57 protein-coding genes, 1 pseudogene and 1 riboswitch (2 of these 59 only partly in view) are annotated in these 57,671 nt (G+C 48.7%); of the genes and pseudogenes, 46 read left to right on the plus strand and 12 right to left on the minus strand.

Features of this window, described 5'->3' with window-relative positions:
• The 14 genes from PGL02S_RS05355 to PGL02S_RS05415 all read left to right on the plus strand — a co-directional run.
• Positions 1–1,131, plus strand: the 3' portion of a protein-coding gene (locus tag PGL02S_RS05355) for a betaine/proline/choline family ABC transporter ATP-binding protein (RefSeq protein ID WP_036641876.1). It extends 3 nt beyond the left edge of the window; the window shows 1,131 of its 1,134 coding nt (coding positions 4–1,134); its start codon lies off the left edge, out of view; its stop codon occupies positions 1,129–1,131.
• Positions 1,128–1,784 carry an ABC transporter permease gene (locus PGL02S_RS05360; protein WP_006211499.1) on the plus strand — a complete coding sequence of 219 codons (657 nt, stop codon included), beginning with the start codon at positions 1,128–1,130 and terminating at the stop codon, positions 1,782–1,784. Before PGL02S_RS05355 ends, PGL02S_RS05360 begins: the two co-directional genes overlap by 4 nt.
• Positions 1,785–1,848: 64 nt before the next feature.
• Entirely contained in the window at positions 1,849–2,766 is a 918-nt protein-coding gene (locus PGL02S_RS05365) for a glycine betaine ABC transporter substrate-binding protein (RefSeq protein WP_036641878.1), read from the plus strand.
• A 195-nt stretch (positions 2,767–2,961) separates the two neighbouring features.
• Positions 2,962–3,855: a PhzF family phenazine biosynthesis isomerase gene (locus PGL02S_RS05370; protein ID WP_036641880.1), complete on the plus strand. Its 894-nt coding sequence runs from the start codon at positions 2,962–2,964 to the stop codon at positions 3,853–3,855.
• Positions 3,856–3,889: 34 nt separating this feature from the next.
• Positions 3,890–4,819 (plus strand): phosphotransferase family protein, encoded by a 930-nt coding sequence (locus tag PGL02S_RS05375; protein WP_036641882.1) that lies wholly within the window; start codon positions 3,890–3,892, stop codon positions 4,817–4,819.
• A 61-nt stretch (positions 4,820–4,880) separates the two neighbouring features.
• A complete protein-coding gene (locus PGL02S_RS05380; RefSeq protein WP_376165156.1) occupies positions 4,881–5,975 on the plus strand; it encodes a saccharopine dehydrogenase family protein in 1,095 nt (364 codons plus the stop codon).
• 269 nt (positions 5,976–6,244) lie between these two features.
• Positions 6,245–6,856, plus strand: a complete 612-nt coding sequence (locus PGL02S_RS05385; protein WP_036641883.1) for a hypothetical protein — start codon at positions 6,245–6,247, stop codon at positions 6,854–6,856.
• Positions 6,857–6,909: 53 nt separating this feature from the next.
• A complete protein-coding gene (locus tag PGL02S_RS05390) occupies positions 6,910–8,130 on the plus strand; it encodes a glycosyltransferase family 4 protein (protein WP_127502844.1) in 1,221 nt (406 codons plus the stop codon).
• A 25-nt stretch (positions 8,131–8,155) separates the two neighbouring features.
• Positions 8,156–8,329, plus strand: a complete 174-nt coding sequence (locus tag PGL02S_RS28080; RefSeq protein ID WP_006211492.1) for a hypothetical protein — start codon at positions 8,156–8,158, stop codon at positions 8,327–8,329.
• Positions 8,330–8,353: 24 nt separating this feature from the next.
• Positions 8,354–8,920: a methyltransferase domain-containing protein gene (locus tag PGL02S_RS05395; RefSeq protein WP_036641885.1), complete on the plus strand. Its 567-nt coding sequence runs from the start codon at positions 8,354–8,356 to the stop codon at positions 8,918–8,920.
• A 164-nt stretch (positions 8,921–9,084) separates the two neighbouring features.
• A complete protein-coding gene (locus tag PGL02S_RS05400; protein ID WP_036641886.1) occupies positions 9,085–9,972 on the plus strand; it encodes a TIGR01777 family oxidoreductase in 888 nt (295 codons plus the stop codon).
• A gap of 355 nt (positions 9,973–10,327) precedes the next feature.
• On the plus strand, positions 10,328–13,657 hold the full coding sequence (locus tag PGL02S_RS05405) for a DEAD/DEAH box helicase (RefSeq protein WP_063455943.1): 3,330 nt from the start codon (positions 10,328–10,330) through the stop codon (positions 13,655–13,657).
• Between the two features lie 51 nt (positions 13,658–13,708).
• Entirely contained in the window at positions 13,709–14,281 is a 573-nt protein-coding gene (locus tag PGL02S_RS05410) for a hypothetical protein (RefSeq protein ID WP_036641890.1), read from the plus strand.
• A gap of 90 nt (positions 14,282–14,371) precedes the next feature.
• The gene (locus PGL02S_RS05415) at positions 14,372–14,722 is read left to right on the plus strand and encodes a potassium channel family protein (protein WP_006211489.1); all 351 of its coding nucleotides are present in this window, start codon (positions 14,372–14,374) and stop codon (positions 14,720–14,722) included.
• Positions 14,723–14,855: 133 nt separating this feature from the next.
• Here the strand turns inward: PGL02S_RS05415 and PGL02S_RS05420 are convergent, their stop codons facing one another.
• Positions 14,856–15,071, minus strand: coding sequence for a hypothetical protein (locus PGL02S_RS05420; protein ID WP_235187427.1), 216 nt, complete (start codon positions 15,069–15,071; stop codon positions 14,856–14,858).
• A 157-nt stretch (positions 15,072–15,228) separates the two neighbouring features.
• Here PGL02S_RS05420 and PGL02S_RS05425 point away from each other — a divergent pair, with 157 nt between their 5' ends.
• Complete coding sequence (locus tag PGL02S_RS05425) at positions 15,229–15,846, plus strand: NUDIX hydrolase (protein WP_063455942.1); 618 nt, start codon at positions 15,229–15,231, stop codon at positions 15,844–15,846.
• 30 nt (positions 15,847–15,876) lie between these two features.
• Entirely contained in the window at positions 15,877–17,940 is a 2,064-nt protein-coding gene (locus PGL02S_RS05430; RefSeq protein WP_376165159.1) for a peptidoglycan D,D-transpeptidase FtsI family protein, read from the plus strand.
• 110 nt (positions 17,941–18,050) lie between these two features.
• Here PGL02S_RS05430 and PGL02S_RS05435 read toward each other — a convergent pair whose 3' ends face one another.
• From PGL02S_RS05435 to PGL02S_RS05460, 6 genes are all read right to left on the minus strand, one after another.
• Positions 18,051–19,082, minus strand: a complete 1,032-nt coding sequence (locus PGL02S_RS05435) for a glycoside hydrolase family 88/105 protein (protein WP_036642409.1) — start codon at positions 19,080–19,082, stop codon at positions 18,051–18,053.
• A 76-nt stretch (positions 19,083–19,158) separates the two neighbouring features.
• Entirely contained in the window at positions 19,159–19,992 is an 834-nt protein-coding gene (locus tag PGL02S_RS05440) for a carbohydrate ABC transporter permease (RefSeq protein ID WP_006211486.1), read from the minus strand.
• A gap of 5 nt (positions 19,993–19,997) precedes the next feature.
• A complete protein-coding gene (locus PGL02S_RS05445) occupies positions 19,998–20,897 on the minus strand; it encodes a carbohydrate ABC transporter permease (RefSeq protein WP_006211485.1) in 900 nt (299 codons plus the stop codon).
• Positions 20,898–21,020: 123 nt separating this feature from the next.
• The gene (locus PGL02S_RS05450) at positions 21,021–22,361 is read right to left on the minus strand and encodes an ABC transporter substrate-binding protein (RefSeq protein WP_036641893.1); all 1,341 of its coding nucleotides are present in this window, start codon (positions 22,359–22,361) and stop codon (positions 21,021–21,023) included.
• A gap of 146 nt (positions 22,362–22,507) precedes the next feature.
• Positions 22,508–24,046, minus strand: coding sequence for a response regulator transcription factor (locus PGL02S_RS05455; RefSeq protein WP_036641895.1), 1,539 nt, complete (start codon positions 24,044–24,046; stop codon positions 22,508–22,510).
• A 15-nt stretch (positions 24,047–24,061) separates the two neighbouring features.
• Entirely contained in the window at positions 24,062–25,795 is a 1,734-nt protein-coding gene (locus PGL02S_RS05460) for a cache domain-containing sensor histidine kinase (RefSeq protein WP_036641896.1), read from the minus strand.
• Between the two features lie 221 nt (positions 25,796–26,016).
• Between PGL02S_RS05460 and PGL02S_RS05465 the strand changes: the two genes are divergently transcribed.
• The gene (locus PGL02S_RS05465; protein WP_036641897.1) at positions 26,017–27,114 is read left to right on the plus strand and encodes a rhamnogalacturonan acetylesterase; all 1,098 of its coding nucleotides are present in this window, start codon (positions 26,017–26,019) and stop codon (positions 27,112–27,114) included.
• Between the two features lie 95 nt (positions 27,115–27,209).
• Entirely contained in the window at positions 27,210–27,584 is a 375-nt protein-coding gene (locus tag PGL02S_RS05470; protein ID WP_036641899.1) for a sensory rhodopsin transducer, read from the plus strand.
• A gap of 96 nt (positions 27,585–27,680) precedes the next feature.
• Here PGL02S_RS05470 and PGL02S_RS05475 read toward each other — a convergent pair whose 3' ends face one another.
• Positions 27,681–28,082 carry a hypothetical protein gene (locus PGL02S_RS05475; RefSeq protein ID WP_036641900.1) on the minus strand — a complete coding sequence of 134 codons (402 nt, stop codon included), beginning with the start codon at positions 28,080–28,082 and terminating at the stop codon, positions 27,681–27,683.
• An 88-nt stretch (positions 28,083–28,170) separates the two neighbouring features.
• Here PGL02S_RS05475 and PGL02S_RS28695 point away from each other — a divergent pair, with 88 nt between their 5' ends.
• From PGL02S_RS28695 to PGL02S_RS05565, 19 genes and pseudogenes are all read left to right on the plus strand, one after another.
• Positions 28,171–28,299 carry a hypothetical protein gene (locus PGL02S_RS28695; protein ID WP_255308611.1) on the plus strand — a complete coding sequence of 43 codons (129 nt, stop codon included), beginning with the start codon at positions 28,171–28,173 and terminating at the stop codon, positions 28,297–28,299.
• Positions 28,300–28,715: 416 nt separating this feature from the next.
• Entirely contained in the window at positions 28,716–29,783 is a 1,068-nt protein-coding gene (locus PGL02S_RS05480; RefSeq protein WP_036641902.1) for a Gfo/Idh/MocA family protein, read from the plus strand.
• Between the two features lie 248 nt (positions 29,784–30,031).
• On the plus strand, positions 30,032–30,823 hold the full coding sequence (locus tag PGL02S_RS05485; RefSeq protein WP_036641903.1) for a lipid II flippase Amj family protein: 792 nt from the start codon (positions 30,032–30,034) through the stop codon (positions 30,821–30,823).
• A gap of 40 nt (positions 30,824–30,863) precedes the next feature.
• Complete coding sequence (locus PGL02S_RS05490) at positions 30,864–31,154, plus strand: hypothetical protein (RefSeq protein ID WP_063455941.1); 291 nt, start codon at positions 30,864–30,866, stop codon at positions 31,152–31,154.
• A gap of 352 nt (positions 31,155–31,506) precedes the next feature.
• Positions 31,507–32,205 (plus strand): FadR/GntR family transcriptional regulator, encoded by a 699-nt coding sequence (locus tag PGL02S_RS05495; protein ID WP_006211474.1) that lies wholly within the window; start codon positions 31,507–31,509, stop codon positions 32,203–32,205.
• A gap of 91 nt (positions 32,206–32,296) precedes the next feature.
• Positions 32,297–33,646, plus strand: coding sequence for an acyclic terpene utilization AtuA family protein (locus tag PGL02S_RS05500; protein ID WP_036641907.1), 1,350 nt, complete (start codon positions 32,297–32,299; stop codon positions 33,644–33,646).
• 13 nt (positions 33,647–33,659) lie between these two features.
• Positions 33,660–33,986: a DUF4387 domain-containing protein gene (locus PGL02S_RS05505; protein WP_006211472.1), complete on the plus strand. Its 327-nt coding sequence runs from the start codon at positions 33,660–33,662 to the stop codon at positions 33,984–33,986.
• A 3-nt stretch (positions 33,987–33,989) separates the two neighbouring features.
• The gene (locus tag PGL02S_RS05510) at positions 33,990–34,883 is read left to right on the plus strand and encodes an ABC transporter permease (RefSeq protein ID WP_006211471.1); all 894 of its coding nucleotides are present in this window, start codon (positions 33,990–33,992) and stop codon (positions 34,881–34,883) included.
• 14 nt (positions 34,884–34,897) lie between these two features.
• On the plus strand, positions 34,898–35,770 hold the full coding sequence (locus tag PGL02S_RS05515) for a carbohydrate ABC transporter permease (protein WP_006211470.1): 873 nt from the start codon (positions 34,898–34,900) through the stop codon (positions 35,768–35,770).
• Between the two features lie 64 nt (positions 35,771–35,834).
• The gene (locus PGL02S_RS05520) at positions 35,835–37,328 is read left to right on the plus strand and encodes an extracellular solute-binding protein (protein ID WP_006211469.1); all 1,494 of its coding nucleotides are present in this window, start codon (positions 35,835–35,837) and stop codon (positions 37,326–37,328) included.
• A 13-nt stretch (positions 37,329–37,341) separates the two neighbouring features.
• Positions 37,342–38,502, plus strand: coding sequence for an ADP-ribosylglycohydrolase family protein (locus PGL02S_RS05525; protein ID WP_006211468.1), 1,161 nt, complete (start codon positions 37,342–37,344; stop codon positions 38,500–38,502).
• A 218-nt stretch (positions 38,503–38,720) separates the two neighbouring features.
• Positions 38,721–40,841, plus strand: coding sequence for an ADP-ribosylglycohydrolase family protein (locus PGL02S_RS05530; protein WP_036641909.1), 2,121 nt, complete (start codon positions 38,721–38,723; stop codon positions 40,839–40,841).
• 20 nt (positions 40,842–40,861) lie between these two features.
• A complete protein-coding gene (rbsK, locus tag PGL02S_RS05535) occupies positions 40,862–41,773 on the plus strand; it encodes a ribokinase (RefSeq protein WP_036641911.1) in 912 nt (303 codons plus the stop codon).
• A 300-nt stretch (positions 41,774–42,073) separates the two neighbouring features.
• Positions 42,074–42,259 carry a hypothetical protein gene (locus PGL02S_RS28700; RefSeq protein ID WP_076150397.1) on the plus strand — a complete coding sequence of 62 codons (186 nt, stop codon included), beginning with the start codon at positions 42,074–42,076 and terminating at the stop codon, positions 42,257–42,259.
• A gap of 365 nt (positions 42,260–42,624) precedes the next feature.
• Positions 42,625–43,173 carry a nucleotidyltransferase family protein gene (locus PGL02S_RS05545; RefSeq protein WP_036641913.1) on the plus strand — a complete coding sequence of 183 codons (549 nt, stop codon included), beginning with the start codon at positions 42,625–42,627 and terminating at the stop codon, positions 43,171–43,173.
• Positions 43,174–43,452: 279 nt separating this feature from the next.
• Positions 43,453–43,611, plus strand: a pseudogene (locus PGL02S_RS05550) (GNAT family N-acetyltransferase); the annotation flags it as partial.
• A gap of 35 nt (positions 43,612–43,646) precedes the next feature.
• On the plus strand, positions 43,647–44,354 hold the full coding sequence (locus tag PGL02S_RS05555; protein WP_036641916.1) for a class I SAM-dependent methyltransferase: 708 nt from the start codon (positions 43,647–43,649) through the stop codon (positions 44,352–44,354).
• Between the two features lie 2 nt (positions 44,355–44,356).
• Positions 44,357–44,809, plus strand: coding sequence for an NUDIX hydrolase (locus tag PGL02S_RS05560; protein WP_036641919.1), 453 nt, complete (start codon positions 44,357–44,359; stop codon positions 44,807–44,809).
• Positions 44,810–44,823: 14 nt separating this feature from the next.
• Positions 44,824–45,366 carry a histidine phosphatase family protein gene (locus tag PGL02S_RS05565; RefSeq protein ID WP_307719595.1) on the plus strand — a complete coding sequence of 181 codons (543 nt, stop codon included), beginning with the start codon at positions 44,824–44,826 and terminating at the stop codon, positions 45,364–45,366.
• A 287-nt stretch (positions 45,367–45,653) separates the two neighbouring features.
• Here the strand turns inward: PGL02S_RS05565 and PGL02S_RS05570 are convergent, their stop codons facing one another.
• Together PGL02S_RS05570 and PGL02S_RS05575 are read right to left on the minus strand one after the other, a co-directional pair.
• Positions 45,654–46,904: a methyl-accepting chemotaxis protein gene (locus PGL02S_RS05570; RefSeq protein WP_036641922.1), complete on the minus strand. Its 1,251-nt coding sequence runs from the start codon at positions 46,902–46,904 to the stop codon at positions 45,654–45,656.
• Between the two features lie 192 nt (positions 46,905–47,096).
• Positions 47,097–47,804: a class I SAM-dependent methyltransferase gene (locus PGL02S_RS05575; protein ID WP_244892282.1), complete on the minus strand. Its 708-nt coding sequence runs from the start codon at positions 47,802–47,804 to the stop codon at positions 47,097–47,099.
• Between the two features lie 158 nt (positions 47,805–47,962).
• Between PGL02S_RS05575 and PGL02S_RS05580 the strand changes: the two genes are divergently transcribed.
• Both PGL02S_RS05580 and PGL02S_RS05585 read left to right on the plus strand, forming a co-directional pair.
• A complete protein-coding gene (locus PGL02S_RS05580) occupies positions 47,963–48,661 on the plus strand; it encodes a nucleotidyltransferase domain-containing protein (protein WP_036641925.1) in 699 nt (232 codons plus the stop codon).
• Positions 48,662–48,776: 115 nt separating this feature from the next.
• Positions 48,777–48,872, plus strand: coding sequence for a YjcZ family sporulation protein (locus PGL02S_RS05585; RefSeq protein ID WP_006211454.1), 96 nt, complete (start codon positions 48,777–48,779; stop codon positions 48,870–48,872).
• Positions 48,873–48,943: 71 nt separating this feature from the next.
• Here PGL02S_RS05585 and PGL02S_RS05590 read toward each other — a convergent pair whose 3' ends face one another.
• Positions 48,944–49,546: a YkoF family thiamine/hydroxymethylpyrimidine-binding protein gene (locus PGL02S_RS05590; protein ID WP_036641926.1), complete on the minus strand. Its 603-nt coding sequence runs from the start codon at positions 49,544–49,546 to the stop codon at positions 48,944–48,946.
• A gap of 88 nt (positions 49,547–49,634) precedes the next feature.
• Positions 49,635–49,737: riboswitch (TPP riboswitch) on the minus strand.
• Between the two features lie 192 nt (positions 49,738–49,929).
• Between PGL02S_RS05590 and PGL02S_RS05595 the strand changes: the two genes are divergently transcribed.
• Genes PGL02S_RS05595 through PGL02S_RS05605 form a run of 3 tightly spaced genes read left to right on the plus strand, consistent with a single transcriptional unit; the run spans position 49,930 to position 53,033 of the window.
• On the plus strand, positions 49,930–50,463 hold the full coding sequence (locus PGL02S_RS05595; protein WP_255308614.1) for an RNA polymerase sigma factor: 534 nt from the start codon (positions 49,930–49,932) through the stop codon (positions 50,461–50,463).
• A complete protein-coding gene (locus PGL02S_RS05600) occupies positions 50,456–50,809 on the plus strand; it encodes a hypothetical protein (RefSeq protein ID WP_036641929.1) in 354 nt (117 codons plus the stop codon). The genes PGL02S_RS05595 and PGL02S_RS05600 overlap by 8 nt, the downstream gene beginning before the upstream one ends.
• A gap of 40 nt (positions 50,810–50,849) precedes the next feature.
• Positions 50,850–53,033 (plus strand): carboxypeptidase-like regulatory domain-containing protein, encoded by a 2,184-nt coding sequence (locus PGL02S_RS05605; RefSeq protein WP_164762859.1) that lies wholly within the window; start codon positions 50,850–50,852, stop codon positions 53,031–53,033.
• A 101-nt stretch (positions 53,034–53,134) separates the two neighbouring features.
• On the opposite strand, the gene PGL02S_RS05610 is transcribed toward PGL02S_RS05605, so the two are convergent.
• Positions 53,135–53,737, minus strand: coding sequence for a nitroreductase family protein (locus PGL02S_RS05610; protein ID WP_006211447.1), 603 nt, complete (start codon positions 53,735–53,737; stop codon positions 53,135–53,137).
• A gap of 492 nt (positions 53,738–54,229) precedes the next feature.
• On the opposite strand from PGL02S_RS05610, the gene PGL02S_RS05615 reads away from it, so the two are divergent.
• The 4 genes from PGL02S_RS05615 to PGL02S_RS05630 all read left to right on the plus strand — a co-directional run.
• Positions 54,230–55,183, plus strand: a complete 954-nt coding sequence (locus PGL02S_RS05615; RefSeq protein WP_006211446.1) for an ABC transporter permease — start codon at positions 54,230–54,232, stop codon at positions 55,181–55,183.
• A complete protein-coding gene (locus PGL02S_RS05620) occupies positions 55,173–56,120 on the plus strand; it encodes an iron chelate uptake ABC transporter family permease subunit (protein ID WP_006211445.1) in 948 nt (315 codons plus the stop codon). Before PGL02S_RS05615 ends, PGL02S_RS05620 begins: the two co-directional genes overlap by 11 nt.
• The gene (locus PGL02S_RS05625) at positions 56,117–56,875 is read left to right on the plus strand and encodes an iron ABC transporter ATP-binding protein (RefSeq protein WP_036641932.1); all 759 of its coding nucleotides are present in this window, start codon (positions 56,117–56,119) and stop codon (positions 56,873–56,875) included. Before PGL02S_RS05620 ends, PGL02S_RS05625 begins: the two co-directional genes overlap by 4 nt.
• 209 nt (positions 56,876–57,084) lie before the next feature.
• A protein-coding gene (locus PGL02S_RS05630) for a siderophore ABC transporter substrate-binding protein (RefSeq protein WP_036642411.1) crosses the window boundary here: on the plus strand, positions 57,085–57,671 show its 5' portion. It continues 388 nt past the right edge of the window; 587 of the gene's 975 nt are visible here — the first part of the coding sequence; it begins with the start codon at positions 57,085–57,087; the stop codon falls past the right edge of the window.

A 57,671-nucleotide genomic window follows, 5' to 3' on the forward strand; every position in this document is an offset into this window, starting at 1 on the left:
CTGAAATTTGAACATGTCGGCAAGAAATACGCCAATGGTTTTGAAGCAGTGAAAGATATTAATTTTGAAGTGGAATCAGGAGAAATCCTGGTGCTGATCGGACCGAGCGGATGCGGGAAGACCACCACGATGAAGATGATTAACCGCCTAATACCGAACACATCCGGAAAGATTTACATCCACGGTAAAGATATCTCGAAGGAAAATCCCGATACGCTGCGAAAGAACATCGGTTATGTTATCCAGCAGATCGGTTTGTTCCCGCATTATACGATTGAGGAGAATGTCGGACTTATTCCTCAGCTTAAAGGATGGGACGCAGGCAAGAAGAAAGAGCGCGTTCTCGAGATGCTCCGTCTGGTGGGATTAGACCCTGATGTGTTTGCCAAAAGATATCCGAAGCAGCTATCAGGTGGGCAGCAGCAAAGAGTAGGCGTGGCGAGAGCTCTTGCAGGCGATCCCGAAGTTGTCCTGATGGATGAGCCCTTTGGAGCGCTCGATCCCATTACCAGAGAGCAATTGCAGGATGAGTTATTGAAATTGCAAAAAGAAGTAAAGAAAACCATCGTATTTGTAACGCATGATATGGAAGAGGCACTGAAGCTCGGCGATAAAATCGCCATTCTCAAAGACGGAGAATTGGTGCAATTCGATTCACCTGAACAAATTCTTAGCCAGCCGGCGAATGAATTCGTGGAAGGCTTTATCGGTAAAAATCGAATTTATCAAAACCCCGAATACATTCCGGTCACCGATGTGATGCGGGATAATCCTTCTACCTCATATCCGGACAGGACTCCGGGCAAAGCACTTGCCTTTATGCGACAGCGGAAAACGGATACCCTGCTCGTTGGCGATGAATCAAACCACTTACTTGGGATTGTATCTGCCTATGATCTCGCCGCCAAAATGGAGGGAATCCGTACGATCGAGGAAATCATGACATGGCCTACGATTGTACTTCAGGATACGGCTACAGCAAGGGACGCATTGTCCTTGATTACACAAGCGCCACATGGCGTCATTCCCGTAACTACAGCAGACGGCACCATTGCCGGAATCGTTACGAGAAGCAGTCTCTTGACCGCTTTTGCCGCTAAATGGGTGGGAGAAGAGGAGGAGACATTATGAGAGATCGATCTTTATGGGAACAAATGAAACAGCAGCTGGAGAGCCGTGGGGATGACTTGATTCAGTCATTGGGTGTTCATATCCAGCTCGTCCTGATATCCATGCTTCTGGCAGTCATTATAGGTATTGCTTTCGGAATATTAATATCACGGATTAAGGCATTAAAGGGAATTACGCTGGGTACTGCAGGCATCTTGCAAACCATTCCGAGTCTGGCGATGCTTGGGTTTATGATTCCGTTGTTTGGCATCGGGATGAAAACGGCCATTGCGGCATTGTTTTTATATTCTCTGCTGCCAATCATCCGCAACACCTACGCAGGCATTACGGAGGTTGATAAATCGGTGGTTGAGGCAGCAAGAGGGATGGGCATGAAGAGTGGACAGATTTTGTTCAAAGTGCAATTGCCTCTGGCGATGAGTGTCATCATGGCGGGCATTCGAACAGCTGCGGTTATCAATGTAGGTACAGCGACACTTGCTGCCTTTATTGGAGCGGGTGGATTAGGTGAATTCATCTTCCTTGGGATTCAGCGCAACATTGAAGCGTTAACCTTAATGGGCGCGATCCCGGCAGCTCTTCTGGCACTTGTCATCGATTATTTGCTGGGATTGCTTGAAAAGGCAACGACCCCAAAAGGACTAAAGGTGTAATTGTAATAGGATAGACCCAACAGGATGTTTTCATAAAAATAATAAGGTAGCACAGGAGGTACGAATGAAGATAAAAAAGATTATGGTTGTATTGGGAATGCTGGCATCGATTGGTATGGTTCTAGCTGCTTGCGGTGGAAATTCGGATGGGGATCAAGCCGCCGAGGGCAATAAACAAATAACCGTCAGCTCCAAGAACTTCACGGAAAACGTCATTCTGGCGCATATGATGGCTGAGCTGATCGAAGCCAAAACGGATATTAAAGTGACAAGAACCGTGAATCTTGGCGGCTCCAACGTAGTATGGAACGCGCTGAAGAATAACGAGGTTCAGCTGTTCCCCGATTATACGGGCACCATTGTAGCCAATTATTATCAAGAAGAGACAGGGACATCGGAAGAATCTCTCAGCAAGACAAGAGAGCTGCTTAAGGCGGATAATCTTGCCTTCCTGGAGCCATTCGGTATGAACAATACGTATACTTTGGCTGTTACCAAGGAAACGGCAGATCAATACAATCTTAAAACCTTCAGTGATCTTGCCAAGGTTTCGGATGATATGACACTCGGCGTAGAGTTCGAATTTCTGGATCGGGATGACGGCTATCCGGGAATCCAGAAGCTGTATGACATGAATTTCAAAGATTCCAAGGGGATGGACCACGGAATCATGTACCAGGCCATTGAGAAAGGTGAGACGGATGTAACGAACGCGTATGCCACGGATGCACAGATTATCGTGCATAACCTGGTGATTTTGGAGGATGACAAACAATTTTTCCCTCCATATGATGGCGGTCCCGTCATTCGTCAGGATACGCTTGACCAATATCCGGAGCTTGAGGACGTGCTGAACCTGCTCAAGGGACAGATTACGGATGCTGAAATGCAGGAGTTGAACGCTCAGGTGGATATGGAAGGATTGAAGGAAGATGATGTAGCTCGAGACTTCCTGGTGAAAAAAGGCTTGATCGAAGGATAATGCAGCACAGCAAAACCGGTCTTTTTAGACCGGTTTTTTTGCGTGCATTTAGTTTTCTCGCATATAAAGGAGATGGGGGGCCCTCAGGGCAGGGCAGAGGTCAAATTTGTTCTGGATTTTAAGCAATGTCTAATGGTAAAATCCTCTTAAATTTCCAACACATTTCATAGATGATAGAGGAAGGAGGATTAGTAGATGAAAATGGTGCCCGTTCTTCATTATGATGCATTCTCCGTTCAGCCCAATAAGGGGAACCCTGCCGGCGTTGTCTTGCATGCAGATACGCTGACCGAGGAAGAAATGTTAGCCATCGCCCGCAAGGTCGGCTTCAATGAAACCACGTTTATTTTAAAGTCTGAGAAGGCAGATATCCGCTTGAGGTATTACACACCGGGTCACGAAATGAACTTGTGCGGTCACGCAACCATGGCATCTATGTATGCATTGCGAACCAAGGGGCTGCTGCCAGAGAAAGAAACCGTGTGGATTGAAACCAACGTGGGTGTGCTGCCGATAGAATTCCTTCATGAACAAGATCGGTTAACGATGAAGATGAAGCAGGATCATCCTCAATTCATTCCCTTTGAAGGTGATGTTGATCAACTGGCCGCCTCTATCAATCTGAAACGCGAGGATTTGGATCTATCGATGCCCATCGTATACGGAAGCACGGGAATATGGACATTACTGGTGCCGGTGAAAGGGTTAAGCGGATTTGATCGGATGGTCCCAAACAATGTGTTATTTCCGGACATTTTAACCGAAAATCCAAAGGCCTCGCTGCATCCGTTCTGTATGGAGACGATGGACGATTCTTCCTTCATGCATGCGAGACATTTCTCTTCACCCTATTCAGGCACAGTCGAGGACCCGGTGACAGGGACCGCATCCGGCGTAATGGGAGCATATTATTTAACTTATCTGAACACCGAGCTGCCCTCCGCGCAATTTATCGTTGAACAAGGCCAAGAGATGGGTAAAGACGGCAGAGTCCATGTTCAAGTGAATCGTAATCAAGACAAGATGGACGTATATATATCCGGTACGGCGGTTTTTGTACGGGAGTTCGATGTTCATATTGATGGATGACTTAGAGCGAGGGACGTAAGAAGGAGCGTATGTTATGAAAACATTTAAACCTGAGATGACTTTGGATTTAGCGATTGAGCATCTGAATCATATTGAAGGCGAGACCGTGAGGAAGGTCACACCTATAGAGATGGGTGAGCTTAGCAAGGTGTTCAGTTATCGGAAGGGCGATGCTGACTATGTTATTCATTTCAAAAGCAATAGGGAAAGTCTTGATAAACAGCTCTATATTTACAATAAGTACGGCGCACCATCCTTGCCCATTCCCCGCATTCACAAGATAGGGGAGTTTGGGGATATTCACTACTCCATCTCAGACAAGGTATCGGGCACACCGATTAGTGCCCTGGAGCCGGAGCAAATCCGAAATCTTATTCCGAGTTTAGTCCATCATTTTATACTTATAAACCAGGTAAGTGTTGGGGACTCCGGTGAAGGATTTGGCTGGATTACCCCGGAAGGAAAGGCGTCCCATCGTTCGTGGCCTGATTGCCTGGAATCTTTTTTTGATCAGGAGCAAGAGGGGTTCCATCATGGATGGAAGAGCTTATATGAGAGCAGTTTTCTGGAACAAGATTTTTTTGAAGATGTGTATGAAACGATGCTCGGGCTTGCTCAATACTCACCTCAAGAACGCTATCTGGTACATGGTAATTTTCATCTGGGCAATATGCTCGGCGAGGATCCGTTTGTGACAGGGATTGTGGATTGGGAGATGGCGATGTACGGAGACTTTATGCTGGATGTCGCTGTTCTTCACATATGGCATCCGATGCTGGAATTTCCACAAAGGCTGCTGCAAGCTATGACGGAGCGCGGTGTCGAGATTCCTTATTTTGAAGAGAGGCTGCTGTGCCATCAGCTCTTTAAAACGCTGGATGCACTCCGTTTTTATGCGAAGAAGGATGACGCCAACAGCTATCAATTCATAAAAAATCGTATCATGTCTTTGATAGATTCATAGACCCAATGATGCTAGTTGGGATAATGCGGTCTCGGTAGGAGCTGATCATTTCGTGAAAAAAATGATGGTTGTAGGTGCATCAGGTGTTCTTGGTACATGGATTTGTCTGGAAGTCCTTCGGATATTTACTCATAACGTAAGCTTGGTCGTAAGTGATTATAAAGCAGACAGAGGTAAAAACACGGCAGTTTCTTTAGGTGAACAAGTTCAATTTCGTTTATTAGATATTACTCATAAAGAGAGTATCGAACAGGCCGTTTGTGATATTGATCTTGTAATTGTGTCAGCCAAACAGCAGCAGCCGCTAATTCAACATGCCTGTATTAAACACCAAGTTCGATGTATCGATGTAACGGTGTTTTATGACTTTGTGTGTGAGACGAGGTCCTTGCACTACGATGCGGTAAATAATGAGATTGGATCGATAGTAATGTCAGGTTTTTTCCCGGGATTATCTGGATTAATCGTTAAGAAGGCAGTATCTCCGTTTAGCGAGATTACAGAAGTCAACGTGGGATTGTTGCAAAGCACGAATGCCAAAGCCGGAGTTTCAGGCATTATAGATATGCTGCGAATGATAAGCCAAGATGTTAGGCGTCACGATGGACAACAATCAGCTACCATATCGGGTTTTAAGATAAAAAGAAATATGATGTTCTCCAGTTCATTACGTAATCGAAAAGTCCGGTTAATCGAGCATGCTGAAAGAGCTTTTTTAAGAGAAATACTGCAAGTTGAACAGATTCATTATTGGACCGCGTGGAACAACAATATGTTCAATATCTTTGTAGGTTTACTTAAACGGTCTGGTATTCTTGCTAGAATTCTTAAATTTGATGCGAATGTCCTTGTTAAGTATGTGAAGCATAATCCTGCGCAACCTGAGGAGGCTTCTCTCTCTATTGAGGTAAAGGGAGTAATCGGGAACCAGCAGTGTGTCAAAACGTTTGTATTGTCTACTTTTTCTGATTATCATACAACAGCGATGTTCACTGCCGCATTAGCGAAAATAGCGATAAACAAAGAGATATCCGGTGTTGTGTTCCCATTTGAAATAACAGATATCGATGAAATTTTATCCATAATGGATTGCCCTCGAATTACGCTAACAGAAGCCGGGATTTCGTGTGGTACAGGCATTATAAAAAAAGAATGAGCCATAGGGGAAGTCCAAAGTCATTCCCACCTTGGACTTACTGCTTATCTCAGAACACAGCGGATGACATATTTCATTGTCAATCCGTTATCCAAAACCTTCACAGCCATGAAGGTTTTTTGGTCTTGTTTAAAAACGGGTATCAACAAGAATGCCAATCACCAACAACAAGAAGGTTAAATGTGTGAAATGGAATAGTTAACTGACGAGTCCAGAATGGAGGGCAAAGAATATACTGGACTAGGTTGAATTGAAGGGGCGGGAACGTCATGAACCATATCGACAGGGTAAGGAGAAGCGTACCGGAGGGCACGTTGATTCGGGGAATACATCCTGCTATTTATTTGTATGAGCGAGGCAAGAAACGTCCTGTAACTGATACGGAGACATTCCATTCCTATCGATTAAATGCAGAGGGCATTGTGGTATTGGAGGAGTCGGTGCTGGAAGAGATGGAGACCGGCACGCCGGTGAACATCTATGGGGATTTTACAACGAATAGCCCTGCAACACTTGTGGTGAAAAGCAGCGGTTCGGAAATTTACCTATGGACAGATGGTCTGCTTCATCCGATTGCATCGGGCAAAATATATGACAGACTGCGATTTCACTATTCAAGCGTAGTGACTTTGCCGGATGAACTGATTGCTTTCCTTCCAGAAGGGGATCCGATTCATGATGCAACGCTGCTTACTCATTCCCTGGTGAACGGAAGAGTATACAGTGCTCCTAACGGATTGATTTATTATGGGGAGCGGAACAAGCTGCGAAAAATCGAAGGTCCCTCCGTATTCTCTTTCTATCGATGGAGAGTGGAGGAGATTGTACATTTAACGAGGGATGAGTTTAACCACTGCCGGTTAGGGGATCCGATTCTGTAGATAGGTTTGCACTCCCATGGAGCTGTTGATGACGATAGGGGCGTACGGGAAGGGTGAGAAACTTGAAGGTACTGCTCGTTACGATATTCATGATTCCTCATGTCGGGGGACTGTGGAAGTACATGCTGCAGGTAAAGCAGGGGCTTGAAGCTCTCGGGCACCAGGTCGACATGATGGGTGACGGAATTGATTGTTTTTATATGTATGGAGAAGACAACCGGAAGGTGCTCAAGAGCCATTTTAAACCGATGCTGGAATATAAGCTTCCCACAACTTCCCCTATATTCACAGATCATTGGGTCAGGTATGCCGAGTCCGAGCGATTATTTCTCGAGCTGTCGCTTTCGTATTTGGGCTTGGAGCAATATGATGTCATTCATGCTCAGGATGTGCTGGCCGCAGCGGCCGTAAGTCGCGTGAAACCCGCTCGGATACCCCTGGTTACCAGCATCCATGCCTCCGTGGCTTTCACGATACGAGATATGCTTCAGACGGATCAGGGCATTAAACCTTCCAGCGCTCCCCTCGTATGGAATTATTACAGGTCGATTGAGAACATAGGCGGGTCATTCAGTGATCATGTCATGTTAGCTTCGAAGTGGCTGCAGGATGTGATGGTGTCTCATTTTGCACTGCCGGAGTCAAAGATATCACTGATACCCTATGCAATGGACATATCGAGCTTTGACAGTCGAATGAAGATGGAGCATGGCCTGTTCCGGCCAGAGAGTAAGAAAGTAATGATTAGCACCTCCAGACTAAGCTCTGAAAAAGGCATTCATGTGCTGCTGGAAGCCCTCGGCAAGCTGTTTAACATCCGTCAGGACTGGGTGTGCTGGCTGGTTGGGGACGGGGATCAGCGTTCCATGTACGAAGAACGTGTGGATCAGCTGGGTATAGGGGAAGCTGTGCATTTTTGGGGCTCGCGCGATGATGTTCCAGTATTGCTTGGCATAGCGGATATTTTTGTTATGCCGAGTTTGATGGAGACCTTGTCCTATTCCGTGATGGAAGCACAGCTTGCAGGATTACCAGTAGTCTCATCGGACGCGGGCGGGCTGAAGGAAGCGGTTTCGCATGAGGTGAACGGTCTTCTTTTTCCGACGGGGGATGAGGATATGCTGATGGCGCACCTGGATCGATTGCTCGAAGATGAAACATGCCGGAAATTTCTGGGAGAACAAGCACGGCAATGGGCTTTGGCCCATCGAGGTTTGGATACTATGGTGACGCGTGTGCTTGAAGTCTACCGGAAAGAGATCGACAAGAAATGATGTTGCGGAGAAGGGGGAGTGGACCATGAATTCGACAGAGGTACCTGGAGATCAGTATCGGGACCTGTTTTTATCCCAGCATACCCACCCTTTTATAATGGTCAATCAAGAAGTATGGGAGTTAACGATAAGCCGGCTTCCCAAGGATTATTTCATACCCGATTATCGGATTATTAATATGATGATGAACATGGTGTAGGAGAATAGAACGGAGGTGGGTGGAATGGGAACATCGAACTGGCAGAATTTATCCTATTGCGTAGATCTGATCCGATATGTATCTCCTAAGTCCGTGCTGGACGTTGGTGTCGGTTTCGGCCGTTGGGGGATGATTTGCCGTGAGTATTTGGATGTATGGGAAGGGCGGGTATTTCGCGCGTATTGGAACACACGAATCGAAGGGATAGAAATCTATCCGGTGAACGTCGATTCTTATCATTCGTGTTTCTATAACAAGATTCATGTTGCGGATGCATTTGACCATCTTCATGCGGTAGTGGAGCCGGGGCAGTTCGATTTGATCATTCTGGGTGACGTTCTGGAGCACTTTACAAAAGAGCGGGGTCTTGCACTGCTGCAGACCTGTATTCAGAAATCCCGATTTGTTCTCTTGAATATACCCATCGGAACGGACTGGCCGCAGGGCGCGGCATATGGCAATGAATATGAAACTCATCTAAGCACATGGACAACGGAGGAACTGGATCAGTTCCCGGTGGCCGACAAGAGGCATTTTAAAGATTATATCAACCGTGACTTCTCTACCTATCTGTATTCCATGAAAGTGTAGGAGGCTGCGCCGATCTTGAATCCCTTTCGGATGAAACATCTTCTGCGAAGAAGATGTTTTTGACGTTTAACCCACATTTGATTCATGGTATATTGTAATGGACTTTCGATATATGGAAAGAGGTTGTTCAGATAAAACTTAGAAAAGAGAGCTGATTCTATTCTATGAAAAAGATTGTTCTGGCCGGTGGAACAGGTTTTATCGGAAGTTATTTTGAGAAAAAATTCACGAGTGAACAAGCACAAGTATATATGATATCCCGCCAGGAAGGGGATATTTCGTGGGACGATCATGAAGGCATGGTTGCAGCGCTGGAGGGAGCCGATATGCTCATTAATCTGGCGGGCAAATCCGTAAACTGTCGATATCATGAACGGAATAAAGAGCTGATCCTGAAATCAAGAATCGATACAACGAAACGATTGGGAAGGGCCATTCAAGCCTGTGAGAATCCTCCCCTCACGTGGTTTAATTCCAGTACCGCTACCATCTACAGACCTGCCGAGGATAGGCCGATGACGGAGGAATCCGGAGAGATTGGCTCCGGTTTTTCCGTTAAGGTAGCGGAAGAATGGGAACGGGCATTTTTCTCATTCCCGCTTGACCGCACAAGGCAAATTGCGCTGCGTATTGCCATTGTGTTGGGTCCTGACGGGGGCGTTATGACACCCTATATGAATCTGGTAAAGTACGGGCTGGGTGGAGAGCAGGGTACGGGCAACCAGAGGTTCAGCTGGATTCATGTCGAGGATTTGTACCGAATTGTTCTGTTCCTGCAGGAGAATAAAGAGCTGAGTGGTATCTTCAATTGTGCATCCCCGCATCCGGTACCAAATAGGGAGCTGATGAAGCTGCTTCGGCAGGCGTTAAACCGAAGGTTCGGACTGCCGTCACCCAAGTGGCTGCTCGAGCTCGGGGCCCGAATGATCCAAACCGAAACGGAGCTTATACTTAAGAGCCGCTGGGTTATTCCCGACAGACTGATGAAGTCGGGGTTTGATTTTAAGTACGATAAACTGCATAAGGCATTGACGGAGATCGTGAAGAAGTAAAGAGAGGAGCACTTCTTCTGAAGGCTCTCTTCCAGCCGGATTGTTCCATCGAGAATCCATTTTCAATTCTTGGAGAATGAAGACCGATCCATACATGAGCTTCAGGAATGGGCGAAAGAGAATGATATACCCTTTCTCAAGAGGAATTTTTGGATATGGTTATAAAGTAGAACGTGAATAAGAGAATCGCAATTGGGCGTGGATCTAGGAGTAACCGAAGAAGAACTTGCCATAGCGCAGGTTCTTTTTTTGATGCCTAAAGCTCAGCGAATAAATCAATGGAAGTGTATTATTAGCCACTCGCCACAAAGTGGTATACTGTTTTTTAGCAGTATTGAGAGAAAGGATAGTGGTTATGGGTTACCAGCTGACCGAACGGGTGATCAAGCTATTGTGCGGAAAAACCTCCTACGATCGCGGTGGGGTCTTATATAGAGATGGGCAGGTAACGATGCGGATTCAAGATCCCGACAGCCGGAAGTACGAGGCGGAAGTGAGGGACAGGGAGTCCGGCATCGTCTATGCAGAGATTGACTCGAACGGAGATGTACTCGCCGAATGCAGCTGCACCGACTATGGATTATCCCGTAAGCGATGCAGACATATTGCAGCGGTGCTCCTGAACATCCGGGATATTGAACAGACGGCAGAAGCGCCAAAACGTCCTTATCCGTCGTTATTGCATACTTCTGCTCGCAAGCATAGCGAGGATGGAGGCATGACACCCAGGTTCTCAGCGGAGCTGCGCAGAGGTTCCGGCGGTAGCGAGGATGATGCGGTGTTGAGCAGCCAGCTGCTCGGTCTGTTCTCTTATTCCGGGAGCCAAAGGTCCACGGCAGCCTCCCGTTTTGATACGCGTGAGGTATTGGAACTGGAATGCATTTTTAAATTATTCCCTTACGGAAATCAACAACATCTGTTTGGCATTGAGCTGCGAATAGGTCAGAAACGCTTATATATCGTCCATCGGATCAGAGAGTTCCTGATGTGCCTGAAGCACGGACAATCCTGTGTGTTCACGAAGAATTTCGTCTATGATCCGGAGCGGCACAGCTTTAAGAAAGAGGACGACGATATCCTTCAAGCGCTGATCCGCATTTACGATCATGAACGGATGCTGCAGCAGACGCTGGCCATGCCTAACCATGGCAGAAACGGGGGCAGCGACCGGATGCTGATCATACCTCCGACGTTTTGGCCCGAAGTCAGGGCAATGCTGGATCGTTCCGTTGATTCCCTCTTGTCCCTGGATGGGGTCCTCACGGATAAGCTGGAGTTTAGTCAAGATCCAATCCCCCTCCAATTCGAATTTGATGAAGACGGGGATGATCACTATCTTATGAAGATAGAGGGATTGGATCGCATGACCGTTCTCGAGGAATACGGGCTAGTCATTGCGGACGGGAAGCTGATTGACATAGAGCTGGATGCTTGCCGGAGGCTGGCCGAGATGAAGTTGCTGCTGGAAACATCGTTTAAACCGCAGATCCGGATTCAGCCGGAGATGATGGAGTCCATTATGGAGCGGGTGGTTCCGGGACTAATGAAGCTTGGCAGCGTTCATGTGGCACAGACCGTATCAGACCGGATCGTGAAAACACCCTTAAAAGCGAAGCTGTATCTGGATCGGGTTCGTGGACGGCTGTTAGCGGGACTGGATTTTCAATACGGCGACATCACCATCAATCCGCTGGGAGGACACCGCGCAGCACGGGACAGCAGCTCGATCCTGGTTCGCGATGGTGAGGCGGAGCAGCGGATTCTTACGCTTATGGAGGACGCCTCCTTCGCCAAGACCGATGACGGCTTTTTTATGACCGATGAAGCTGCCGAATATGAGTTTCTGTATCATACAGTCCCGCAGCTGGAGAAACTGCTGGTGGTTTATGCAACAACGGCCGTGAAGGAACGTGTTCTTACAGAACCTATGGGTGCCAAAGTTCGAGTGGATATTGATGAACGGACGGACTGGCTTGAATTGAAGTTCGATATGGAGGGAATTCGGGAAGCCGAAATCCGGGAAATCGTCAAATCGCTCGAGGAGAAGCGTAAATATCACCGATTGCCTAACGGAGCACTTCTACCGCTTGAAAGTGATGAATTCCAGGCGGTGGTTGCGTTGATGAATCGGATTGGCCCTTGGCTATCGACGGATGGTACAGCGTTTAAATTACCGGCGGTCCAAGGGTTGCAGCTGATGGATTGGGAGGATTCCGGGTCAACGGTTCAGCTTGGCCGATCCTTGCGCCGAATGCTTCAGAATATGAAGAATCCGGATCATCTGGATTTTGCGGTTCCACCCAGTCTTGAACCCATCCTTCGGGATTATCAAAAATTAGGCTTTCAGTGGATGAAGACCTTGGCCCACTATCGATTCGGCGGCATCTTGGCAGATGATATGGGGTTGGGAAAAACCATTCAGAGCATCGCTTTCATTCTGTCGGTGCTTCCTGAGATCAGAGAACATAAAGAACCTGCGCTCATCGTTGCGCCGGCTTCACTGCTCTACAACTGGCATAACGAACTCAAGAAGTTCGCGCCGGAGATCAAGGCTGTCATTGCTGACGGGGTGCAGACCGAGCGGAGGCAGCTTATCAAAAGCGCGGGCAGCGCGGATGTTATCATTACCTCTTACCCGCTGCTTCGCAGAGATGTGGAACGATATGCAAAGCTGTCGTTTGCAGCGTTAATATTAGATGAAGCCCAAGCCTTCAAAAATTATGCAACCCAAACGGCTCAGGTCGTAAAAACACTTCATGCGCGCTATCGGTTTGCACTCACAGGCACGCCTGTAGAGAACCGTCTGGAGGAATTGTGGTCCATTTATGATGCCGTCTTCCCGGCTCTCTTCGGTGACCGAAAGGCCTTCCATGAATTGTCGAAAGAAACCGTGGCAAGGCGGGTGCGTCCCTTCCTGCTGCGCAGGTTGAAGTCGGATGTGCTGAAGGAACTGCCGGAGAAAATCGAATCGATTCAGGCATCGGGTCTGCTCATGGAGCAGAAGAAGCTGTATACCGCCTATCTTGCAAAATTAAGACAAGAGACGCTCAAGCATCTGGCGCAGGACGGCTTCCAGAAGAGTCGGATTCGCATCTTGGCAGGCATTACCCGCCTGAGGCAGATCTGCTGTCATCCGGCCCTTTTTGTTGAAGGCTACGAGGGAAGTTCGGCCAAGTTTGAGCAGCTCTTGGAGACCATCGAGGAATGTCGTCTTGCAGGAAGGCGGATGCTGGTATTCTCCCAATTTACGGGGATGCTGAAACTGATTGCCGGAGAGCTTGGATATCGGGGGATTCCGAGTTTTTATCTGGATGGGCAGACCCCGTCTGCCGAACGGGTGGAGCTCTGCGAGCGCTTTAACGAGGGGGAACGCGAGGTATTCCTGATATCGCTGAAGGCCGGTGGAACGGGCCTGAACCTGACGGGGGCCGATACGGTTATCCTGTACGATCTGTGGTGGAATCCGGCCGTTGAGCAGCAGGCCACAGACCGGGCGCATCGCATCGGTCAGAAGAAGGTTGTGCAGGTGATTCGCCTAGTGGCTCAGGATACGATCGAGGATAAAATGTATGCACTGCAGCAGAAGAAGAAAAACCTGATTGAGGAGCTGGTACAGCCAGGGGAAGAGTCGCTGCCTAGCTGGACCGAGGCGGAAATTCGGGAGCTGCTGACACTTCAGGGCTAACGGATCTGATCAGGTTGCGGAAGTTTTTAAGAGATGGCAGGAGATGTGATGATGAAAAAAACAATCTTTTTCATACTGGCCGCTGTAGTGGTTGTCATCAGTTACATGCCGCTGTTCTTCGGCGGTTATGTCTACAATGAAGAGCAGGCCATGCGCCGCTTCCATCCCGCCTATACGGGGGATAAGCTCTACGAGAAGATCGGGGATCAGCACAAACTGATCGTCTGGCATGATGGTCATGTGAAGATCGTAACAGCCGTAGAGAGTAAATGGGGACTGCTGCACAGGGTCAAGAATGCCGTCGTTCTGGAACACAGGACGGAAGAGGGACCCTTCACACGCATTTGGTCCGCCAGCCGGAATGATGACAGGATGTACGACACGCTGCTGGCGGTTGAAACGCCTGAGCCCAACAGTAAGAAAATTCTGGTCACCAATGAGCCATGGGAAGATAAGCTGATCGATAATCTGGATCAAATTAAAGCTTCGTCCGGGATATATATCGAAATGGATGTGGAACAAGGGTATGCCGTGGAATATGAATCATTACTCTACGGACAGACCGGGGGTTTCATATTCCGCAGTATAGACGCGGAAGGAAATATGATCTCCGTTCATCCCTGAGTATAGTCGATCAGCTGCAAACACTGATATAATAGAAGAATGTGGTATTTATAACGTATACTCCAGTCATAGAATAGGACGGTTATCGGTATGCTATCTTTTGTATTAACATTAAAGCGTCTCTTAAGCGGATTGTTTCGAGCGTTTAAGCAGCGGTATTTTCTGGCGCTGTTCGTCCTGATTGTCATCATGCTGATATCCGGTACGATGTTTTACACTAAACAAGAGGGGTTATCGGTGCTGGACGCTCTTTATTTCTGCGTTGTGACATTGAGCACGATAGGCCATCCGGAATTCGTACCGCAGACACCACTTGGAAAAACCTTCACGATGGTGTACATTGTTGTCGGAACAGGCCTGTTCCTCGGAATGGTTGGACAATTGGCGTATGCCCTAATCCGAACCAATCAAAAAGAAGAGAAGAAATCGACGCCGTCATAGAGATCAAACGAAAAGCAGCCCAGGATTCAACCGGGGCTGTTTTTTTTATGGGCCATTGAAAATTGAAGGGTTCAACTGAGTCCGTAGGAACACCAACATGTTTATACCCACATATGGCAGTTCTACTCCACTGTCACGGCAAAATAAAAATTGGCGCGTCCCTGTTCAGAGGCCATGTACACTGAATTTCGTACAGGTAGGAACCGGGGGTGGTCGGTAGGGTGTACCCGTCGTTGCCGGGCTCCGTCAGGTTTTGAAGGGTGAAACCGTTAATGCCTTCGGGCGGTGTCGTCTTGATGACCGCTCCGCCTGTGGCTATAACCGGCGTCATATCTTCAAGCCTGGGCATGGCTGAATCCGTCGTGGAAATCCCCCTTATCTATCACGATCTTCCTATATGGGCTAGTAAATATGTTATAATTTTGAAATCAAACACTTCCATTATAAACCAATCATAAGCAGCAGGCGTTATATAATATGAGATTCTTATAAAGAGGATGAAGCACATGACATTGAAATGGTTAGAGTGGGCAAAAGAGATGCAGGCGATCAGTCAAGCCGGATTGGAATATACGAAGGACGTCTATGACAAAGAGCGTTTTGAGCAGCTGAGGGAGCTTAGCATCACGATCATGCAGGAGTATACGGGCGCAGGCAACGAGATGATTCGAACGCTGTTTGCTAGTGAAACCGGGTATCAGACGCCGAAGGTCGATGTCCGAGGGGTTGTTTTTCAAGACGGGAAGCTGCTGCTGGTGAAGGAGAAGGCAGACGGCGCTTGGGCGCTGCCGGGAGGCTGGGCGGATGTTGGTCTGTCTCCGTCCGAAGTTGTTGTGAAAGAAGTGAAGGAAGAAGCGGGGTATGAAGTACGTGCAGCCAGGCTGCTGGCCGTATTGGACAAGAAATTTCATAACCATCCGCCTTCTGCCTTCCATGTGTACAAAATGTTCATTCAGTGCGACATTACGGGTGGATCGGCAGGAGTAGGAACCGAGACCTCTGCGGTCGGTTTTTTCCATAAGGACGAGCTGCCGCCGCTGTCTGAAGAAAGGAATACCAAGGAGCAGCTGCAGCGAATCTTCGAATTCGAGAACAACCCGCATCTGCCAACGTGGCTGGATTAATACATATAACAAAGGAGCGTAGACAATGTGATGGGTTTTAGACCTTACAAAAACGTACCGGATGAAGAGGAAACGAAGAGCAGATTCCATGGACGGATCAACATTTTCTTTTTCAGTGCCTTTTTAATCTTTTGTATCATTATCGTGCGCTTGGCCATCTTGCAGTTCGTTGAAGGCCCGGAGCTGGCTAGCCAGGAATCCGGGGGAGAGCAAAAGCACTTTCCGCTGCAGCCGATCCGGGGCAGCATCATCGACGCCTCTGGCGAGAAACTTGCCTACTCTACAGCTTCGAATTCCCTGTATATCACACTCATGAAGGATTACAGCGAGAAGACGGACAAAGGGAAAGCCAATCAGCCGGAAGCAGAGGAGATGGCTAAGCGGATCGTTCAGGTCTTTAACAAGTATGGGGATCCGAACATCGAACAGAAGACTGTAAAGAATGTGATGGATGACCTGGATCTGGAATATATCAAGCAGCATGGCTATGAACCCAGACTTATCAAGTCAGATTTGACCAAGGAAGAAATCGCTTATTTCATGGAGAACCGTGCGAAATTCCCCGGCATCCAGATTGTGGAGGAGAATGTAAGGCACTACGATCCGGATACGGTGGCGGTTCAGACGATCGGATATCTAAAGAAGTTCAAAGGTTCTAAAGACCTTAAGGATTATCAGGCTATTGATCAGAGCAATAAGGATCAGGATAATCCGGGATTAATTTATACGGAAGAAGAGTGGATCGGTTATGACGGATTAGAGCGGATGTACCAGGAGGAGCTGCGCGGCAAGAGCGGGTATCTCAGTATTCCGATTAATCCGCAGAATATGGTGGATGGCGTACCGACGATGGTTGCCCCCGAAAAAGGCCTGAATATCCACACCACGATCCATAAGGACATTCAGGTCGCGACTGAGCAGGCCATTATGGATCGGCTTCAATATCTTCATACCAACCCTGTGTCGGGCAAACTTCATAAGGATGCTGTCACCGGCTATGCCGTCGCCATGGAAATTGATACTGGCCATGTGGTCGCGATGGCCACCATGCCGGATTACGACTCGAATGTGTGGGGAAGCGGAGGCAAAATTACGCAGGATGTCGTGGACTCGTCGGGTAATGGCACGATCACGATATACGGATCAGGCAGATCGGGACACGGGTTCGAATCCATGATCTTTCTCGGTTCCGTTATCAAGCCGTTGACGGTACTGATCGGGTTGAATGAAGGATTATTTGGCCCTAATGATACGTATCCTGATCAAGGGTACGCTTCGATAGGTCGGGAAGGAAGCGAAACGAAAATTCGTAACTCCAGCGGCCATAGAATCGGACCCATTAAACCTCAGCAAGCGATTCAGCAATCATCGAATGCCTTCATGATCGATTGGGTTGGCAAAAGGTTAGTCAACAAGTATGGCGGCGAGAAGGGCGTTACGGTCTGGGATAAGTATATGGAGCAGTTTGGTCTTGGAGTAGTAACGGGGAGTGGTTTGCCTAAGGAGCATAAAGGACTGAAAAATTATACGGATACAAAAGCAGCGGGAAGTAATCTGGCGGCGTTAGCCTACGCTTCCTTCGGTCAGCAGGGGAAATACACCCCTCTACAGCTTGCTCAATACACGGTGATGCTGGCGAATGAAGGCAAGCGAATCAAGCCGCAGCTGGTCAGCAAAATAACGGATCAGAATGGAAAAGTGGTCAAGGAATTCGGGCGCGAGATCCTTAATGAAGTTCATTTTCCCAAGCAATACTGGCAAATCATTAAACAGGGGATGAATACACAAGGTATCGCGGGTTTCGAAGATTTTAAATATGATTTTGCCCGCAAAACAGGTACATCCGAGCAATCATATAAAGGTGTTAACCTTGATAACGGCGTCTTCATCGCCTTTGCTCCGCGCGATAACCCGAAGCTGGCGGTCGCCGTTGTTGTGCCGGAAGGCGGCTTCGGCTCGCAAAGCGCCGCGCCAATCGCACGGAAAATATTCGATGCTTATGACGAAGTATATGGCCTTGATGGAACGCCGCATCCGAAGAAGGCTGACGAGCAGGCAGAGGATGGCAGCCCGGACGAGTCAGGGGATAACTGATTCAGGTTTTTTCTCCATAATCAATTGCTTGTGCATAACGCATATAGTTAAAGGCAGGTTGAAGAGTGAGCCTTATCCTCTCCAACCTGCCTTTGTTGTGCTCCCGATGATCAATAAGGATTCTTCCTGATCTTCAGCACTTCCGCCAGGAAGGTCAAGGCCAATCCCTGACCCCAGCCTTGAATGCGTTTATCCGGCACGCCTTTGTATCCCGCGGTGTCCTTCATAACGGCTGTTCCCGCGGACACGCCGCTGACGGTGCCGTCCTCTGTAATTTTAGACAAGATCCCGTCAATCGATTTCTGCGTGTATTTGTTGTAGATTCGTCCTTTGGTCAACAGGGCGGCCGCGATACCGGCAGAGCCTGACGTTTCCAGCGGAGATTCCGGATCGGTGGTGATGGTATGCCACAGGCCGGATTCATGCTGAAGTCTCACCAGCGAGCTGAGCTGATCCCGCAGCGAGCCTTCGATGATCATGAAGGAGGGATGCGTGACAGAAACCAGCTCCAGGGCGCGTGCCATCGTAATCGCGGCCCAAGCGTTGCCCCTGCACCAGAAGACGCCTGACATATGATTGCCGGCGATGTTGTCCCAGCCGTGGTAATACAGATTCGTGACAGGGTCCTGCAGACAATCCTCATGGCCGTGATACTGCCTCAAGCCATCCTCGAAGTAATCCTCACGGTCCAGCATTACGCCGATCCGAAGCAGGAAGTATCCTGCCATAAACATCGTATCGACCCACGCCTGCTCCGGGAAGTTATACGTTTCGGAGTTAACGGTATGCTGAAAGATGCCGTTGCCGAAACGCAGCGCATCATGCGTGAGATACTCGGCCATTTCCTTGGCCGTTTCGATATACCGCTCATCCTCATAAACCTCGTACAAGGTCAGGAGGGAGTGGCCGATGGAGACGCCGTTGACGGACAACTTCGGCAGCCCCTCCTCCATATTTTCGTCCACCCAAGCTTTTAATTGCTCCATATAGTTCTTCTTTCCGGTTGCAGCGTAGGCTTCACATACTCCATAAAAAGCGACTCCGCCCGGCCAATCCCAGCTAAAATCCATGCGGAAGGTTCGGTCAACCACCTGGTCGATCACTTGTTCAATACGTTGTTCATCAAACACGAGTGTTGGCATAACAGTTACTCCTTTCATAATGGGCCTCCTGATCAGAAGGGAAGGCTATAGTGTCATGGGTTTCAAAATAAGCCGATTACCCTTTCAATCCCGTCGTGCTGATCCCTTCCACAATGTATTTCTGGAAGATGAAGAAAACGATGACGACCGGCAGCAGCGATAGCGTAGCCATAGCGAACATCCCGCCCCAGTTGTTAAGCGACTCTCCATCGAGGAACAGCTTCAAGGCAAGAGACACCGGATATTTCTCCGGGTTGTTCAAGTAGATGAGCGGATTGATGAAATCATCCCATCTCCAGTAGAAGGAGAAGATCGAGCAAGTAATCAGAGCAGGCACGATCAGAGGCACGACTACCCTGAAGAATATCCCGTATTTGCTGCAGCCATCTATTTTAGCCGCTTCATCCAGCTCCTTCGGAATGGTGCGGATGAACTGCATGATGAGGAAGATGAAGAACGGAATGCCGAAGAATTGGGGTACAATCAACGGCTTGAAGGATGATAGCCAGCCGAACTTGGCAAACATCACGTACTGCGGGACGATCACCACATCATGCGGCAGCATCATCGTAATCATCATGCAGGCAAACCAGAACTGCTGTCCGAAGAACCGGGTTCGAGCCAAACCGAAGGCAACAAGGGCGGAGGAAGCCACGGCCCCGATCGTGGAGATGATGACAATGATGAACGAGTTTGTAAAGAAGGTAGCAAACGTGGTCCCTGCAAAGCCCTTCCAGCCTGTGGCATAGTTCGAGAATTCAAGCCGGCTTGGAATCAGGCTGTAGGCGGTCGTAAATATTTCATGATTGGGCTTAAGCGAGCTTGCCACCAGCCACAGAATCGGATAGGTCATGCCGAGGGCGAACAATCCGACCAGGGTGTGGTAGAGGATGCGTCTGGATTTGGTCATAACCGTCAATCTCCTTTCGACTCGTAGTGAACCCAGCGGGTAGATGATCTGAAGATGAGCAAGGTCAGGACACCGACGATAAGAAGCATGATCCAGGCAAGCGCTGATGCGTAACCCATTTCAAAATGCGAGAACGCCTTGCGGTATAAGTAAAGTGAATAGAGCAGCGTCTGATCCAGAGGTCCGCCTTCTCCGCGCGATATGATATAGGCGGGGGTGAATGTGAGGAACGCCGATATGGTCTGAAGTGTCAGGTTAAATAAAATGATGGGGCTTAACATGGGCAGCGTAATCTTGAAAAAGCGATGGACCGCGTTGGCGCCGTCCACGCTGGCAGCTTCATAGTAATCCCTCGGAATGTTTTTGAGCCCGGCCAGAAATATAATCATCGAAGAACCGAACTGCCAGATCGATAAAGCGATCAGTGTCCAGAGTGCCGTACTGGGATTCCCAATCCAAGACGTGGTGGAATGAATCCCGAACAAGGACAGGGCAGAGTTCACGAGCCCCTTGTCACCGAAGATTTGCTGCCACATGATGGCTACAGCCACACTGCCGCCGATGAGCGATGGCAGGTAGAAGGCAGAACGGTATAGTCCTACCGCCTTGGTAGCGGTATTCAGAATCATGGCAACGAAGAGGGCGAAGATGAGGCGAAGGGGGACACTTGCAAATACATAGGTGAAGGTGACCTGAAACGACTTGCCGATTTTGTCATCCTCCAGAAACAATCGTTCATAATTGGCCAGACCGAGCCACCTGGGCGCTTCCATCAGGTTGTAATTCGTAAACGAATAATACAGGGATGACAGGATGGGATATAACGTAAAGATGAGAAAGCCAAGAACGAACGGAGCAGAGAATACATAACCCGTAATATGCTCGTTCTCACGGAGTCTCTTCATGATCTTCAACCCCTACAATTCAGATTTGATAACGCCCCGTGTTGGGGTCATTGATGTAAAAAAGGCATCTCTTGCGCACACAGGTAAGACGTGCGGGAGATGCCTTGTCTAACCATGTTCTGGTTACTGCTGAGATCTGGCCAAAATGGCGTTGGCTTCCTTGCGGAACTCAGCCGCGGCATCTTCGATCGAGATTTTCTTGAACAGGATGCGTTCGCTGAGATCGCGCAGGAGCTTCTCAATCTCAACTGCTCCGATTGGATTCGGAGGATCTCCTTGCGTGCTGTTGGCTTCCGCCCAAGTGACATAGTCAAAGATCTTGGCTTCGTTCTCTGACAGCAGCGGTTTGAGCGCTTCCTTCACCTTGGCGGATACCGGCACCCCGCGTTCGCCCTTGATCAGCTTGTTGGCTTCGATATCATTGATGAAGAAACTGATGAATTTGGCGGCTTCTTCTTTATGCTTCGAGGTTTCGGTGACCGAGAAATACATGGAAGGTTTCAGGAAGAGACCGTCTTTCGTTCCGGGACCCGGCATGGGATTCAGCTCCAACGGACGATCAGTCACCAGATTGGCCACGGCGAGGAACTGGTTGGACCAGCCGGTACCCGATATGGAGTTGCCAAGAACGATTTCATCTTCTTCGGCTACGCCTTTCTTCTGGGCTTCCTTATCCAGAGACAGGATATATCCGTTGTCGTACCATTTCTGGTAGCGGGTGAAATAATCGATGAACGCCTGGTCATCGCCGTATCCGATCGTCTTGCCGTCGGCACTGTACATTTTCTGGCCGATGGTTCTTAGATAATAGGGGAAGAAGACGTCATGCCGGTAAGCAAAGCCCCCGATTTGCAGTCCTTTTTCCTTGGCTTGGGCCCCCATTTTGTCCATGTCGTCCCAAGTCCATTCCTTGGATGGAATGTCAATGCCATTCTTCTTCATTGTCTCGACGTCGAACGTTGTTTGGAGTGCATTCACGCCGAGATTCAAGGCAACCAGCTTGCCGTTGACCTCGCCTCCGCTCAGCGCATTCTCGCTGACGTCGGCCACATCCAGCTCGCCGCTCTCGGTGAACGGCTTCAGATCAGCCAGCTGATTCCGGCCTGCGTATTGATTCAGATAGGAGATGTCCATCTGAATAATGTCCGGGAGTCCGCCGGCCACCGCTTGGGGAGCGAGCTTCTTCCAGTAATCATCGAACGGGGCGTACTCAGGCTCAATTGTGACGTGTGGATTCTGAGCTTCATACATCTCAATGACCTTCAGGGTGTAATCATGCCGGGATTGTCCGCCCCACCATGCAATGCGGAGTTTGACCGGATCCTTGCTATCGCTCGCAGCAGCTGGCGGTGTCTCGGTTCCGGTTTCATTGCTTGCCGGCGTCTCTGCAGCACCGCCGCCCGAACAGCCGATCAAACTTCCAATCAGGGAAAACATCAGAACTGCGGTTAATACTTTTTTCATTCCATTTCCTCCCCTTTGTTAATAAACCATATCGACCCTAAATGTTAGTGCTTACATTCCCAATTATCTTGTGTTAGAGGGGAAAGAGTAAGGAAAAAAACCGTGCAGTTTGTTTAAAAAGCAGAGATGTACGTACAAGTTAACCTCTATTTTTTCATAAATTCGGAGGGTGTACAGCCGATCTGCTTCTTGAATACCTGACTGAAATATTGAGGATTGTCACCGAAACCAAGCAGCTCCGCCATCTCGAATATTTTGATATCCGGGTCGCTCTGCATCATTTCGATTGCACGCTTCATCCGTAATTTCATAACGTAGTTGGAGAATTTCTCGCCTGTCTCCTTCTTGAAGAGTTTGCCGAGATAGTCTGCGTTCATATACAGCATGTCATTGGCTACCAGATTGAGCGTAAGCTCCGAGTTCCCAAGCTGCTGTTCGATGATCTCAACGACCTTGCGAACGATGGCATTGTATTTGACTTTGTTCTGCTCGAAGTTCCGCTGCGTAATTTCCCTTACCGTGTCTTCGAGAAATGCTTGAATGGCATGCAAGGTGCTCATCTCGGCGATTTCCGGAATCCGCGCATATCGCTGCTGCATCTGTTCAGGGTCGGTTAGACGGATGAGGGACACATATTGCTGGATCACGTAGGATTTGGTCAGTTCAATGCTGAGCTGCGCCCGCTTCAGCTCTTGAACGAATTCTGCCAGGGCAAGCTCCGCTTCTTTGCGGTGACCGGATCGGACAGGCATGCACAGTCGTTCCTCATCGAGAACAAAACCTCCCTCCAGGCTGCCACTATGAAGGGTATCCTCTGTGGTGATCATCCCGCTTTCATCCAAGTAGAAGCGGTAGTTGAGGCACTGCAATGTATCCCGGTAGAGCTTCCGCGCCAGAGTAACAGGCCCGGGATCGCTAATGGCGATCGTTACATCCATCTTGTAATACTGTTTAAAGGTACAGCGGATATCCTGAAGCTGTTGATGGAGCTGTTCATCGTCTCGATTCTCGATAAGCACCAGAACCTGCTGCCCAATGGTAGTGCTCAGCAGGGTGGAGTCTAGGAGGTCTTCGGCAATATTCTTTACGGCGAATTGATGCTCAAATTCCACGTTGCCCTCCAGCTGGAACAACAGCAGGCGCACGGGTTGATCGAAGCTGTATTGAAACAAGCTGCGGTATTCCTCCAGGTCATGACGTCCATAGGTTTTGTTGGTGACAAACTCCTTGAGAACCTGCTCTTTGACGTGAGGCAGCACCTTGCGGAGGCGGCCCTTCATCTCTTGAATGAATGACTCCTTATGCTGCAATGCCGTCAGTTCGCCAATGACCTCCTTCAGGGCTTCGCCGATTTTGATCTCGTCGGTAGGCTTCAGCAGGTAATGCTTCACGCCGTACTGCATGGCACGGTTGGCATACTCAAATTCGCCGAAGCCAGACAGCAGCACGAATTTGATATGGGGATGGGAGGCGTAGGTTTTGGCTACGAGCTCCAGCCCATCCAGTCCGGGCATGCGAATATCGCAAACAACGATATCCGGTGCCTCTCTCATGATTTTTTCATATGCCTGGATCCCGTTCTGGGCAGTGCCTGCAAGTATGGTCTGATATGCTGGCCAGTCTACCATCTGGGATATGCCGTCCAGAATAATTCGTTCATCGTCCACAAGCAGAACCTTATACATCGAACAATCCCTCCGTTATTTAGGTAACGACAGAATCACCCGGGTTCCAAGCCCCGGCCCGCTGTCAATGGTTAAGCCATAATGTTCGCCAAAAGCAAGCTTGATTCGTTCATCGATGTTTAACAGTCCGATTCCGTTACCACTGGTTGTCAAATTGCCGCTTCGCAGTTGCATAAGCGTATCCGGCCCCATGCCCGGGCCATCATCCTCCACCACAACGCAGAAAGCGGAGGGGGTCTCCTTGCAGAACAAGATGATTCGGCAAGGCTCAATTGAAGGCTCCAGTGCATAATGGATGGCATTCTCAAGCAGGGGCTGAAGGGTCAGCTTGGGAATGGGGCGCTGCCAGTCCTGCTCCTGTACATCCATTGTAAATTGGAGGCGGTCTTCAAACCGGAACCTCTGAATGAGGATGTAATTCCGGACAATCTCCAGCTCCTCGCCCAGCGTCAGAATCGGTTCTTTCAGGCTGACCGAGTTGCGGAGAAGGAAAGCCAGGGCCTGCACCATATCGGAGATTTGAGACTGCTTGTTCATCTTCGCCAGCCAGTTCACGGATTCCAGGGTGTTATACAGAAAGTGGGGATTGATCTGGGCTTGCAGTGCTTTGAACTCGGTTTCTTTAATTAACAGCCGGTTCGAATAGTTCTCGGTAATGAGGGCATTGATTCTCTCGATCATGAGTCGGAATGTCCGGTGCAGCAGGCCCAGCTCATTCATGGCTACAGGCGTCGCATCCTGGGGCAGAACATTGGCTTCTGCAAAGTTTCCTTTTTCCGCGAGTTTCATCCGGGTAATAAGACTTTCGATGGGACGTGTCAGCCCTCGGCTGAACCGTATACCGAGCAGGATCGCAACAGCGAATATCATCGTGAACACGATAATGACGAGCTCTTTAATGAATATGATTTGCTTGAAGGCTTGGTTGAATGGCGTGACGTTCATATAAGTCCAGCCCGTATTGGCGGAGCGGTTATGTGCGATGAAATAGGTATGGCCGTCCATTTCACGCGTGAGGTATCCGTTTCCCGATGACAGGGAGGATTGAATAGCTGCCGGATCAAAGTGCGGTGTTTGCGGATAGATTAGATCCGTACCCGCAGTCATGATCAGATCCCCTTCCCCGCCAGCGGACTTGCGAACGATTTTATCCATATTGATTCGGATAATGATGGTACCCAAGTAATGCAGGTCGAACAGCGTACCGGTATAGGAACGTATTTCCCGGGAAAGTAACAGGGCCGAGTCCTGTTCGTCAGGGTAGATCCAGCGTTCCTCGCCATCGGCATCCCCGGCAAGCTGAAGGATATGTTCTTTCTTAGTCGGATCAATTGGAACGATGCTGCCGACATCATGCTGTTTATCGTAGGAGTCAATCAAGTGGATGGAATAAAGCATGGGCTCGGAGCCGACATAATTCAGAAGGCGGTCCACAAGATGCTGCCTCAGTATGAGCCGGTCATAATCGGAGTCGCTCCCCGAGATGGAGCGCAACAGGTTTTGGATCTGGGTATCGGTTATGATGTTGAAGGAGAGCTGTTCGATCCGCTCGAGCTCTGACTCAATGGTAGATGAGGACAGGTGCAGAACCTGGGATGATTTGAGGTACAGCTGCTCGTCGTAGATGGAGAACGCATACTGCTGGACGATGACGGCGAAGGTAAATGCCATCGCAACGATCAGGCTGATAAGAAGTGAGAGTTTGTTTTTGATTTTCATATTTTTATAGATGGCACTCCATTTTTGCACGGCAACGTCTCCTTGTGCTTGACCTTGAAATGTTGTGTACACATTATGTACCGGGTTGTAAACGCTGTCAATATTGTTATTGGGCAGTAAACCAGTGCAAGGTTTCAAGATACAGTCGGTTATTTAAACAAGATGGACGGTTATTTGGATTTATTTCGGGAGGCGTGCGGTACATAATGGTTCAGAGGGTAACAGCAGCCTTGGGGAGGTGTAAAGGTACTATGTACAAGTTTGATTTTGGAACAGAAACACCGTGTCATGATCATATCAAAATAACGGCAGAGACCTTATATAGTCCAGAGCTTGGCTACGGCTTCCATTCCCTGTCTCCGTTATCCGCTGTGAACCGATTGGGGGAGCAGACGTTATCGGGAGATTTTGTAATCCCGCTGAATGCGGCATTTCAAATCGATGTGCCGGATGGTCTGTACACCTTGCACCTGCTGATCGGTGATGCCTGGTTTGATACCGAAACCTCCATCCGGGGAACGGAAGGGCAGATGCTGCTGGATGGTTTGCGGACACAGGGAGGTCACTTTGAACGATACAGCGTTACGGTGCCGGCTGTCCAAGGCGCAATCATGCTGTCCTTTTCCGGCCGCGCTCCCCGGATTAATGCCATGGAGGTAGCAGCTTCCCCGCATGCCTGCCATTTGTTTCTGGCGGGAGATTCGACGGTGACCAATCAGCCAGCGGGCGGATTTCCCTACACCGGTTGGGGGCAAATGCTGCCTTCCCATATCAAGGCCGATGCTGCTGTTAGCAATTACGCGCGTTCGGGCCGAAGTTCCAAGAGCTTTATAGCTGAGGGGCTTCTGGATCCGATTCGGGAAAAGCTGAAGCCGCATGATTATATGCTGATTCAGTTTGGTCATAACGATCAGAAGCGGGACGAGGAGAGATATACGGAACCCTTTACCACATACAAGGAGTTTCTGAAAATATACATTGACGTTTGCCGGGAGAAGCAGGCCACTCCGATCCTGCTAACACCTGTCCATCGGCGTTATTTTGATTGCAATGGCAGGCTGAAGGACACGCACGGAGATTATATTACAGCTGTTCGGGAATTGGCGGTGGAGGAGCAGGTCCCCTTGGTGGATCTTGCTGCGCTGAGTTTGGATTATTTTAACCGACTCGGGCCGGATGGGACAAAATCGGTGTTTATGTGGGGAGCACCCGGTGAATTTCTGTTGTTCCCGCAAGGGGTGATGGATAATACCCATTTTCAGCAGCGCGGTGCAGTCAATGTGGCGGAGCTGGTGATTGGCGCTTTGAAAGGGCTTGGTCTTCAGCCGTTGTCTCTCTATTTGCGATAGCCTTTATTTTGCGGGGGATGATTCGTCATACAAGGAACTTCGGTTGTGAACAGCGAATTGGTTCTAATACCTTATACACGAGGAGAGAGTACGGCATGTCAAAAGGCGAGAAACAATGGATCATCCCGGACGCTTACATTCCTCCTGTGAGCAGTGGAGAGCTTACCAGTCATGAGTCGGTCTGTGTCTTGAACTTAAGCGATCAGGATGTGGTGATTACGGTTCACGCTTACTTCGAGGATCGTGACCCCCTGCTCGGAATGGAAACAATCGTTCCAGCCCAAAGAACCAAGCACATACGGACCAGTTCGCTTGCAGCGGAGGATGGAGAAGGCATACCTTCGGGTGTTCCCTATGCGATGGAAGTAACCAGCAGTGCGCCTGTGTTTGTTCAGTACAGCCGTCTGGATTCGACTCAGGCAGAGAATGCCTTGATGAGTGTCATGGCGTATCCGGTATCAACAATTTAATGTGAAAAAGGATATACTGCGAAGGATTTACAGCGATAAAACGAAAGAAGGACCGAGTACACACGGTCCTTCTCTTTACGTTGATATGAATTCAGTTTAAATAATGGCGTCTTTCGTCATTTCGTAGAGCGTAATGGAATCCTGGCGTATTTCCAGTGAAATCACCGTATCCTCTTTTTTGAAAAAGTAGACATGACCCAGCCGGTTATCCTTCAGTTCCGTCCATCCTGAATCCTGTATCTCTTGGATGTATCGCTCTGGCGTGGACAAGCCCTGCTCCCCGCCGATGCCCTTTACTTCATATTTAACGCCGTTGTCAATGTTGGGATTTTCGGATGAGGATATGGTCTCCAATAGTGCCGAACTTTCCGGGATGGGGAAATCGCCATGAATGGAAGAGGTTGTGTACCCGTCGACAGGCTCCTCATATTTAGGGGTACATCCGATGGCCAGCAGGAATAAGGGTAACAACATGAAGGTGATAAGATATTTTCTCATGGGCATCGCTCCTTTCTATAATGAACGCAACAAGTCTGGAAAAAGTTGTGGGTGCATCCACTTTTCTAATTGAATGCTTCATTACCGAATGAACCAACGGCGTTATGCAGGGACAAGCGGTGACGGCATTATCTATGCCCGGGATTTTAGCGAATACAGGACGATAATGGGGGAGAGCATGGCAAACGACTTGCATCAGATGACAATTGAAGGGTGAGTATTCCGGTCACTAGCCTCTAGATACGAACGAGGGGAAAAATGTTAAAATAAACATCAGGCAGTTAGCTTGACGTTTATTTGTATGCTGCCCTGATGTTGCGAAATGAGAATAAATTAATACATATAACAACCACGGTAAGGTGATTTTGGATGATTGATGATGAGTCCCATATAACCGCTTACCGCCATACTTGGAAGAGAAGAACGTTTTTTCCGGCCATGATTTCCTGGGTGGGACGGGAGCATATTTGATGCAGGTCAGAATCTAGTAATCCAGTAATCTTTAGCAATCTAGTTATCTAGCAATTTAGTTATCCAATAAAGATCATAGGACAGCTTTCCCCATCAGTTGAAGAGCTGGCGTAGCACGACCCTACTTCATACGAGAATACGAGAGAACACGAGGTGATAATCATGAAGCCATTGTCAGTAGGAATTATCGGGACGGGGTTTGGCGGACATGTTCATGCCCCCATCTTCTCGTTGCATCCGGGATTCGAGGTCAAATCGATTGCGAGTGTCTATCGGCAGCAGAAGGCTGAAGAGCATACGTGGAAGGGAATTCAGCATTACAGAAATTGGCGCGACATGCTGGAGAAAGAACAGCTGGATCTCGTATCCATTGCATCCTCTCCCAGCCAGCATTATGAAATGACGATGCTTGCGCTGCAATCCGGTCATCATGTCCTGACAGAGAAACCTCTCGGCATGAATGCGGAGCAAACATTGCACATGCTGACGGAGTCAGAACGGGTCAAGCGTAAAGCCTTCGTTAATTTTCAATGGAGATGGACACCAATCCGACAACGCATCAAGCGTATGATGCAAGACAAAGAGCTTGGAGATATCCAGCATATTCAATATACAGGGAGCTTCTCTGGACATGCCGTGCTTGCGAATTCCTATCGTGGCTGGGAAGCGCGGCGTGAGGAGGGAGGGGGATTCTTGTTTGCAATCGGGTCCCATATGGTCGATTCCCTTCTATGGTGGATGGACGAGGAGATTACGGACGTGTACGGCGATTTGAGAACACAGATACCGACATATAGCGGAGACGACGGGCTTGAAGTCAGGGAAACGGACGATGCGTTTACCTTCATTGGGCGCTTCAGAAGCGGGGCCTCACTTGTTGCGAATGTGTTTTTTCCCGGAATCCGCGGAGCGGGCTGGAAGCTGGAGATCCACGGGACCAAGGGGACGCTGATGATGCGTAATGATGATACTCTTGAATGCAGCTTCGGCGGTTCATTTGAGAGAATCGATCTTGAGCCGGTTCATGCCCCGGCTAGCCTGGAAGCTCCGGCGGTGCATTACTATAATGGTTTTTATCAGATGGTCGATGGCATCTATAGCACCCTGGCTGGAAATCAAACCTTCCCGGATATTCCGACTTTCCTGGATGGCCACAAGGCACAAGCCGTTCTAGATGCGATACGTCTCTCGTCAGAGACGAACACCCGAATAAACGTTGATTATACCTAAGATAAGAGATTCGGCATGGATTAAACGGTAAACAGCAGGGAGGCGTGGATATGAGCCAACGACGTCTTCAAGTGGGAATGTGAAGTCAATGGACGGAAGAGAACTGGGAGGGCACGTACTATTCCGATGATGACAGGGATACATATATTAATAGTTGATTTCGGTGTTTTTTGATCGAATGGAGTGAAGAGTAACGCTATGATGAACCGGTGGGATCATTCGCTTATTAGGGGGAGGAGGAATCCTCGATGATTCAGAGTTTGATCGTTGTATTTCTGCTTACGATGGTTATTCATACGGCTGAGACCTTGTCTTACTCCGTCAGGTATGCGGGCGTGAAGCTGAACAAGATTGCTGTGGCGCTGTCGCTGACAGGGATTATCGTGCTGGTGTCCAGAACGTCCAACCTGATCCAGGCCCCGCTTACAGCCAAGTTTGTTGATTATGCACGAGACCATCCCACATTTGACGTGCTCTCTTATTTCAGGGCGATTCTGTTAGCCGCTTCAATCGGAACGATCATGGCCATTGCGCTGTTTCCGACCTTCGTGAACTTGTTCAGCAGAGTTATCAGTAAGCTGGAGGTTGCCGGATCGATTCCGAAACTGGTCTCCAGCGTAACCATCGGACAGCTCAAGAATACAAGGCATTACGTCCGGAAGCCGAATCTGAAGTGGAGCCAGTTCCGGTACTTAGGGATACCTAAGCGATTTATATTCATGAATGTCGTGGTGACGGCTATTTATACCGTGGGCGTCCTGTCATCTTTGTATGCTGCCCATCTTGTTCCGCAGTACAGCACAACGGCGTCTCAAGCCTCCGGTTTGATCAACGGGATTGCCACTATTATTTTGACAATATTCATAGATCCGCAGCTTGGCTTGATCACAGACAAGGCTACGCGGAATGAAGAAGCCAGAGATCAGCTGGGCAAAGTGTATACGATGCTGATGGTTTCAAGATTTTTCGGAACGATGCTGGCCCAGCTTCTCATTATTCCCGCCGCTTATGTGTTAAGCGTGATTGTAATGTGGATCTAAGAATAAATTGCCCGAGAGTAAGAAGGAGACACGATAAAACATGATCACCCGTAAACGAATTATGCTGGAATCCGTACTGTTTGCAGCAGCGATATATGGCGGTTATTTATTGTTCATGGTACTGCAGGGGATGATTCAAACCCAAAGATATGTACCGAATCTGGATGAAATCCGAGGGTACGAGCAGGCTGAATACCTCCAGACGGAGGTGGCTTTTGGCATGATCGAGCGGAACAGCGAATGGCTCGCAGTTACAGCCGTCGGAGAATTTATCCTATTGTGCGGGTTGTATGGAAGCATAAGATATATATGGGCAAAATGGCGTTCATGATGCCGACCTCATAAACAAAAGCCTACAGATTCAGATCAGCCCTGTTCATGGACAAACGTTCATGATCAGGGCTGTTTGGGTAGGGAAATGGAATCTAGCTTTTACCCATAGCTTGCTCATGGAATGAAGAGTAATATCCAAACCGTCATTAAAAAATGTGAATTTAAAAGAGTTAATTGGATGACCCAATTACCCGGAATATTGCGATAAAAGGGAAAAACTACCTGAATAAAGTGTTTGAAAGCGCTATTTTGATTCTTGACAGCCTTTTCAGTTGCGTTTATGCTAAACATGCGGTTAATTGGATGACCCAATTATCGTTTGCGCAAGAAGTGATAGAAAGGGTAGTCATATGACCATTAAGAAGATTAAATATCATCGGGTGTACGAGGATGTTATTGAGCAGATCAAGAATCTGATTCTGGAAGGAAATCTGACTCCGGGCGATGTTCTTCCGACGGAGCGGGAGCTGGCCCAATCTTTTGGCATCAGCCGCGGAACTTTGCGGGAAGCATTTCGTATTCTGGAGCGCGAAGGACTCATTGAAGCAAGACCTGGTGGCGGGCGCTTTCTGAGCAAGGCACTGGATGTAGCCGAGGATCGCAGCCGCATTCTGGACAATATCGAACGCGCTACCATTATTGAGTTATTAGAGGCGCGGGAATTGTTTGAGACAGGGATTGTGGAGCTGGCGGCTAAGCGTGCAACCGATGAGGATATTGCCGAGATCGAGGCTGCCTTCGAGAAGTGGGGACAGATCGATCAGGAGGCGGAGGATCGCTCGAAGCCTGACCAGGCCTTTCACTTGTCGATTGCCAAAGCAACGCATAACGTGGTTCTCGTCAATATGATTGAACTGCATATGGATTTGCTCCAGCGGACTCTGAGCAAGACGGCCCAAATTCCAGGGCGCAAGAGCGAGGTTTATGAGGAACATTTACTTATTATGCAAGCTATTAAGGAACGTGATCCGGTGAAAGCGAAGCTGGCTTTGCTGAACCATTTGAGCAGAGTCAAAGAAAACATACAGAAAAACTACATTCATGTATAAGAGGGGAGAAACTCGCCCCTTTTTAACACAAATTGGATAATCCAATTATCCAATGGGCATGAGTGAATATTTTGGTAAAGAGGGACTGCAGATGAATACAGACATTCGAATTCTATCACCCTGCGGCATGCTGGGGTACGGATTTCCTGAACAATCCTTCATGAACGGGATGGAGTTTGAGCTGCACGGCATCGTTGTTGATGCGGGATCTACGGATGGGGGACCGCATAAGCTGGGCGCCGGTGTATCGATCGTCAGCAAGCGTGCGGTGAAGAAAGACCTGGACATTATGATCACGAATGGATTGTCCCGGAAGATTCCCATCATCATCGGCTCGGCAGGCGGCTCGGGAGCTCAGACCCATGTGAACTGGACGCTCGATATCATTGATGAAATCTTGGATGAACGGGGCCTGCAGGCCAAGGTCTCTGTCATATGGGCAGATTTTACTCAGCAGGAGATCCATCAGGCGAAGGAGGAAGGACGCATTAAGGCACTGAGTCCGAATATTCCGCCTCTGACGAGCGAGTTAATTGATTCGACGAACAGCATCGTTGCACAGATGGGACACGAACCTATTGTGGAAGCGCTTAAACAAGGTGTGGATATCATCGTTTGCGGCCGTGCTTATGATCCTTCTCCGTTTGCCGCGATTGGGATTTATCATGGCAAGGACCCGGGGCTTTCCTATCACCTGGGCAAAATATTGGAATGCGGCGCTTTATGCGCGGAACCGGGAACAACGAAGGATAGCATTCTCGGCACGATAAGCGACGATTCGTTCACCGTTCAATCACTTAATCCTGACCGGAACTGCAGCCCGACGAGTGTTGCAGCACATACCTTTTATGAGAAGGAGCATCCCTACATTCTGCACGGGCCCGGATTTACGCTCGACCTGGAGCATTGCCGATTCGAGGAAGTGGAGAAGGGCGTCGTTCGCGTAACGGGCAGCCGCTTCCTTCCGGCTGAGAAATACTTTATTAAGCTGGAAGGAGCAAGACGAGTAGCTTACCGGACGTTCGTTGTTGCGGGGATCCGAGACCCGATTCTCATCGGAAAGCTCGAAGAGGTTGAGGACTATGTCCGCAATCAGGCCAGGGAATATTACCGGGAAATTCCGGAATCGGATTACCAGATTCAATTCTATAATTACGGCAAGAACGGCGTTCTCGGAAGCAAGGAGCCCGAGTCGTTCACCGGACACGAGATTGGCGTCATGTTTGAAGTGGTGGCCAAGACGCAGGAGCTGGCGAACAGCATCTGTGCAACGGTTCGCTCTACGTTCCTCCATTACGGATACGATGGCCGCAAATCAACGGCGGGGAACCTGGCATTTCCATTCGCGCCAAGCGATATCGAGTTCGGTCCTGTCTATGAATTCTCCGTGTACCACCTGATGGAAATGAAAAATAATGCTTTTCGGATAGAGCATCGATAAGGAGGATCAAACTGTGACTCAACTCGGCGATTTGGCGAAGGTGCTGCGAAGTAAAAACTCTGGCCCCTTCGAAATTACATTAGACGTGTTGTTTGATTCCAAGGAGCAATATGACCAAGTAAAACAGTCCGGCCGCATTACAAAACGGACGATATGTGAGTTGTATCAGATTCGGGAGGAGCAGATTCATCACCTGGTATTTTTCGATCAGGCGCTGGGCTTCAAAATTACGATGTCGCGGGATATATCGTCTGGCAGCGTTGGCGACCGCGATGTGTATGGAGCCCAGCAGCATGCACCTCTCATGAAGCTATCCATCGATTATCTGGAGGAGGGATAAGCCATGAAGGTGTTAAGACGCTTAAGGCAGGATTGGGTGCTGTACGCGATGCTGTCGTTACCTCTTCTCTACTTTTTTATCTTCCACATCATTCCGTTATACGGCATGAAACTCGCCTTTCAGGACTATCGGATTCTGGGAGATCATGTATGGGTAGGATGGAAGCATTTCAAGACACTCTTCAGTTCGCCTGCCTTCACAAGCGTACTGCAGAATACCATTATCATCAGTTTGATGAAGATCATTTTTGTCTTTCCGATTCCGATCATGCTATCACTTCTTATTAATGAAGTACGAAGCTCCAAATACCGCAAATATGTACAATCCGTTGTCTATCTGCCCCATTTTCTGTCCTGGGTCGTGATTGCCGGGATCTGGATCAGCCTCCTGAATCCTGCAGACGGCGGAGTCAATCTGATTGCGAACTTCTTTCAACTGCCATCCATCGATTACATGACAAGTAAGGAGCATATCCGCTGGGTGCTGGTATTCTCCGAAATCTGGCGAAGCGCCGGCTGGGATTCCATCATCTATCTGGCAGCTATTATGAAGATCAGCCCAGGATTGTATGAAGCAGCCAAGATCGACGGAGCAACACGGCTGCAGCAGATGAGGTTCATCACGCTTCCTCATTTATACAGCACAGTTGTAACCGTCTTCATTCTGAATCTGGGCTTCTTCATGAATGCTGGTTTCGATCAAGTATTTAACTTTATGAACGATTCCGTCATTAGTGTCGTGGACATTCTGGACACTTATGTATACCGAATCGGTATTGGGAACGGACAGTTTGCTTATGCAACCGCAGCCAGTCTGTTCAAAGGCGTCATCGGTATCGTCCTTATCCTGGGTACGCATTTCATATCGAAGCGCTTCTCGGGTAAGGGCGTCTGGTAAAGGAGGGATTTACGATGAGACGGCTGGAGATTTCTAAAATTGTCATTTATCTGATGTTGTTTGCGTTCACGCTCATGGTACTGGTTCCTCTCCTGCATCTGCTGGCGCTGTCTTTAACAGACCCTGGCAAAGCCCATCTGATGGGTGGACTGGATATCATCCCCAAGGGATTCTCTACAATAAACTACCAACTGCTATTGTCCAATCCTTTGATCACGGGCAGTATTCTGAACTCGGTCTGGATCACCGTTGCAGGTACGTTTCTCAATCTGCTGCTGACCTCCATGGCAGCTTATGTGCTGGCTAGAACCGAATTCATCGGCAAAAAATTCGTGTTGTTCTTCCTTATCGTCATTATGGTATTCGAGCCGGGCATGATTCCGGAATACCTGCTGGTGAAGGATCTTGGACTGATGAATACGCTAACTTCACTGATCCTGTACAAAGCGATCAACGTTTACTATCTCTTTATACTCATGCGGTTCATTCAGGACATTCCGGAGGAAATTCTGGAGGCCTCCCGCATTGACGGTGCAGGTCACTTCCGGTTGTACAGCCGGATTATCCTGCCGCTGTCCAAGCCGGGGCTGGCGACATTGGGCTTGTTCTACGGCGTGTATCACTGGAATGAATATTTCAGAGCCACACTCTACATTTCAGACCCGAGTAAATGGCCGCTGCAGGTCGTGCTCAGACAGTTTGTTGTACGCAAGGACAATACGTCGCTGATCGGCAACCAGAACATGTTTGACAGCTCGATCAATTTTGATTTTGCTTCCCTGCAGGCGGGTACGATCATGATTGCGATTGTACCGCTGTTGTTCCTATATCCGTTCATTTTGAAATACTACGCAAAAGGCGAACTGGAGGGAGGGGTCAAGGATTAAGCGGGGAAGGGCAGCTTATTGAAGGCATTGATGTTCAAATTCAAAAAAGGGGAGAAAGATGAACATGAAAAAATTAAGCCTGTTATTAATCGTTGCCATGCTGGCCATGGTCATGTCTGCATGTACCTCAAACTCGAACTCGCCGGGAGCGGGTCAAACAGAGCCTGGGACCACCCAGCCTGATGGAAGCGGCGATCCGGTTACGCTGAAGATTGTGTACAAGGATGAAGGAACGGCTAACCCCGTTTCCGTTAAATTTTTCGAAACCTTGGAGAAATCCCTCGCTGAAGATGAAGGCTTGAACGTGAAGTTTGAGCTTGTAGACCTCGCGCAGGGCAGTTATGCGGAAAACCTGAACCTCCTGCTCTTGGGCGGAACCATTCCGGATATCATCTACTTCCAGGGCGGAGACCAGCAGATTGCCGATCAAGGTCTGCTGGAGGATCTGACGCCGTATATTGAGAAATCTACCTACATTAAAGAGATCATGGAACCGCACAACCAAACACGGATGGCAAGTTATCCGTATCTGCTGTGGATTAAACCTCTTGCACCTAAGGCACCGGTTGTTCGTGCCGATTGGTTTAATGCCATGGAGAGCTCCAAGGCCTTGATGGAGAATCCGACAGTGGACAATTATTACGCCTTCTTCAAGGAACTGGTGGAGAAGAAGCCGGGTGAAGGCAAGCCGAGTTACGCGCTGACGGCAGCAGGCGATATCGCCGAGATCAACTTCATTTTCAACACGGCATTCGGTCTGGATACCACTTGGCTTAAAAAGGACGATGGAACTTATGAATACTCCAAAGTCTCTCAAAACGAGAAAGAAAAACTGACTTTCTATAACAAGCTTTATAAGGAAGGACTGCTTGATCCGCAATTCATTACGAAGCAGTGGGATACGAAGGAAGATGCCTTTTATAAAGGGGAAGCCGCGGTGATTACGGGGACAGCCGGCAAAATCATCGATTTGTATGATGGAAGAATGCAGGAACTGGGTGGAGATGACGCCAGCCTGATCGTGCTGCCGCCTGCAAAAGGCGAAGCGCAAGGATTCGGCGCCACCGACGTCACGAAGGAAGCAAGAGGACTTGCGATCTCTTCGCAGTCCCCGCATAAAGATGTTGCATTCAAAGTCTTTGATTACCTGGCAAGTCCCAAGGGCCAAATGCTGGACCGGCTCGGATTCGAAGATGAGCACTACAAGGTGGTAGACGGTGAGATTGAGCTGAACGAGAAATATTACAGTGAATGGTATGCACGTTTCTGGGAGCCAACCGAGATCCAATCGGAAACTCCTTTGAAAACGCCGCTCTTGGGCGAGCCGGGCACCGAATCGCTGAAAATGGCTTCGGATTACTACACGGAAGACAACAACTTCATTATTCCTGAGCAGTTCATTGCGAACTGGGATGCCATGAACAATCTGTACAAGGAATATTCAACCGACTTTATTACAGGCAAGAAGGACTTGTCCCAATTCGATCAATTTGTTGAGGCCTGGAACGCTGCTGGCGGAGCAGAGATTACGAAATACGCTAACGAAAACATCAAGTAAGGAGCTTATAACTATGACTTCGTTTCGTGACCGAGTAAGAGGCGTGGTGATATCCACCGCGCTTGGAGACGCAATGGGAGCTCCCATTGAGAAATTGACGTACGAAGAAATCAAGTCGAAATACGGACGCGTGGAATCCTTGATGACAAGATGGCATAAGATGGATCTTCCTGCCGAGGTCCGGCTTGGCCGGGTAAGAGGGGACGGGATTGTCACGGATGATACCCTGATGACGATTGCGCTCATGAATGTGTATCTTACCGAGGGCCGACATCTGGACGCCTATGATATGAGCAATGAATTCGTGAAGGAGATTGCGTTCCGCAAGACGTTTGTCCCTGAACTGAATGAGGAAACGCTCATTATAGACCGATTGTTTTATCCGGAAAAATACATCTTCATGCGTCATGTGCTGGCGAATTGCGACCCGAGAGAGGGCGGCATCGGGAATATGGTGAACTGCGGGGCGGCGATGTACATCGCCCCGATCGGGATTGTCAATGCGGGCCATCCGAAGGCGGCCTATGATGAAGCCATCCTCTTTGCGATGGGTCATCAGAGCAGCTATGGCCTGGAAGCGGCTGGCGTCCTCGCGGCATGCGTCGCGAAGGCTTTTGAGCCTGGGGTGAGCGTGGATGATATTATCGGCACGGCCATCAGCCTGGCGAAGGACGGTACGAAAGCTGCCATACAGGAGCTGACCCAGGCTGCCCGAGAACTGCGGCCGGAGCGGGACAATATGGACAAGGTGATCGAGGTGCTGCAGGCGATCATGCTCAAATATTCCCCGATGGGCGATGACGTTAGCCGTCATATCGACAAGGTTGGCGTTCCGAGCAATCATTATACGCCAAGCCGCCTGTGGTCGATCGAAGAGCTGCCCATGGCGCTTGCGTTCATGGTTCTGAATGAGGGGGAGTACTATCGTACGATCCTGGACGGCGTTAACTCCGGGCGTGACACGGACTCGATCGGCGTCATGGCCGGGGTGATCCTTGGGGCGATGCATGGTAGCGAGGTCATCCGCAAGGAAGATATCGAGCAGCTGAACAAGGTGAACCGTCTTGATCTGTGCGCCGTTGCTGACGAATTCAGCATGGTTGCCGCCAAAATCATTGAGGATGACCTTCGAATCCATGAGATGAGGAAGAACGTTGTTCAACACGAGCTGTAGCAATAAGAAATCATGCGAGGCTGACATTTTTTTGAATTAACCATTTGTTTTGGAGAAATGCAGTGTTCTTCTTCCGCTCCCGGATTTCTGCGATAAAAATTTGGACTCAAGGAAACTCGGGGGCAGTAGAGAACGAAAGAATGATCCGAATTTGCGGTGGAACACACAAAAAATTCATGTTTCAACTTTGAATGCGCAGAGGCTAGGAGGGAGAGTTAATGATACCTAAACAGTATGTAGAGACGGTATATGCAGGATTTATCGGGATGAACATCGGCATAAGGCTCGGTGCCCCCATCGAACCGGTTGCTTGGACATATGAGCGCATCCGGGATGTTTACGGTGATATTCGGGATTACGTGAAGCCGTACAAAACCTTTGCAGCAGACGATGATGCGAATGGTCCGGTGTTTTTCATTCGTGCGCTGTATGACGATGCGACGGACCGCGAGCTTGAACCGGAGGATGTGGGAAAAGCTTGGCTCAATTATGCAAGGGAAGGCATCGGCATGTTCTGGTGGGGCGGCGAGGATATCAGCACCGAGCACCGGGCTTATGTAAATCTGCGCAAAGGCATTTCGGCCCCGCGCTCGGGCTCCATCGAGGTGAACGGGACGGAGATGGCTGAGCAGATCGGCGGCCAGATCTTCATTGATTCATGGGGGCTTCTGTTCCCGGGTCGGGCGGAGAAAGCGGCAGATTATGCGGAAAAAGCAGCCAGCGTCTCGCATGATGGCAACGGGCTGTATGGCGCACGTTTCATGGCAGCATGCATTGCCAAAGCATTTGATGCTTCATCGATGGATGAGATCATCGCTGAGGGACTCCGTATGATCCCGGATGACTCAACCTATGCACGTGTGGTGCATGCGGTTATGGATTTTCATCGGGAGCATCCATCCGATTTTCAGGCTTGCCGTCAATACTTGGAGGATCACTGGGGATACGATAAATATACGGGTGTATGCCATATTATCCCCAATGCAGGCATATGCGTGCTTGCTCTGCTGTATGGCGAGGGGGATTTTGCGCGCACGGTAGAAATCGCGTCCATGTGCGGCTGGGACACCGATTGCAATGCAGGGAATGTGGGAAGCATTCTGGGTGTGTACGGCGGCTTAGCCGGAATTCCGGATCATTATCGCAAACCCATCAATGACTTCATTGTCGCTTCCAGCGTTTCCGGGTACTTGAACCTGGTGGATTTCCCCACTTTCGCCAAAGAGCTCGCATTGCTGGGTTATCGCCTGAATGGGGAGAAGGCACCGCAGGAATTAGTGCAGAGCGTGAAGCAAGGTGAAGTGTACTTCGATTTTGATCTGCCTGGATCAACCCATGGCTTTCGGACAAGCAACCCGTTCAAAACGCCGGTTGTGCGCCATTCCAATCAACGCGGATGCGATGGAAGAGGGTCGCTTGAAGTTGTTTTCGACAGACTGGTTGAAGGCGACAGCAGTAAAATCTACTATAAACCGTTCTACCGCCGGGCTGAATTTAATGATGAGAAGTATAAGCCTACCTTTGCGCCGCTTGCCTATAGCGGTCAGACCGTATCTGCGCGAATCTACGTGGACCAGTGGGAAGGCGCGCCAGTGACCTTGACCCCTTATGTTCGGAACACCTATACACAGGAGGACCAGATTCTGCAGGCGGTTACCCCGGTGGGCGGAGAATGGAATGATATTCAATTCGTTATTCCGGATACCGAAGGCGCTATGATCGATGAGATCGGATGGATACTGGAGAGCCCTTCGCCGCTCTTGAATCGTGCCATCGGAAGTCTGTTCATCGGACAGGTCCGTGTTACCGGCTCGGCGGAATACAAAATTGATTTTGCTAAACAGGCCAAAGAATTCGCTTCCATCACACCATTCTCTCACCATAGAGGCAAGTGGGAGCTGCGTGATGGAGCGCTGCATTGTACAGCAGAAGGAGACACTTCATCCTATTCCGGCAATTATTATGCCGGTGATACCGTGGTTGAAGCGACAATAAAACCGATTTCCGGCACCAGCCATTGCCTGATTACAAGAGCGCAAGGCGTGATGCGGCATTATTTGGCCGGTTTTGACGGTCCGAATTCTGTCTCGTTTATTAAACAGGACTTCGGGACCAAGCGCTTGATTACGGCCAGATATGATTGGGAGCTGGGCGAGGAATATCGTTTAAAACTGGTGTCTGAGAAGGATCGCTTCATCTTGTATATTAATGGAGATAATGTACTGGAATGCAAGGAAACGGCCTATGCTCATGGTATGTTTGGCTTTGGCTGTCTGGAGGATGGCGAGAACGAGATTAAGGATGTTCACGTCCGTACATCAGGGCAGAAGTCGGTTTAGAAGAGAGGAGCGGGGTATCTTTGCGTAAGCTGGTTGTCATTGGAAGCATTAATATGGATGTTGTAAGTAATGTGAATCAGTTCCCTCAGCCGGGGGAGACCATTCATAGCAGCGGAACGTCGTTTTTTCCTGGAGGCAAAGGTGCGAATCAAGCGGTGGCGGCTGCGTCGGCAGGCGCAGATTGTGCCATGTTGGGTGCGGTTGGTCTTGATCCTTTTGGTGATACCCTGATTGCTTCGCTGGAGGATCGCCAGGTCCGGGTTAAGTCCGTGCTCTCCAAGGAAGGCACCTCAGGCATTGCGATGATTACCGTCAACAAAGAGGGTGAGAATTACATCGTCCTGTCCGAGGGAGCCAATGGGCGTCTGACCGAAGAGGATGTTGCGTCTGAGGTGAATTGGGATGGAGTATATGCGGTGCTGCTGCAGAATGAAATTCCGTGGCAGACGACGCGGTACGTCATTCACTCGGCCAGTAAGGCCGGTGTCCGCGTCTGGCTGAATCCAGCACCTGCGAGAAGTATCCCCGAAGAGGTATTTCCGCTGCTGGATACGCTGATCGTGAACGAGACGGAAGCAGGAGTGGTTAGCAGCTTGAGAGTAGATGACGCGGCTTCTGCCGAGATGGCAGCCGATTGGATCATAGCCAAGGGTACCTCAAGCGTCATCATTACGCTTGGCGAACAAGGCTGCTTCTATGGCAACGCACGCGGGGAGCGCGTTGCCATTCCGGCTTACCGCGTGAAGCCCGTCGATACCACGGCAGCAGGAGATACCTTCATCGGCGCTTATGCTGCTGCTTGCACCGATGGTATGGACACAGAGGAGGCACTAAAGTTTGCAACCGCGGCGGCAGCCCTGACGGTGACCCGTCCTGGGGCGCAATCTTCCATTCCGACCAAGGACGAGATACTGGCTTTTATGGATAAGTAATGTTCATGCTGTGTAAGAGAGAGGGCGGTTGGATGCCTTCTCTCTTTTGTTTTTTCACCTCTTTGGTGCCTGAAGCACGAGAAGGTGTCAAATGTCGGCGGCGCCTGATCACTATAATAAAAGATATGGTGACGATCGCTCGGTGTATCGCCATACGTATAAAATATTGGTTAACGCATGGCTGTTGTCAAGGCATCTGTGTTGCAGGGAAGCTAATGAAACTGCCCGACATGTTCTGCTGAACCCTTTCATATATGTAAGAGTGACGATAATGAATCTATGAAATGGGGTATCTGACTCATGGCAAAACAAAAAAGAGGCAAATCACTTTGGCACTTACCTACTCGCGCTCGCGGTACATGTCCCGTATGTAAAAGCACTCGGATTAAACTGTTGTATCCTCGTACCAAATCGGACGGCACTGCGCTGAAAGTATGCAAGCGCTGTGATGGCGCATCCCAGGAGCGAGTGGATGCAGCAGTGTAGCGCTAAGAGCTGCAAGTCCCTTTGAGGGAGCCCGGCTCCGCTGATAGCTGCAAGTCCCTTTTAGGGGACTTGGAAGCTCGAGTCCAGCTCAACCCGGAGGCTTATTCACGTGTAACGGGCAAGCCTCCCCTCTCGTTGAATAACTCTGCTTTCCTTGCGGCTCAGGGATTATTTGGAATATAATAGTTTTACAATATGAGAGCATAGACCGTTTCCACGTGAGGCGGTCTATGCCTTTTTACACGGATTGAAGCGTGCTCTGTTTTTCGCATTCGGCCAGATCATGGGATATGTGGGAGATAGATGAACATGTGAACGTGAGCGTGAACAAGTAACACCATATTAAACCAATGGCGGTGAATTTAATGTTGGAGTTGCGGTTGAAGGAGTACATAAGGGAGCATAAGCAGCTGATGGATGATTTGGCTATCGTTCGAGATCTGGAGCTGTCGCAATGCTACATTGCGGCAGGCTATATTCGAAATTACGTGTGGGATATCCTGCATGGTTTTGAGAGAACCGACCGTCATACGGATATCGATGTTGTATATTTCGATCCCGATGATGTGTCGGAAGCACGGGATATCGATTTGGAACAGAAGTTAAGAGCAGCGACAAAGAATCCGAAATGGTCAGTCAAGAATCAGGCCAGAATGCATGTCAAGAATGGAGATGAGCCGTACAGCTCAACCCATGCAGCGTTAACCCAATGGCCGGAGACAGCTACAGCGATTGGTGCAAGACTGAACCGCGAAGGGGAGCTTGAGCTCTGCTGCCCTTACGGATTGGAGGATTTATTCGCTTTAAAGGTTCGAAGATGCCCGAATTTTCATAAGCGAAGCTATTATTTGGAGCGTGTCCGGAAGAAACAATGGAAGAATCAGTGGGCACGGTTAACAATACTCGAAGTTTAGAGGGGGAGAAGTTCTATGGAGATCCGTCCCTATCCACCGGTGATCTGGAGTCAAAAACCCCTTAATGAGAGCAATATAGGATATCCGGTATTGAAGGAGCGAATTTAGTGTCCGGATCGGATGAGAACACGGAATCGGCACTCCTTTATCATACCTTTGTAGCCAGCCGATCAAGCGAAGCGGGTAGCGGAGATGATCCGCTGCCGGGAATTTTTAAGTTATGAGAATAACGGAGTTGCCACGCACTTCAGTGCACTGTTTACATAGAAAGAGCGGCAAGGGCAAGGAATTGGGAGAACGCTTGTGGAATTTGTAAAGAGGTGGGCTCTGGAGAGGGGCGACAATGTGCTGCTGACCAGCGGGAACAAACCCGAGCGCAAGCGTGCCCATACGTTTTATGAGAAAATGGGGTTTCTCCATCGGGATTCCGGTTTGTGAAGACATTATAACAACATGATTGAGGGGTCTGTAGCATGGAAACATTCAATCACGCGCGTGAGAAGGAAATATTGTATCACGAGAAGTTTTATGAATCGGCCGCCTTGTTTGAGCCGGGCAGCTGGTTAGCACGCCCCGTCCAGACGGTTATGGATCATCTGGAGTTGTTGCCTTTTCAAAATATGCGAGTGCTGGATCTGGGCAGTGGTGTCGGTCGTAACAGCATTCCGATTGCACAGCGAATCCAACCTGCAGGCGGTAAGGTTCTATGCGTGGATTTGCTGCCCTCGGCAGTGGACAAGCTCCGGCAGTATGCTGCCTCCTATGGCGTAAGTTCCAGCATTGAGGCACTGGCAGCGGATGTGCAGCATTATGACATCGCGAAGGATACCTATCATTACATCATTGCCTGCTCTTGTCTTGAGCATATGAGCTCGGAGGCCGCCTTTGTATCCAAGATCAAACAAATGCAAGCAGGAACCATGGATCGGGGAATTCATTGCATATTAATGAGTACGGAAGTGAAGGAAATCGATCTGGAGACCGGTGTGGAGGAAGAGGGGTTAATCGAGTTGAATTTATCCGCTGACCAAGCCTTCTCTATCTTTTACGAGCTGTATCCAGAATGGGAGATTTTAATGAAGCGCCAAATACAGCAGGACATTCAAGAGGTGAAGGACGGAAGGGACGTCCTCTTTCGAAGCCAGTGGATTACGTTCATTGCCAGAAAAGGAGTGTCGTGACCATGGAGAAATATACGCATCTCGGCGTTTATGGTGTTCTGATCCAGGATGATCATATTCTGCTGATCCAAAAAGCAAGAGGGCCTCACAAAGGGAAGTGGGATTTACCTGGAGGTTCCATTGAATTTGGAGAGGAGCCGGAGTTTACGCTGAAGCGTGAATTTATGGAGGAAACCGGACTGTCTTCGATAAAAGGCAGTATTCGCACAGCCATATCCTATACCATTGTGTATCAGTATGCCGAGAACCAGATGGAAGAGCTGCATCACATCGGCATCATATATGATGTGGAGCTGTCTGATGATCAAGCTGTTATTAAGGCAGAAGGCGATGGACAGGATTCCTTAGGAGCCAGATGGGTTCCGCTTGAGTCGCTGAGTCTGTTACCGTTAACGCCATTTGTTGAGATGATGATGGAGTCGGCATTGATTGAAGAAGCCGAGGGGGAAGCATGACAACCTTATATTTTGTGAGACACGCAGAATCCTCGTATAGCGAAGGGAAGGAGCGGTCCCGCGGATTGTCCGTACAGGGTGCAAGCGATGCCGAGCGAGTTAAGGGTTTGCTGCTGGGAGAGGGTATTGGGGTTATCGTATCCAGCCCTTATCAGAGAGCGAAGGATACGGTACAGCCATTGGCGGATGCCCTGGGTTTACCGATTACGGTGCTGGAGGATCTGAGAGAACGGAAGATCGGGGATTTCCAAGGGAACTCATTTACGGATGCCAAAAGGAAACTGTTTAACGAACCCGATACCTGCTTCCCGGAGGGAGAATCCAGTAAAGATGCGCAAAGGCGTGCAGTCCAGGCAATGGAGGGAATTCTGGATACGTACAAAGGCAAGAATGTCGTGATGGGTACTCATGGGGACATTATGACATTAATGCTGCACCATTACGATCAGCGGTTCGATTATGAATTCTGGCAGGGAACGAGTATGCCGGACATATACCGAGCCGAATTTGAAGAGGGAAAACTCGTGAACATATCGCGGCTATGGCGTGAAGGCTAACAAGAAGCTCAAGTTGGTCCATAGTATATTGAATGTACAAAGAAACCGTTTCTTTCGTAAATGGTGGGTCGGACTTCCATTTTACCATAAGATGAATTCAGGATATTGGAGGGCAACAGCCGATTGGAGGGATGCTTCGTTCCGCAGCGGCAGCGTACTCATAACAGACAAAGGGGCCTCCCTCAGGTCAAGTGACTTTTGGGATACCCCTTCTGCTTTTATAAAAATAACAGCTTAACTAAATTCCTTATGTAGAATAGACGAATAAAAAATAGACGTTATACTTTTTAGAATTTGAAAATATTGATGGTCTTCTGCAGTTGGAAGACGGCATTATTCATCGCTTCGGCTTCCTCAGCCATCTTCTGGATAGACGAAATCCCTTCGTTCATGGAAGCAGATACCTGCTCCGTTCCTGCAGCGGATTGCTGCGTAATCGCAGATATGTTCTGAATGGCGGAAGAGATGTTCTGCGCACTCTCCAGCATGGACTCGCTCTCCTTGGAGAAAGCTGCGATCTGCTCCGAAATATACTGCACGCTGTTTACAATCTGCATGAACACCAGCTCCGCCTCACGGATCATCTCGGTTTGCTGCCGTACGACTTCTTCATTGATCTTAATATTCTGTGCTGCATGTTTGACATCCGATTCAATGCTCCGTACCAGATTAAATACCTCGCGGGTGGAGGAAGTGGATTCCTCGGCCAATTTACGGACCTCTTGGGCAACAACGGCAAAGCCTGCACCATGCTCGCCGGCTCTGGCCGCTTCAATGGAGGCGTTCAAGGACAGCAAGTTGGTCTGATCGGCAAGCTCGGATATGGTTTCGGTGATTTTGGTAATCCCTCTGGCGCTCTTGGCCAGTGCATCGATGGATTCCGAGACTTTTCCGGTGGCGTCGATATTTCGCTGCATCCCCGCGGATTGTTTGGCTACGGAATCTCTTCCTTGCTCAACGAGTCCCAGCGTCTCGATAGAACGGGCGTTCATTTCATGGGTGGAGTGCGTATAATTGCTGACCTTCTCTTCGATTTCGCGGATGGAATGCGTCATCTCCGATACGTCCTCCGAGATTTCGTTCGCACCGACGGCCAGCTCGTTGGAGGAGAGGGATACTTGATTCATAACTTGAATAAGCTCCTGATTTTTATTCGAAATGCTTCGGCTTGATGTCATTACCTTGCGGGTAATGTCCGAGGTTTCCTGTAAAATTTTGCGAAGCTTGTCCACCATGCTGTTGAAGGTTCGGCTTAGGTCGTTCATGCCTCCAACCTCTTCTACCTGGAAGGTAAAGTCGCCTTTGGCGATTTTGGCAGAAACGCTGGAAATTTCGGCGAATGAATTCGTAAGCGTTTTCTCAATAACGCGAGAAAGAGGAAGGGTAAGTCCAATTAAAGCCAAGACAAGTACCACGCCAATGATTGCTTTGCCCATTAGAATAAACGCAAGCAGCATTGGAACCGCAAATAAAGCGGCAATAAGATAACAGGCTGCAGTAATTTTTTGTGAGATTGGGAGTCTGTTGAACCATGCCATAAGAATGAGTCCTCCTCGACAACATAGGATATATTTACCATGATTATAGCATCGCCGGGCTGAACTAGATATAACGAATTGACAAAAAGTGTTGAAATGGGTCGAAAGAACTGATGTTTTGGAAGGGGAGGGGAAGCGCAGCTAACTAGCCAACAGACAAATCCCCTCTCGTTGCATAGATACGCAGCAATATTATTTTACGGCACGGAATAAGGCGGAAGCGAGATAATCGGTGTTATCCAGGATCATCCGGTCATGCTTGAATAACGTTTCCCATAACGTTACATCAAACAGAAGTCCTTTATCGCGCTGCTCAAATGTATCCAGATGACGTGTTTGCTCTTCCTTCAATTGTTCGTTGAAGTGGTTATACTCCAGAATTTCCTCCTGCTTAAAACCGCAAGCCAGCAAGGATTGTGCCCATTCTTCCCGCAGCATCAGATTCGGAATCCCGAAGAATTCCAGCAGCTCCTTGAGCTTTGGCTCAGGCATTGGCTTATTCAGCAGCAATTCTCTGTCCAGCAGAACGCCTCCTTGATCCAGAACGCGATAATATTCAGGGAGTGATCTCGACGTATCCGTGAATACGGTGACTGATTCGGCCATAATCAGATCAAACTGGTTGTCTTCAAAAGGCAGCTCGCACACATCAGCCTGCAAAAATTGCACGTCCATTTTCATGGCTTCGGCTCTGGTGCGTGCTTTTTTAATCATATTCTCATTGAGATCTATGGCCGTGACTTGATAGCCCATCTCCGAAAGATGGCATGCTGTCCTGCCTGTTCCGCAGCCAACCTCCAGAATACGACTGTTCGGCTCAATCGGATAATTCTTCAGCATTCTTAAGGTAGCCTCGAATCCGCCCGGATGCGCACTGCCCATACCTAATCTGGATAGCATGTGAATGTAGTTCATTTCATCTTCCCTTCTTCCTTGTAGTCATCATGAGGGTAATCGTTTATTTACCATATGATTAAGGTACGTTTGGGGTTTTTGCTGAATTAAATATTTTGAGCCCTTTTTTTCGGGAGCTATGAGAACTACTGGGGGAAATAGCCATGAAGAAGGAACCGATGGAGGCAGCAGAGCGTGTTATTCACCGTCATTATCCCGACTGTTTGCTAGCTGTGCTTGGCGGCAGTGCAAGCAGAGGAGAACATAACGAGCAATCTGATTTGGACATCGTCATCCTTGAGCGGGACGGAGATGAGATGCGGAGAAAGACCCTGGAAGCGGATGGATGGATTGTGGAATTGTTTATATTGTCTTTGTCATCCTATCGTGAATACTTCGACGAGGGCGTGATGGCAGCCAATCCGACATTGCAGCGGATCACAGCGGAGGGTAAGGTGCTGCGCTCGTTGCCGGAAGGAGAAGCAGTCCGCGCAGAGGCCCAGCATGATTTGAATTACGGACCGATGCCATGGATGCAAACCGATATTGATGAATACCGTTACATGATTACGGAATATGTGCAGGATTTGAAGAATCCTAAGCGGGATGGCGAGAAATGGTTTACGGTGCAAAAGATCATGATGGTACTTTGCGAATTTGTACTTAGAGTGAATGGGGAATGGACAGGGGAAGGCAAGATGCTGTTTCGGCTGTTCCACCGATTCAGCACGGCATTGGGAGATCAATTGGAGGTTTCGCTTTCAGCGATGTATCGACAGGACGATCCCTCCCTCCTTCTGGCATTCACAGAGCAAGTGCTGAACCCGTTCGGGGGCATGCTTCTTGTGGGTTATGAGGAATAGATTTTGACGGGTGAGCAATAAGAGAGGTACATTAGCCGTGACGTTCGCCTTCCACGACCAATACAATAATCATGTGATTCGGTCACGTCATTCTTTAAATCCAGGAGGGATCTTCATGAGCGGAGTATATGGCGGTGGATGGGGTAATTCAGTAGGTATTATTTTGGTTCTCTTCATCCTGCTCGTAATCATCTCGAGTGCTTGGGTTTAATTCGTCAAGCTCTTGGAGCAAATCGCAAAAGCCCGGCATGCGCCGGGCTTTTGCCTGTTATATAGAAGTGATCACGGTCTTGGCTTGGCTGATGGACTGTGTGCAGACACGACTGCGGTCATGACAAGGTGACTGCTGTCCGATTGGATCGCATGCAAAAACGCATCTTCGAGGGATTCAAACACCTTGGAGATGGAGCCGTCCAACCGGCTGGCATAGTGAACGCTTCCGGCGAACGTTCCTTTTTCCTTAGCCCGATGCACCTCTTTATAGATAACATCCATGTAATGGTCTGTACCCAGTGGATAAAGGGCAAATTGGCAGGCCGTGTCTATATCGGCATTCTTCCCAATCTCGCGGTTCAAACGCTCCGAATCCTCTGACATATATACATCGGCTTCCGTATCACCAGGACAGCCAATAGAATAAGTTCCGTTAAAGACGGTGTGCACACCGCTTGCTGCCGCATAAGCAAAAATCGCCCTCGTTACATCAAATACATGCTCCGCCCGTCCACGAATACAGGTGCTCACATCATCCGTCTGAATCCATACTTTCCCCGTGTTGACGGATTTCAGCGCGTCCATAATGACTTCCACAAATCGGTCAGTCATCGGAAACACCGAGAATCGGCATCCGACGATGCGACTGGTTCCACATGTTAGCTCACTCATTGTTGTTATCCTCCCCTATGATATAAATCCACGCAAAAAAACCGCACCCCGTGAAGAAAGTGCAGTTATGCCTACGTGAAAAAGTATAAACATAAATGCTACACTTCCCCACGCTAGTATGACCTAGATCGGGTGATAAGGGTTAACGGCAGCACGCCGTCTCTCAGCACATGGCACCCCTAGTACAGCCAACATGATATGCAGTTGGTCCCGGAACTATTGCCAGTTCAGGAAGACAAAGGTTTCTTGCTTGTGTTATTGTATCGTTTTGCCGGAAGATTTTCAATCATTCGATTTTTTTTTCGACATTGATCCAAATTGATGCAACCGATGAAAGACCAGACGCATCATAATTATAGAGAGGGGGAGATGGCCTGGATGTCATACAGCGCTTAAAACAAAAAGAAGAGGCGGCTCTCCGGGAATTGATGGAACAGTATGGAGATTATCTGCTTCGCACGGCGGTATTGCTGCTGCGTGACCGTCAAGCGGCTGAAGAGGCCGTTCAAGATACCTTTATCCAGGCGTTCGAGAATATCGCTCAGCTTCGTGACGGCGACAAACTTCGTAGCTGGTTGACCCGAATTGCAGTGAATCGATGCCGGATGCGGCAGCGAAAATGGGATTGGCGTCATATTTTTCCCATGCCGAGGATGGACCAGCATGTAAACGAAAGTGTACCTGCCGTGGATGAAATGCTGGGCGTCCATTGGCGTGAGGCTGAAATGATCAAATCAGTGCAGCAGCTGCCCTATACATACCGAGAAGTGATTACGCTCTATTATTATAATGAGTTGGGTGTTCAAGAAATTGCAGCGCAATTGCAGCTGAATATAAACACGGTTAAGGCACGTTTAATGAGAGGGCGGCATAAACTCCGGCAGATTGTTGTCGAGAAGGGGGAGAGCGATGCGTAGCGAAGAACAGGAAATGGCCGAACAACTAAAGCAGGAGCTGGAGGAAATTCGATTCCTGGGCGCAGAGAAGGTGATTTCTCGCACATTTCCAAAATCCAGCCGCGAACGTTTGTCTTCCTTGTGGAATAAGGAAGTAGAAATTTCTGCTGCCGCAATTGGTTATTTTGGCGCAGTAGCGGCCGTTCTGCTGCTCGGAGGTTTGTTATGGAGGGAAGCAATTGTGAGACCTGCTGTTTCCGTGCCCTTGCAGGTGAGCAATGAACTGCTTGAAGCCGGGGGGAATTATTACTGGAAGGATCAGTACGAGAGGATGGTGGCCAGGCTTGAAAATTCGGGTCAAGATTAAACACCTGGTGTTGGGGGTTTCGGGTTTAATCCTCTTCGTTATGATGGTATCTATGCTCACACCTCGAATAGGGCTGCTGATTGCGGAGAAGCAGATAGAACAAGGCCAAGCTGAGGGGATAGCCAAAGTCATTGACCTTATTCATGAAGAAAGCAGCAGCAACCGGAAATGGGAGATGATCGAGAAGTATGTGATTGTGCCTAGAGCAACAGAGCTATCTCATCGGTTTGATGTGTTTATTAGTCCGGGGTTCACCAGCACAGGAGGAAGCACCGATCAGCAGATTCGTTTTACTGAGGATGAACGTTTGCCGCTGCTGAATCAATATGTGCTGGGAGCGCCAGCCGGAGAATATATGAAATATGCCGCAATAGACCTTGCGGAGCATTATTCGATGAATGGTGATGTGGAGGGAGCAGCGGATATATTAAAAACCGCTATCCAAAAGTTCGGGGATCTGAGCAGCGGATATTCTCCGGAGCCTGTTCTTTATTCCTATCAGCATGAATTGGTGCTGGAGCTTGCGAGCCTCTATGACAGGCTGGACCAGCCTGATCAGGCGGCGCTGCAATATGAGCGATTAGGGAAAGTCCTTTCTGGAGATTGGAGGGACATCCATAGTAAGGCCCTTTTATATCACTCGGAAATGCTCCTGCATCGGGGGAGCCCCCAAGCCGCTATGGACGTGTTGAATCGGATATCAGAAGGGTCCGGCGGGAACTTTGCAAATTCGGATATCTCAAAACGGGCGAATCAGCTGAAAGGACGGCTGAAGAGGATTTTAGACGGAGAGACCTTGTCAACGGTAAGCGGAACCTTGCGAAATCGTGAGGGGGATCCGATTCCATTCGCAGGTGTATTTTTACGTAAAAACAACGATCTGAATCACAGTCTGCTGTTAAGCGAACCGTACCAAATGCTGACAGACGCGAACGGTCGCTATCATTTCGAGGGTGTAGAGCCCGGCAGGTATCAACTCGGCATTGGTTTGAATTATGAACAAATCAATGGCAGAACGTGGCCTGTAGAATCGGGGGATTGGGTGGAGGTCGCCCCGGAATCGACACGACGGATTGATGTCACGCTGCAGCCATTGATTCAATTGACAACTCCAGTAAACCATGATGAGATACGCGGCGACATGATCTATTTTGAATGGGAGGCTACACCCGAAGCCGCCTACTATAAACTGAGTGTTGGTATCGAATTTGGCAGCGGATCGATGATGACGGCGATGGATAACTATATTGAAGGGAATTCGCTGCGGGTTGCTGTTCAGGATCTGTATGATCTCAGAAGCGGACTTTCCTACGAGGATCCGCATGATTGGACGACCGTTGCACCTGAGAGTGTGCTTGGTTACTCGAACCCAGAGGCTCCCTATTTCTGGTCGGTGGATGCTTACAAGGAAGACGGCACGAAGTTAACAAGCAGCAGCGGGTACCGCCTCAATGAGAGCACCATGGGTTATTTACCGTATTTCTTGTTAAAGGGTCGTGAATTGACGCCGGAGGATCAGCTGGTACTCGAACGTAAATATGATGAAGCGCTCGCGGCCTATAGTGATAATGTGAGTGCGCATCCAGAAGATATTCACAGCTTAAGGATGAAACTCCGATTGCAACAGATCAAGGATCAGTTGTCCAAGGATGTAGATAACAGAAGTTCAGAGGAAACCTTATCCACCCTGCAGGAGATGATCGAACGGCATCCGGCACCAAGCTACCTGATGGATCTGGCGGATTACTTCTATAATAATGAAGATTGGGACAGTTACAATCCGGCATTCGATCGGTACTCCTCTGTACGGAGCGAAAGCGAGGATCATTCCTATACCGATTCTCTCCACGCAACAGCGCTTATGAAGCAGGGCAGGCTGGAGGAGGCGGAGAGATGGTTTGCGCGGGTGATCCGACAGGATAAATCCCACCGTTTTATCGGCAATTACCTCGCCGTTCATATGCTGCACAGCGGTTCGCTGGAAAGCACGCTGCAATTGGCCCGGAAATATCCGGAGCGCATGATGTCAAGCGATACGGATTGGGCTGTTCTGGTGGAGCGAATGCTGATCGAATCTGAGGGAAACTCAGGCTATACCGAGATACTGAAAGAGAAATTGCAATGGGGCATGAGCGGAGAGCGGGATGCCATTCAGTTGTGGACGCCGGGAGAGGACTTCCAAGAGATCAAGCCCTTCCTCCAGGCCTTATTACATGTTGATTAAGTAGAGTCGCAGTTTCACTGCTGGATAAAGTGTTGGTATGAAAAAAGGCCGCCTATCCAAGTTATCAAAAACTTGGGTGGACGGCCTTTTCCGCTAAGGACTTAGCTGTATACTTTCACGCGATCTTCAATCGGAGCAAATTCTTTTTCGCCTGGTTCAGCAACCGGTTTACCGAAAGGCATTTGAGCGATCAGTTTCCAGCTCTCTGGAATGTTCCATTCGGATTTCACCTTTTCGTCGATCAATGGGTTATAGTGCTGCAGTGATGCACCTAGGCCCTCTGCCTCCAGGGAAGTCCATACCACGAATTGCAGCATGCCGTTGGATTGGTTGGACCATACCGGGAAGTTGTCTGCATACAGCGCAAAGTTTTGCTGCAGGCCTGTAACGACGTCATTGTCCTCGAAGAACAGTACTGTACCGTATCCAGCGCGGAATGCGCCCATTTTTTCAGCCGTGGATTTGAATGCTTCTTCGTTACCGACAACTTCTTTCAAGATGCCCTCGGTCAGGTTCCACAGCTTGTCATGCTGTTCGCCGAGCAGTACAACGACACGTGCGCTTTGGGAGTTGAAGGAAGACGGAGTGTACTTAACAGCTTCGTTCACAATTTCCTGGATACGCTCGTCCGAAATGACAGGGTCCTTGCTGATAGCATAGTGGGAGCGACGATTTTTGAGTGCAGTTGAAAAATCTTTAGACATAAGAAAAAACCTCCTGATGTAATGGTGTTGCATAAGCCTGATAAGAAGATGTCCTTTAATTCAGGTAAATATGCATTTTAGTGAAGCATTTTGCTCATAATCATTATTCCATATCAACTAACAATTTGTTAGAAATGATATTTATGTTAGCATGTTAATATAATGAGTTGCAAATGTCAACAATTCAGAACGAAACTCAGAACTAAAAGTTTATCTTTAATACCCGCTTACTGAGAATTAAAACACTTTTCTAAGGTCAGTCCTCTGATTGCTTTACACGATATGTCGAAACTTCATATCATGAACAAATCGTGAACAAATGATACGCAGATGAGAAAAATTAAATGATTTTGATTCTCAATTAGGGTTGTCGAGTGAGAATGAGAGTGATATAATGCATATCAGAACGCAATTGATAATCAATCTCAGTGAGAAGCTGATGAGATTGCGGACTGTCGGATATTCAGAGACATACGCATAGAAGGAAGAGCCATGAAGATTAGATACTTATTTGCAGCCGTTGTGGTACTCTCCATAATCTCATTATTTATTGGAGTTAAGGACATTTCACCACTGGAACTGTTCTCCATGTCAGAACAACAACAACATATTATGCTTGTCAGCCGGATCCCGAGGCTTGTCAGTCTTATACTGGCAGGGGTCAGCATGAGTATCTGCGGATTGATCATGCAGCAGTTAAGTCGCAACAAATTCGTGTCACCAACAACAGCGGGTACGATGGATTCCGCGAGACTTGGAATTTTGGTTGCCATGCTGGTCTTCACAACAAGCGGTCCACTAATCAAGATGCTTGTGGCATTTGTATTCGCACTAGCGGGAACCTTCATCTTTATGAAGATCCTGGACCGGATCAAGTTCAAGGACGCCATCTTTATTCCCCTCGTTGGACTGATGTTCGGTAATATTGTTAGTTCGATAGCAACCTTCTTTGCTTACAAATATGATCTTATTCAGAATATGTCCGCATGGCTCCAGGGTGATTTCTCCATGATCATCAAGGGACAATATGAAATGCTATATATTAGTATCCCGCTTGTCATTCTGGCCTACCTGTTCGCTAACAAGTTTACGGTAGCCGGGATGGGAGAGGAGTTTGCAACGAACCTTGGTCTCAAGTACCGGAGAGTTGTGAACCTGGGATTGGTCATTGTAGCGCTGGTCACCGCATCCGTCGTTCTAACCGTCGGCGTGATTCCTTTTCTCGGTCTGATCATACCTAATATCGTTAGCCTGTATCTGGGAGACCACTTGAAAAAAAGCCTTTCGCATACCGCGCTGCTGGGGGCCGGATTCGTATTGTTCTGTGACATCCTTGGCAGGATCATCATTTATCCCTATGAGATTCCAATCAGCCTGACCGTGGGCGTCCTTGGAAGCGGTATATTCATTTTCTTACTGATGAGGAGAAAGGCTTATGACTTATAAAGCCAAAATCGGCCTGTTGGCCGCGGCGGCAATCATCCTGGTGGCAGTCTTTCTGTTCATTGATCTTGGCAGCAATTGGGACTACGCGCTTCCGAGAAGGATCAAAAAGGTGCTTGCTATTATTCTGACCGGCGGAGCCATTGCTCTGTCTACCACGGTGTTTCAAACGGTCACGAATAACCGGATACTAACGCCGAGTGTTATGGGATTGGATTCCTTATATATTCTTATCCAGACAACGGTAATCTTCGTCTTTGGATCGTTTACGCTGTACAAACTGGGCAGCAATGTGAACTTCCTGATTAATGTCGGAGCCATGATATTGTTTGCTGGAGTTTTATACAAAATACTGTTCAAAAGGGAAGGGAATAATATTTACTTCCTGCTGCTCATCGGTATGATATTCGGTACGCTGTTCTCCAGCATGTCCTCCTTCATGGAGGTGCTGATTGATCCGAATGAGTTCCAGTATGTGGCGGACAAAATGTTTGCCAGCTTCAACAACGTAAAGACGGAGCTGCTCATTCTTGCCATGATTGTGGTTGCTTTGTCACTTCTCTATTTTGCTCGATTCGCCAAGTATCTAAACGTGCTTTCACTTGGACGTGAGCAGGCGATCAACCTCGGTGTGAATTATGATTACGTGGTGAAGCGGCTCCTGATTATTGTCGCTGTTCTGATCTCTGTAGCAACTGCGCTGGTCGGGCCGATTACATTCCTGGGACTTCTTGTTGTCAATGTTGCCTATGAGGTTATGAAGACATATCGGCATTCATACTTAATCACAGCTTCTATACTTATTAGCATCATCGCGTTAGTGGGCGGTCAACTGGTTGTCGAACGGGTGTTTACGTTCTCCACAACGCTCAGTGTTATCATCAACTTCATCGGCGGTGTCTACTTCATATACCTGCTACTAAAGGAGAGTAAAGCATGATCCAGGTTACGAACGTATCGAAAGTCTATAGCGGCAAAAAAGTCGTTGATAACGTGTCGGTTACGATCCCGAAGGGGCAAATCACTTCCTTTATCGGCCCTAACGGTGCCGGTAAAAGTACTTTGCTGTCCATGATAAGCAGATTAACGGGCAAGGACAGCGGTCAAATTACGGTGGATGGCAAAGAGGTCAGCCAGTGGAAGAGCAGCGACCTTGCGAAGAAGGTTTCGATTCTGAAGCAATCTAACCATATCAGTCTTCGTTTGACCGTGCGGGAACTCGTATCTTTTGGCCGATTCCCTTACTCTCAAGGCAGGTTGAATGCGGAAGATGAGAAGTTCGTGGATGAAGCGATCTCGTATATGGAGCTCGGAGATATGCAGCATAAATTTCTTCATCAGCTCAGCGGCGGTCAAACCCAGCGTGCTTACATCGCTATGGTTATCGCCCAGAATACAGAGTATATTTTGCTGGATGAGCCACTGAACAACCTGGATATGAAACACTCCGTGCAGATCATGAAGATTCTTCGAAAGCTTGTCGCCGACATGAATAAAACGATTGTTATCGTGATTCACGACATCAACTTCGCTTCCTTCTACTCGGATTACATCGTTGCCTTGAAGGATGGCGCTATTGAGAGCGAAGGGAAGACCGAGAGCATCATTCAGAGCAATGTTCTGCGCGGAATCTACGACATGGACATTGAGATTGAAGAGATTAACGACAATAGAGTATGTGTGTACTACGCCTAATCTATAACAACGTTTGTAAGGGATAAGGAACGGTTCAACTGCCATCGGCAGGTTCCTTATCTCTGCTAAAATAGCTGGGGCTGCCTTGCGAAGGGACGGCATGATTCAATCTGTCCTTATTTAATTACTAATTCAACCATACATTCAAATATATGTTGAAGATCAATATGAAGCAGGAAAATACAAATATAAAAGATGGGGTGTACGTAATGAAAAAATGGTTAACTTTATTCATGGTAGTAATGTTTACGATTGTACTCGCAGCTTGTGGTCAAGACGATAAAACAACAGGTGCCGGTGGCGGAGACGCTGCAGGGGATACGCCTCCAGCCGAAGCAGAAACAATTAAGATCACCCACCAGCTTGGGGAAACCGATGTACCGAAGAACCCTTCACGTCTGGTTGTATTCGATTTTGGTATTCTGGATTCCGTAGATAAATTGGGCGTTGAAGTATTAGGCGTTCCGCAAGCGAATATTCCTGCTTACTTGTCCAAATTTGAAGACAAGAAGTACGAGAATGTAGGAAGCCTGAAAGAGCCGGACTTTGAGAAAATCAACAGCATTGATCCCGATCTGATCATCATTTCCGGCAGACAGCAAGATGCCTATGAGGAACTGAGCAAAATTGCTCCAACGATCTTCTTGGGCGTGGATACAAGCAAATACATGGAATCCTTCAAATCCAACATGAACACGCTTGGTCAAATCTTTGGTAAAGAAGCAGAAGTTGAGAAAGAAATGGCTGCCATCAATGAGAACATCAAAGCGCTGAATGAAAAAGCAACGGCAACAGG

The organism is Paenibacillus glucanolyticus NBRC 15330 (assembly GCF_004000885.1).
In the GTDB taxonomy this organism is placed as follows: Bacteria; Bacillota; Bacilli; order Paenibacillales; family Paenibacillaceae; genus Paenibacillus_AQ; species Paenibacillus_AQ glucanolyticus.

Coding starts and splice junctions, on each gene's coding strand:
- PGL02S_RS05410 (WP_036641890.1), top strand. CDS start 13,709: ATGAAAAAAACAATCTTTTTCATACTGGCCGCTGTAGTGGTTGTCATC.
- PGL02S_RS05605 (WP_164762859.1), top strand. CDS start 50,850: ATGATGGTATCTATGCTCACACCTCGAATAGGGCTGCTGATTGCGGAG.
- PGL02S_RS05360 (WP_006211499.1), top strand. CDS start 1,128: ATGAGAGATCGATCTTTATGGGAACAAATGAAACAGCAGCTGGAGAGC.
- PGL02S_RS05425 (WP_063455942.1), top strand. CDS start 15,229: ATGACATTGAAATGGTTAGAGTGGGCAAAAGAGATGCAGGCGATCAGT.
- PGL02S_RS05590 (WP_036641926.1), bottom strand. CDS start 49,546: ATGAGTGAGCTAACATGTGGAACCAGTCGCATCGTCGGATGCCGATTC.
- PGL02S_RS05525 (WP_006211468.1), top strand. CDS start 37,342: ATGACTTCGTTTCGTGACCGAGTAAGAGGCGTGGTGATATCCACCGCG.
- PGL02S_RS28080 (WP_006211492.1), top strand. CDS start 8,156: ATGAATTCGACAGAGGTACCTGGAGATCAGTATCGGGACCTGTTTTTA.
- PGL02S_RS05455 (WP_036641895.1), bottom strand. CDS start 24,046: ATGTATAAGGTTCTGCTTGTGGACGATGAACGAATTATTCTGGACGGC.
- PGL02S_RS05530 (WP_036641909.1), top strand. CDS start 38,721: ATGATACCTAAACAGTATGTAGAGACGGTATATGCAGGATTTATCGGG.
- PGL02S_RS05545 (WP_036641913.1), top strand. CDS start 42,625: ATGTTGGAGTTGCGGTTGAAGGAGTACATAAGGGAGCATAAGCAGCTG.
- PGL02S_RS05495 (WP_006211474.1), top strand. CDS start 31,507: ATGACCATTAAGAAGATTAAATATCATCGGGTGTACGAGGATGTTATT.
- PGL02S_RS05430 (WP_376165159.1), top strand. CDS start 15,877: ATGGGTTTTAGACCTTACAAAAACGTACCGGATGAAGAGGAAACGAAG.
- PGL02S_RS05370 (WP_036641880.1), top strand. CDS start 2,962: ATGAAAATGGTGCCCGTTCTTCATTATGATGCATTCTCCGTTCAGCCC.
- PGL02S_RS05440 (WP_006211486.1), bottom strand. CDS start 19,992: ATGACCAAATCCAGACGCATCCTCTACCACACCCTGGTCGGATTGTTC.
- PGL02S_RS05375 (WP_036641882.1), top strand. CDS start 3,890: ATGAAAACATTTAAACCTGAGATGACTTTGGATTTAGCGATTGAGCAT.
- PGL02S_RS05445 (WP_006211485.1), bottom strand. CDS start 20,897: ATGAAGAGACTCCGTGAGAACGAGCATATTACGGGTTATGTATTCTCT.
- PGL02S_RS05400 (WP_036641886.1), top strand. CDS start 9,085: ATGAAAAAGATTGTTCTGGCCGGTGGAACAGGTTTTATCGGAAGTTAT.
- PGL02S_RS05485 (WP_036641903.1), top strand. CDS start 30,032: ATGATTCAGAGTTTGATCGTTGTATTTCTGCTTACGATGGTTATTCAT.
- PGL02S_RS05615 (WP_006211446.1), top strand. CDS start 54,230: ATGAAGATTAGATACTTATTTGCAGCCGTTGTGGTACTCTCCATAATC.
- PGL02S_RS05435 (WP_036642409.1), bottom strand. CDS start 19,082: ATGCCAACACTCGTGTTTGATGAACAACGTATTGAACAAGTGATCGAC.
- PGL02S_RS05385 (WP_036641883.1), top strand. CDS start 6,245: ATGAACCATATCGACAGGGTAAGGAGAAGCGTACCGGAGGGCACGTTG.
- PGL02S_RS05365 (WP_036641878.1), top strand. CDS start 1,849: ATGAAGATAAAAAAGATTATGGTTGTATTGGGAATGCTGGCATCGATT.
- PGL02S_RS05450 (WP_036641893.1), bottom strand. CDS start 22,361: ATGAAAAAAGTATTAACCGCAGTTCTGATGTTTTCCCTGATTGGAAGT.
- PGL02S_RS05395 (WP_036641885.1), top strand. CDS start 8,354: ATGGGAACATCGAACTGGCAGAATTTATCCTATTGCGTAGATCTGATC.
- PGL02S_RS05585 (WP_006211454.1), top strand. CDS start 48,777: ATGAGCGGAGTATATGGCGGTGGATGGGGTAATTCAGTAGGTATTATT.
- PGL02S_RS05480 (WP_036641902.1), top strand. CDS start 28,716: ATGAAGCCATTGTCAGTAGGAATTATCGGGACGGGGTTTGGCGGACAT.
- PGL02S_RS05490 (WP_063455941.1), top strand. CDS start 30,864: ATGATCACCCGTAAACGAATTATGCTGGAATCCGTACTGTTTGCAGCA.
- PGL02S_RS05610 (WP_006211447.1), bottom strand. CDS start 53,737: ATGTCTAAAGATTTTTCAACTGCACTCAAAAATCGTCGCTCCCACTAT.
- PGL02S_RS05500 (WP_036641907.1), top strand. CDS start 32,297: ATGAATACAGACATTCGAATTCTATCACCCTGCGGCATGCTGGGGTAC.
- PGL02S_RS28700 (WP_076150397.1), top strand. CDS start 42,074: ATGGCAAAACAAAAAAGAGGCAAATCACTTTGGCACTTACCTACTCGC.
- PGL02S_RS28695 (WP_255308611.1), top strand. CDS start 28,171: ATGAACCAACGGCGTTATGCAGGGACAAGCGGTGACGGCATTATCTAT.
- PGL02S_RS05560 (WP_036641919.1), top strand. CDS start 44,357: ATGGAGAAATATACGCATCTCGGCGTTTATGGTGTTCTGATCCAGGAT.
- PGL02S_RS05515 (WP_006211470.1), top strand. CDS start 34,898: ATGAGACGGCTGGAGATTTCTAAAATTGTCATTTATCTGATGTTGTTT.
- PGL02S_RS05570 (WP_036641922.1), bottom strand. CDS start 46,904: ATGGCATGGTTCAACAGACTCCCAATCTCACAAAAAATTACTGCAGCC.
- PGL02S_RS05405 (WP_063455943.1), top strand. CDS start 10,328: ATGGGTTACCAGCTGACCGAACGGGTGATCAAGCTATTGTGCGGAAAA.
- PGL02S_RS05415 (WP_006211489.1), top strand. CDS start 14,372: ATGCTATCTTTTGTATTAACATTAAAGCGTCTCTTAAGCGGATTGTTT.
- PGL02S_RS05580 (WP_036641925.1), top strand. CDS start 47,963: ATGAAGAAGGAACCGATGGAGGCAGCAGAGCGTGTTATTCACCGTCAT.
- PGL02S_RS05575 (WP_244892282.1), bottom strand. CDS start 47,804: ATGCTATCCAGATTAGGTATGGGCAGTGCGCATCCGGGCGGATTCGAG.
- PGL02S_RS05625 (WP_036641932.1), top strand. CDS start 56,117: ATGATCCAGGTTACGAACGTATCGAAAGTCTATAGCGGCAAAAAAGTC.
- PGL02S_RS05465 (WP_036641897.1), top strand. CDS start 26,017: ATGTACAAGTTTGATTTTGGAACAGAAACACCGTGTCATGATCATATC.
- PGL02S_RS05420 (WP_235187427.1), bottom strand. CDS start 15,071: ATGCCCAGGCTTGAAGATATGACGCCGGTTATAGCCACAGGCGGAGCG.
- PGL02S_RS05520 (WP_006211469.1), top strand. CDS start 35,835: ATGAAAAAATTAAGCCTGTTATTAATCGTTGCCATGCTGGCCATGGTC.
- PGL02S_RS05600 (WP_036641929.1), top strand. CDS start 50,456: ATGCGTAGCGAAGAACAGGAAATGGCCGAACAACTAAAGCAGGAGCTG.
- PGL02S_RS05510 (WP_006211471.1), top strand. CDS start 33,990: ATGAAGGTGTTAAGACGCTTAAGGCAGGATTGGGTGCTGTACGCGATG.
- PGL02S_RS05620 (WP_006211445.1), top strand. CDS start 55,173: ATGACTTATAAAGCCAAAATCGGCCTGTTGGCCGCGGCGGCAATCATC.
- PGL02S_RS05555 (WP_036641916.1), top strand. CDS start 43,647: ATGGAAACATTCAATCACGCGCGTGAGAAGGAAATATTGTATCACGAG.
- PGL02S_RS05475 (WP_036641900.1), bottom strand. CDS start 28,082: ATGAGAAAATATCTTATCACCTTCATGTTGTTACCCTTATTCCTGCTG.
- PGL02S_RS05470 (WP_036641899.1), top strand. CDS start 27,210: ATGTCAAAAGGCGAGAAACAATGGATCATCCCGGACGCTTACATTCCT.
- PGL02S_RS05380 (WP_376165156.1), top strand. CDS start 4,881: ATGATGGTTGTAGGTGCATCAGGTGTTCTTGGTACATGGATTTGTCTG.